Raw genomic sequence first — 54,767 nt, 5'->3', positions numbered from 1 at the left:
CACCACCTCGCCCTTGGCGTCGCGCTTCAGGCTCTGGTGGAACGACAGGTCCCAGCTGGCGCCCAGGCGCAGCACGCTGAGCACGCCGTTCTCGGCGAGGTCGCCGCAGATCTGCTGGGCCATGCGCATCCGGACGTGCTCGGCGATCTGCTCGGCCCGGCGCGCATGCGGGGTGATCTCCGCGATGGCCTCCAGGATCAGGTGCAGGTTGCGGATCGAGACCCGCTCGGCGAGCAGCAGCTTGAGCACCGCCTGGAGGCCCGAATAGGAGATCTGCGACGGGCAGATCTCGTCGAGCAGGCGCTTGTACTCGGGGTCGAGCCGGTCGAGCAGCGCGCGCATGTCCTTGTAGGACAGGAATTGCGGCAGGTTGTTGCGGATCACCTCGGAGAGGTGGGTGAGCAGCACCGAGGCGCCGTCGATCGGCTCGAAGCCGCCGCGACGGACCTCGCCGGCATAGGAATCCATCACCCAGAGCGCCTTCATGCCGAAGGCGGGCTCGCGCACCTCGTCGCTCGGCACGTCGGGGCGGGGGCCGTCGCCGACCACCACCAGCATCTCGCCCGGGCGCAGCTCCTGGCTCGCCGCCACGGTGCCGTGGATCAGGATCTGGTAGCTCTTGGGCGGCAGCGCCAGGTTGTCCGAGACCTTGATGTCCGGCACGACGAAGCCGTACTGGCGGGCGAACTTGCGCCGCATCTTGGCGACCCGGTGGCCGAGCTCGGCCTGCGAGGCCTGGATCTGCGAGCCGGCCTGGCGGCCGAGGCTGAGCTCGATCTCCGGGGTCTTGAGCGAATCCTTGACCGAATCCTTCTCCTTCGCCTCGGCCTGTCTCACCGCCTCCTCGGCCTTGGCCTTGGCCTCCGTCGCGGCGGCCTGCGCCTGCAGGCGGCGCGGGATGGTGCGGGCGATGAAGAACAGGAGCCCGCTCAACGCCATGAAGGGCAGGAAGGGCAGGCCAGGCACGAGCGCGAACACGCCCATCATGGCGGCCGCCACGAGCAGCGCGCGGGGATAGGCGCCGAGCTGGCCGATCACCGCCTGCTCGGCGGTGCCCCGCGTGCCGCCCTTCGAGACGAGCAGGCCGGCGGCGAGCGAGACGATGAGGGCCGGGATCTGCGAGACGAGGCCGTCGCCGACCGAGAGCTTGGTGAAGATGTCGGCGGCGGTGCCGAGCGGCAGGCCGTGCCGCGTCGTGCCGATGATGATGCCGCCGAAGACGTTGACCGCGATGATGATGAGCGAGGCCACCGCCTCGCCGCGCACGAACTTCGAGGCGCCGTCCATCGAGCCGAAGAAGGCGCTCTCCTCCTCCAGCTCCCGGCGACGGCGCTGCGCCTCCTTGTCGTCGATGAGCCCGGCATTGAGATCGGCGTCGATCGCCATCTGCTTGCCGGGGATCGCGTCGAGGGTGAAGCGGGCGCCCACCTCCGCGATGCGGGTCGCGCCCTTGGTGATGACGAGGAAGTTGACCGTGATCAGGATCAGGAAGACCACGATCCCGATCACGAAGTCGCCGCTCATCACGAACTGCGAGAAGCCCTGGATGACGTGGCCGGCGGCGTCCACGCCCTTCTGGCCGTTGGCCAGGATCAGCCGCGTCGTCGCGATGCCGAGCGCCAAGCGCAACAGCGTCGCGATCAGCAGCACGGTCGGGAAGGCGGAGAATTCGAGCGGCTTCTGGATCCAGAGCGCCACCATCAGGATCAGCACCGACAGGGCGATCGAGAAGGCGAGCCCGACATCGATGAGCAGCGCCGGCACCGGCAGGAACAGCACCGCCAGGATCGCCACGATGCCGGCCGCGAAGCCGAAATCCCGCCGCGACTTGCGTTCCACCGCCAGTGCTGCGCCCGCTGCCATGTCCCGACCACCCTTCGCCAAGGCTCACGCGGCACGGAGTGCCGTACGGCATCCTTTGCCGCCGCAAGCTTGCGCGAGGGTTGGGAGGGCGATCGAGCACGAAAGCGTTTCCCGGCGAGGTAGATGCCGGTTCGTCGGAAAATGCTCTAGAAGCCGGTCGCGATGCGCCCGTAGGCGGCTTCCGCGAAAGCGTAGATCTGGCCGCCGATGAAGGTGCCGGTGACGAGGAGGACGAGCAGGATCACCACGATCTTCGGCACGAAGGTCAGGGTGACCTCCTGGATCTGGGTCAGCGCCTGCAGCAGCCCCACCGCGATGCCGACCAGCATCGCGGCGCCGACCGCGGGACCCGCGGCGACGATGACGGTCCAGATCGCGGCCCGGACGAGCTCAAGGGCGTCGACCTCGTTCATAGGATGTCGATCATGGGTGACCGCTCGCAGAGGCCTGTCGCGGCATCCTACTGGATCGTGATGCCGGAGGTCAGCAGCACGTCGGCGCCGCTGGTGAGCCGCGCCTGGACCCCGTCAGCGGTCACCTTCACCGACTGGACGGTGCCGGTCACGGTGCCGTCGGCCGAGGTGAGGGTGCGGCCGATCACCGAATCGGCCTGGTCGAGGAAGCTCGAGGCGAGCAGCGAATCGAGCTTCTGGTTGGTCTTCGTCGCCTGCTCGACCTGCGAGAAGGTCGCCAGCTCGCCGACATACTGCGTCGAGTCCATCGGCTTGGTCGGATCCTGGTTCTTGAGCTGCGCCACGAGCAGCGTCAGGAAGGTGTCCGAGTTCATCGAGGAGGCGACCGAGCTGGTCGCCTTGGCGGCGGCGGCGGCGGTCGAGGTCACGCCCCCGGTGGCGCTGGTGGTGCTGGCGACGGTCATGTCAGGCTTCCGGATCGAGGGCGGGCAGGGCCGCGGCCGCGGCGAGGCGGCCGGCGACCGGCGGGCGGCGCAGCGGCCGCTCGCGCGGGCGCTCGACCCCGCGGGGGCGGCGGCCGAGGGCGGAGAGGGTCGGCAACTGGGCCGGGGCGGGCGCGGCGGGCGGGACCGGCTCGGAGAGCGCCGCCGGGTCGGCGAGGGCCGCCGGGTCGGCGAAGGCCGCCGCATCGGCGGCCAGGAGGGCGGCCTCCAGGGGATAGAGCCCGCGGATCATCTTGAGCGCCTCGAACAGGCGCCCGGCCGCCACCAGGGCGTCGGCCGAGGCCAGCCCCTCGCGCAGGGCCGGCTCGCCGGTGGCGGCCAGCAGCCCGTCCCGGATGCCGTCGTAGAGCGCCCGCGCGGCCTGGGCCTTGGCGGGCTCGATCAAGAGGGTCTGCGCCGCGAAGTAGAGCTGGCGCAGCGGCGTCGTCGCCTCCTCGGCCTGGAGGACGTGGCTCTCCAGCAGGAAGGTGGCGTCGTTCATGAGCTCGATCGCCACCTTCCGGTCGACCCGCAGCACGGCGCCGTTGATGTAGATCCGTTCCCCGGCTCGCAGCGACAGGCGCATGGTGCGGCTCACCGCAGCCCGTCGCGGATCGAGGTGTTCACCTCGATCAGCGCCGCGAGGCTGCGCTCGGGCGAGCGCAGGACCTCGCCGGCCTCCTGCATCGTCCAGGCGCCGATCTGCACCAGGTCGGCGCGCAGGGAGGCGGGCAGGGCGTTCTCGGGCTCGAGCAGGTCGGCGATCAGGACGTTCCAGAGCTCCTGCACGAAACCGACGGCCGCGGTCCGCTCCGGCCCGGACAGGCCGCGGGCCTCCACGTCGCGCAGGAGGGTGAGGGCCCGGTCGAAGGCGGCGCGCTCGCGGTCGCGGCCGACCTCCGGGGCGTCCTCCAGGATCTCGGAATAGGAAAAGCGGTACATCGAGCCGATGCCTCGTATGTGTCAGCGCGTGTGGTCGGCGTGGCGCGGCGGGGGGCGCGCTACGAGATGTATTTCAGCAGGGACAGGCCCTGGAGCTGCGCGGTCAGCGAGTACGACATCTGAAGCTGGGTGGTCGCGGCGTTGAGCCGGGTCTTGGCCTCGGCCGGGTCCACGGCCTCGAGGCCGGCGATCTCCTTCGTGACGAGGGCCGACTGCGCGTCGAGCCGGGTGTTGGCGTCGGTGATCCGGGCCTGGGCGCGGCCGAGATCGGCCTGGAGCGACACCAGCCCGGCGCTGCCCTTGCTCAGGAGGCTCATCGCCCGGTTGGAGACGACCGCCTGGGCCTCGGCCGAGAGGCCGGTCATGCCGAGCGACGACACCAGGGCGGCCTCGGCGAGCTGGCGGAACGCCGTCTCGTTGGCGCCGACCGAGGTGGTGACGGTCTCGGTGAGGGAGATCCGGTTGGTGATGGCGGTCGAGGAGGCCTGCGACCAGGTCGTGCCCCAGTTCGGGTCGGCGAACTGCGCCGCGACCGTGCCCTCGAGGAAGCCCTGGATCTGCGCGGCCGTCAGGTCCGCGGTCCGGGCATCCGACGGCGGGAAGCCGAAGGCGCTCTGGAACGCCGCGACCGCGTTGGTCTTGGCGGCCGCCGCCGCGCCGTCGCGGATCGGGCTCGCGCCCGTGTTGGTGCCGGAGAACAGCGACTGGCCGTTCGAGGTGGCGTTGAGGAGGCCGGTCAGCGTCGCCAGGGTGTCGTCGGCCGAGGCCGCCATCGCGGCGACGCGCTGGTCGGCGGGCAGCCCGGTCAGGGTGGCGAGCCGGGCGTCGGCCGCCTTCTGCATCTGCTGCAGGTTGGCCTGGCTCGCGTTGATGCGAGAGGCGGTGAGACCGTTGCCGTCCTTGAGGGCGGCGATCTCCGCCGCGCTCTGGCGCAGGGAGAGGCTACGGCCGACCTGGCCGCCGAGCGCGAGGCCGACATCGGCGTAGCGTCCGTCGGCGATCTCCTTGGTGGCGTTCGCGATCTCGGCCTGGAGCCGCCCCGACGCGCTGCGGGGGAGGTTCCACAGGCTGAGGCTGGAGATGTAGCTCGTGGTCATCATGACTGGCAGGGCTCTGTCTCTGGATCGCCGCGAAACCGCCTCACCGCACCGCGGCGAAGAGGGTCTTCAGCAGGTCGTCCACCATGGTCAGGATCTTGGCCGAGGCGGTGTAGGAGCGTTGGAGCTGCAGGATCTGCGCGGTCTCGTCGTCGCCGTTGACGCCGGCGACGTTCGACAGGGCCTCGGTGGCCCGGCCGAGCAGGGTCTTCTGGTAGTCGGCGTCGTTCGACGCGGCCTTGCGGCTCGCCTCGAGCCAGCCGGCGGAATCGGCCGCGAAGCCCGCGAGCGTCGCGGTCTCGCGCAGGGACGGGCCGGGATCGAAGCTGCGCGCGGCGGAAAGCCCGCCGGTGAGCGCGCGCAGGCGCCCGGCATAGCTCGCATCGGTCGAGGGGTTGGCCCGGTAGCCGCTGCCGTTCATGCCGCCGTCGCGCAGGAGCGTGACGTCGCCGCCGGCCTGCGGGTCGACCGCGGCGTTGAGGGCGATGCGGCTCGCCAGCCCCGTCTGAGAGGCCGGCAACGCACCGCCGGACCCGGCGGTGAACAGGCCGGCCATCGGACCGACATAGGCCGGCGGGCTGCGGGTATCGGCCTCCTGGAACGTGTCGACGAGCGCTCCCGCGATGGCGTCGAGCTGGCCCTGGTAGGCGACGGCCGTCTCGTCGCGCAGGGCCGCGAAGCCGGCGAGCTTGCCGCTGGCGATCCGCATCGGCGAGGTGGCGCCGGTGACCGGAACCCCGTCGACCATGACGGCCGCCCCCTGGGTGCCCGCCGGGAAGCCGGCGCGCGGCGAAAAGCTCACCGTGCGGGCGCCGCGCTCGTAGAGCGGCACGCCGCTGTCGGTGTAGATCGCCATGTCGCCGCCCGACCGGTCGGAGACGGTGATGCCGACCTCCTCGGAGAGCTGCGCCAGGACCCGGTCGCGTGCGTCGAGGCTGTCGCTGATGTCCTGGCCCGCGGCGGTGCCGCGCATCACCGCCCGGTTGGCGGTCTCGAACTGGCCGAGCAGGTCGTTGATCCGCGAGACCGAGTCCGCCATGCCCTGGTCGGCCTGGGACCGGACCTGCTCCACGGCCGAGGCCGCCGCGTTGAGGCTCGCCGCGAGGTCGCGGGCGCTCTCGACCGCGGCCCGGGCGAGGTTGGCGTCGTCCGGGCGGTTGGCGGCGGCCTGCAGCGCCGCGTTGAGGGTGCCGAGCCGGGCGGCCGGCGAGCCCGCGTCGCTGGTGTCGCCCACCGTCTTCGACAGGGCGGTGATGCCGTCGAGGAGGGCCTGGCGCTCGGCGGCGCCCGAGGACGCCGCGAGCTTGCGCATGAACAGGGCCGCGTCGCTCGCCCGGGTGACGACGACGGTGGTCCCGCCGACCCCGCTCACCAGGCTGACGACCTTGCGCGAGTAGCCGGGATCGTTCGCCCCCGCGGTGTTGCGCGCGGAGGCGGCGATCTGGCTCGACGTCGCGAGGAGCGCCGATCGTGCCGAGTCGAGTGCGAGCGAGAGGCCCATCTGTCAGCTCCCGGTGGCCGTGACGGCTACCGCTTCAGGTTCATCAGGGTATCGAGCATCTCGTTGCCGGTCGTGAACACCTTGGAGTTGGCGGTGTAGACCGACTGCGACTCGATCATCGCGGTCAGCTCGGTGCTGACGTCGACGTTCGACTGCTCGAGGGCGCCGGACTTGATGCCGCCGCGGCCGTTCTGGTTGGCGAAGCCGACCTGGATGTCGCCGGAATCGACGCTGACCTGGTAGACGTTGCCGGAGCGCGGCTGGAGGTTGTCCGGGCTCTTCACGGTGGCGAGCGGCACCTTGAAGGCAGCGAGCCGCGTGCCGTCCTCGAAGGAGGCGTAGACGGTGCCGTCGGCGCCGAACTCGGTGCCGGTCACCGCCGCCGGCGCCTTGCCGTCGGCCTTGCCGTCGATGCTGTAGTCGCCGGCGAGCTGGTTCAGGCCCGAGAAGTCGAGGGTGATGTTTTCGCCGGCGCCGCCCGGGGCGGTGTTGAGGGTGATCGACTTGGCGGTGCCGGTGCCGGCATTCGCGAGCCGGCCCTGCGCGTCGAAGCTGAGCGTCGCGGTGCCGAGCTGGCCGGCGGCCGGCAGGGCCGGGGTGGAGCCGGCCGGGGTCGGGTTGGCGGCGGCGTTGTAGATCGAGGCGGTCCAGGTGCCGCCGGTGTTCTTCGACAGGTAGACGTCGAGGGTCTGGCTCTTGCCGAGCTTGTCGTAGGTCACGAGCGAGTACTTCTTGGCGTACTGGCCGCCGGGCGTCACGGCGCCGTCAAGCGGCAGCTTGCCCGACAGGCTGGCCTCGGTGGTCGGGGTCGCCCGGGTGCTGACTGAGGCGAGGTTGATCGGCACCATGTCGGTGACGCTGTTGAGCGTCGGGTTGGGCTCGCCGTCGAGCAGGCTGTAGCCCATCAGGGTCATGCCGGCGGCGTTGGTGAAGTTGCCGGTGACGCCGTCGACCTTGAAGTTGCCGGCCCGGGTCAGGTAGGGCGCGCCGGACGGGTCCTTGACGACGAAGAAGCCGTTGCCGTTGATCGCGAGGTCGGACTTCGAGGTCGTGGCGTTGAGGGTGCCGCCCTCGGTCACCGACCGGCGCACCTTGGTCTCAACCGAGCCCGAGTTGTAGTTGCCGCCGGCGCTGTCGGCGATCAGCAGCGACGAGAACTCCGCCGAGCTGCGCTTGTAGCCCGTCGTGCCGGAATTCTGGATGTTCTCCGCCACCGTCGAGATGCGGTTCGACTGGGCGTTCATGCCGGAGACGCCGGAGCGGAGCACGCCGATGAGACTCATTGCGGGACCTCGTTCGTCAGGATGCGGGGGCGGTTGCGCGTTGGGATCGGACGCAGGCGGACGGCCTGCGGCAAGGTTTCGGCCGGAATAGACCCGCGCAGGCTTGCGCGGGGCTTGGAGGGGAGCGCCACGAGGCGCGGGAGCCGGGTCGCCATCGCGCGTCAGCCCCGCAGCGACTGGGCGAGCTCGAGGAACGCGTCCTGGCTCGCGGGCTGGGACGGGTCCTGGCGCAGGGCGTCGTAGATCCGCGGCACGAGGCCGATCGCCTGGTCGAGCTCCGGGTCGGTCCCGGCGCGGTAGCCGCCCATCAGGCGCAGGTCGCGGGTCTCCTCGAACCGGGCCATCATCGCCCGGAGCTTGCGGATCAGGTCGCGCTGCTCGGGCGTCCAGACCTCGGTGGCGAGCCGCGAGATCGAGCCGAGGAGGTCGACCGCCGGGTAGCGGCCCTGCTCGGCGATGGCCCGGTCGAGGACGACGTGGCCGTCGAGCGTGCCGCGGATGCTGTCGGCCACCGGATCGTTGTGGTCGTCGCCGTCGACCAGCACCGAGAACACCCCCGTGATGGTGCCGCGGCCCTCCAGCCCCGGGCCCGCCCGCTCGAGCAGGCGCGGCAGGTCGGAGAAGACGCTCGGCGGATAGCCGCGGGCCACCGCCGGCTCGCCGGCCGCCAGCGCCACGTCGCGGGCGGCGTGGGCGTAGCGGGTCACCGAATCGACGATGAGCAGCACCGACTCGCCGCGGTCGCGGAAGGATTCGGCCACCGCCAGCGCCACCTTCGGCGCCTGGCGGCGCATCATCGGGCTCTCGTCGCCGGTCGAGACCACCACGACGGCGCGGGCACGGCTCGGCGCCAGCGCGCCCTCCAGGAACTCGCGCACCTCGCGCCCGCGCTCGCCCACCAGGGCGACCACGACGCTGTCGAAGCCGGTGGCGCCGGCCAGCATGGCGAGCAGCGTCGACTTGCCGACGCCGGAACCGGCGAAGATGCCGATGCGCTGGCCGGCGCAGAGAGGGGTGAAGAGGTCGAGCGCCCGGACGCCGGTGCGCAGGGGCGCGCGCACCCGGGCGCGGCCGAGGGCCGCCGGCGGGTCGGCGTCGAGGGGGCTGGCGCGCTCGCCGTGGACGAGGGGGCCGGCCCCGTCGACCGGGCGCCCGAGGGCGTCGATGACCCGGCCCTTCCAGCTCGGGTCGGGCCGCAGCTCCGCCGGGCCGAGACGGCGGGCGAGCGTGCCGATCCCGGCCTCGATCCGGCTCTCGTAGGCCTTCAGCGTCGCGCCCTCGGCATCGACCCGGACGATCTCGCCGACCTGCTCGCGGCCGCCGGCCTCGAAGGCCATGCGGTCCCCCAGGCGCACGAAGGGCGAGACGCCGCCGATCCGGCAGGCGCTGGCGGTGACCTCGCGGATCGGGCCGCCGATCCGCACCAGCGCGCCGTCCTGGCGGGCGGCCGCCATCGTCTCGGCGAGGCGCGCGAGCGGATCGGCCGCCATCCTAGCTGCCCTGCGGCGAGAGCGACTTCACGGCGCTCTGGAGGGAGGATTCGGCCTCCGCGGTCGCGGTGGCGGCGCTCTCGAAGGCGCGCTGGATGGTGATGAGCTTCGTCATCTCCATGATCGGGTTGACGTTCGAGCCCTCGACGTAGCCCTGGACCACCCCGATGCCGGTGAAGTCCTGGACCGGGCGCGCCGGCAGGCTGGAGGTCACGGCGTTGCCGGGCGCCCGGGTCAGCGTCGCCTTCTTGTCGAGGATGAAGACGCCCAGCGCCCCGACCTGGTTGGTGCCCTGGAAGATGCTGCCGTCGCGGCCGATCGTCGGGGGGCCCTGCTGCGGATCGAGGAGCAGCGGCGAGCCGCCCGGATCGAGCACCGGCTGTCCGGTGAGGCTGCGCAGCTGGCCGGTGGCGTCCATCGTCAGGCGCCCGTCGCGGGTATAGGCGGGGCCGGACTGGCCGCCGATGGCGAGCCAGGCATCGCCCTGCAGCGCGACGTCGAGGGGCGAGTCGGTCTTCGAGATCGGGCCGGAGGCCCGCGACAGGTAGGTGTCGCCGGAATTGACGAAGGCCACCGCACCCTTGGTCGCCTGGGCGAGGAGCGCCGAGAACTTCGTCTCCTCGGCCCGGTAGCCCGCCGTCGACATGTTGGCGACGTTGTTGGCGGTGGTGGTCAGGCGCTTGTCGAGGGCGACCTGGGCCGACAGGTTGACGTAGAGGCTGTTCTGCATCGCCGCCTCACCCCTGGCCGTTGCTGAACAGCGCCAGGATCGGGTCCGTGGCGGTGTTGTTCTGCGCGTCCCAGATCGCCGCGAAGCGGCGGGCGAAGGCCTCGACCTTGGCCGGGTCCTGGAAGCTCGCGAAGTCGACCTTCGAGGAGATGAGCTTGGCCCGCACCGTCAGGGCGTCGGTGGTGGTGGCGCTGCTCGTCGCCGGCAGGCCGATCACCGTGTTGACGACCTGGGTCAGGGCGGGGTCGCTCAGGATGTCGTAGCCGCTGTTGAGGCCCGGCGCCTTGCGGGCGAAGTAGAGGGCGAGGCGCACGCCGGTATCCTGGGCGCCGGCATCCGCTTCGAGGCTCTGCTGCAGGTAGGCGTCGACCACCGCCTGGACGTTGGCGCCAGGCGGCAGGTCGGTGCCGTTGCCGATGTCGACCGCATTCTGGCCGGCGCCGGACAGAGGCGCGTTGGTGACGCTCAGGGTGCGGACCTTGCCGCCCGCGGCGTAGATCGTGTCGGCGTTGACGCCGTCGCCGCCCGGCGCCCCGTCGAAACCGTAATCGGTGTAGTCGGTGGTCTCGAAGAACAAGTTGCCGTTGACGCCGATGCCGACCTGCACCTTGCCCATCAGCCCGTCGGCGCCCGAGGCGCCGATCTGGGCGCTGATCGCCTGGCCGAGCTCGGTCGGGGTGACGTTGGCGAGGTCGGCGACCTTGCCGGCGAGGGCGGCTCGGTTGAGCACGATGGTGGCGGACTTCGTCGTTCCCGCATCGACCTGGGACGAGAGCGTGAAGCGCGCCTCGTTGGTGCCGGAGAAGTCGTAGGTCGTGGCGAGCGCGCCCGGCAGGGAGAGCCGGGCGGCGACCGCCGGGACCGGCGCCTGGCCTTCCTTCAACACCCCGTCGATGCCGGCCGCCGAGGGGCCGGGCGCGAAGTCGAAGGCCTTCGCGAAGGCGACGTAGCGGTCGTCGGCCAGCCGGTTGGCGAAGGCGGCGGAGGAATCCGTGCCCTCGGTCAGGACCTTGCGCATGAACGCCTTGGCGTAGCCCATGTCCTCGAGGCCGAAGGCCTTGACGGCGTAGTTGTAGAGGCGGGTATCGGCCATGAAGTCGTCGATCGACTTCACCTTGCCGATGTTGGCCTGGTAATAGGCGGTGTCGCGGGCCACGATCGGCTCCGCGCCCTTGCGCTGCAGCGAGGTCGCGAGATTTCGCGACAGCAGCATGTAGCTCGTGAGAGTCGTCACGGATCAGCTCTCCGGCCCGTCGGCCCGGTGGGCGGGGTGCCCGGCCGCAGCGGCACGAAGCCCCGATGAGGCCTCCGCTCTAGGCGGACACGCTTGCTCGGGGCTTGCCACCCGGCCGAAGGCTCGCCGCGCCGCGCTCACAGCGGGGTCGGTCCGATGATGGTCTCGGTGGTGATGACGATCCAGCCGGCGCCGGTGCTGCGGATCGACAGCACCCGGCCGCCCCCCGGCAGCACCGAGCCGACGGCGATCTGGTGGAGGCCGTCGCGCCCTTCCACCACGGCCTGGCCGGCGCCGGCCCGGCGCAGGACGAAGCCGGATTGCGGCGGTGCCGCCGGCACGACGAGGCCCGGGCCCTGGGCCGGGGCGGCGGGGGAGGACGGTGTCGGCGGGGCGTCCGGCAGCGAGCCGGTGATCACCGGGTCGAGGTCGATCTCGGGCTGGGCGGCGGGCGTCGCGATCCGCCGCCAGGTGAACGGCCCGGCGCTCGCCGGCAGCACCTCGCGCACGTCGTAGGGCCGCGTCGGCTGGGACAGGGTGTAGCCGGCAAAGCCCGTCGCGGTGAGCGCCAGCAGGATGGCGGCGCCGAACACGCCCCGCTCGGTCGCGGCCTCCCGGGCCCGGCGGCGGGCGATCAGGCCCGCGATCGGGCTCGGCGGCGCGGGACGCTCGAGCGCCGGACGCCTAGGAGCGGCCCCTTTGGGAGCACCCCCGGTGGGGGCGGGACGCTGGGATGTGGCCGGGGCTGCGGGCATGGCCGGGATCGATCGGATGGTGGATGGCTAACGAGACATGAAGGAACAGGCTTTATGACCGGTTAACGCGAGCGGCCGGGCGCGTCCCGGCTTTGCGCCGCGGCCGGAACGCCGTAAGCGTGGCGGAAGGGGCGTCGCGGCCCGGAAGCGGGGAGACCATGGCCGACCGACCGGAGACCGATCGCCCCGGCCCTCACGTGCCGAAACTCGACGACGGTCGCGGATCCGAGCCGATCCCCCGCGCGGGCCGGCGCCACCGCGTGATCCAGCAGGGGCGGATCGTCCTCGGGCCCGACCGGCTCGTGGCGTGCGAGATCGCCGACCTCTCGGCCGCCGGCGCGCGGCTGCGCGTGCCCGCCCGTTTCACCCTGCCGGAGACGTTTCCGCTCGTGATCGCCGCCCACGAGCTGCGCACGGTCGAGGTCCGCCTGCGCTGGCGCCGGGGGGATTTCGCCGGGGTGACGTTCGAGGGGGCGGGGGCCTATATCGGCTGAACTCCGATGGAGCACTCTCCGGACGTCCTTCCGGGCCCCGCTGGCGCGGCGCCGGGACGGCTCGGAGGGTTCAGCCGTCCGTGGGGAGGTTCGCTCTCCGGGAGGAGAGCGGATGGGGGTCGTCCTTCACGGGGGCCGGGATGGCGGCACCACCACGCCAAGGCGCGCCGACGGTCTTCGCCCCGGCCGTGAGCCGTGCCGGCCGGACGGGTGCGGGCCGGCTCGTGCGGCTCAGCCCTTGCGCTGCGCCTTCATGTAGCTGGTGATCGCGGCCTGGCAGTTCTGCGACAGCTTCGCCTTGTTCTGGCGGAAGCAGGCCTGCACCTCGGGACCGTCCGGCGCGAAGTTCCCGCAATAGGTCAGGTAATCGCCGGTGCAGTACTGCTTGAGCACCGCGCGGTCGACCACGACGGGTTCGGCGAGGGCCGCGCCCGTCGTGAGGACGAGGAGGAGGGTGGAGCGCAGGAGCACGGATGATCTCCGGGGGGAGCGAAGGGGAGGGCGGGTCGCGGGCGGACGGTCCCGGCCATGGGCGCGTGCCCCGGCCGATGGCGTCCCATAGCATTCCTGTGGGCGCGGGCAACCTGGCGGCAGGTCAAGCCCGAGATGTCGCGACAGACGAGGACCGCGCGGCCGAGACCGGCGCGGCCCTCGTCTGTCGCTGAATCGCCCCGCGTCAAGACGACGGCGCGGTGGAGCCCGCCGGAATCGCCCGGTGACGGAGGGGAGGAACGCTCAGAGGCGGCTCAGCTGCACCCGGGCGACGCCCGAGATTCCGATCGCGCGGGCCGAGGCCTGGGACAGGTCGATCACCCGGCCGCCGACATACGGGCCGCGGTCGTTGATGCGGACCACGACGGAGCGGCCGTTCGACGTGTTGGTCACCCGGACCCGGGTGCCGAAGGGGAGGCGGCGGTGAGCCGCCGTGAGGGCGTGCGTGTTGAAGCGCTCGCCGTTGGCAGTGCGCCGGCCCTGAAATCCGGGACCGTACCAGGAGGCACGACCGGACTGGGCTTCGGCGGGCGTGCTGGCTTGTAACGTCACCCCGGCGGCACCCGCGAGAGCGAGACCGACGATCGCCAGCTTTGCCTTCGAAACCATTTCGCATTCCCGTTCTTGTTGCTTGACGCGGCGCAACATAGAACCGAACGAGGCAACATTATGGAACAGTCAAAATCGAGAATACTTTGCGTATATTCGCGCCGACCGATTACGGGAACCGAGCGGGTTTACGAACGTTAACAGTCTTCGCTCGTCGACCGGGGATCGAGCGTGGCCGTGGCAGGCGCCACCTTGCGGCCAAGGTTCTCGCCTCCGGGCCCCCGCTTGCCGGACCTCCCGCGGGCGGGAACATCCGTCTCACGGCGCGCGCGTGGCACGCAGGCCGATGCGGATCAGGTCGGCGAGGGTGCGAGCGCCGAGCTTGCGGCGCAGCTGCGTGCAGGCATTGGCGATGGTCTTGTAGCTGAGGCCCAGTTCCTCGGCGATCGCCCCGTGCGAGCGCCCGGCGCCGAGCCGCTCGAGGATCTGCCGCTCGCGCGGGGTGAGGGGCGGGGCGGCCGGCGCCTCGCGGCGCAGCCGGTCGACCTCAGCGGCGAGGGAGGGCGCCACATAGGTGCCGCCGTCGCGCACCCGCTCGAAGGCGATGTGCAGCTCCATCGACGCCGTATCCTTGAGGACGTAGCCGGTCGCCCCGCTCTCGATCGCCCGGACGGCGATCTCCGGGTCGTCGTGCATGCTGAAGACCAGGATGCGGGTCTCGGGCGCCACCGAGCGGATCCGCCGGATCAGCGCGAGGCCGCTGAGCGCGGCGCCCTGGAAGGTCAGGTCGGCGACCACGAGGTCCGGGCGGTGGCGGCGGAAGCGGCGATAGCCGGCGGCGATGCCGGTGGCCTCGTGCACGGTCTCGACGCCGGCATCCTCCAGCACGCGGCGGCAGCCCTGCAGCACGATCGGATGGTCGTCGACGACGAGGACGTTCACGGGTGCGGTCCTTCGGGGGGAGGGACCCGCGGCAGCGCCGCGGGCCCGGTCACGGTCAGTTGGTCGGCTCGCCGGCCGCGACCTTGGCGGTCCAGTCGTCGAAGGCGACGACGGCCTGGCGCTGCTCGCCGAGGCCGGCGATGCCGAGTGTCACGACGTCGCCGGACTTGAGGTAGCGCGGCGGCTTCATGCCCATGCCGACGCCGGGCGGCGTGCCGGTGGTGATGACGTCGCCGGGCTCGAGCAGCATGAAGTGCGACAGGTAGGAGACGATCTGGCGCACGTCGAAGATCATCGTGCGGGTCGAGCCGGTCTGCATCCGCTCGCCGTTCACGTCGAGCCACATGTCGAGGTTCTGCACGTCGCCGACCTCGTCGGGGGTGACGAGCCAGGGCCCGAGGGGTCCGAAGGTCGGGCAGCCCTTGCCCTTGGTCCAGGTGCCGCCGCGCTCGAGCTGGAACTCGCGCTCGGAGACGTCGTGGCAGACGCAATAGCCCGCGACGTAGTCGAGCGCCTCGTTGGCGTGGACGTAGGAGGCCCGCTTGCCGATGACGATGGCGAGCTCGACCTCCCAGTCGGTCTTGGCCGAGCCCTTGGGCAGGATCACGGTGTCGTTCGGGCCGACGATGCAGGACGGCGCCTTGTTGAACAGGATCGGCTCGGCGGGGATCGGCGAGCCGGTCTCGGCGGCGTGGTCGGCGTAGTTGAGGCCGATGGCGATGAAGTTGCGCACCTGGCCGACGCAGGCGCCGAGCCGCGTGCCGGCCGGCACCTCCGGCAGGGTCGCCGCATCGATCCGGCGCAGGTTCGCCAGGGTGTCGGCGGCGAGGAAGGGGCCGGCGATGTCGCGGACCACGCCCGACAGGTCGCGGATCGCCCCCGCGGCGTCGATCAGGCCCGGCTTCTCCGCCCCGCTCTCGCCCCAGCGTACAAGCTTCATCGGCCGTCTCCCCCTGTCCATCCGAGCCTGAGGCCCGTCGGGCCGGGACATTGGCGCCGGTGCACCGCCGCCGCAAGCCGATACGCCCGCGTCCGCGGCATCGCCCCGTTGCAGTTTCGTCACATCTGAGGCGAAACCGTGTCGGACGCGGCCGCCGCGCGCCGATCCGGGCGTCCACGCTATACACGCGACGCCAAGAGACAACGACTGAATTCCCAGACATCTCTTCCATGGACTCGCACTTGTCTGATCGATGCGAGAGATCGTCTTGAGGAAATGACCGGCGACCAGCGACCCGGCGGGATTGCGCAGCCCCTGCCTGCTGCCGCATCATTCCGCTCAAGCTGCGGGCGTCTGGAAGCCGCGCGGCATCGCTTACGAATTCGGGGTCGAGGTAACGTCATGACGGGTTTGAGGAGGACGGCGCTGCTGGCCGGCGCCTCGGTGGCATTGCTGGCGGGGGCCAGCGGGGCCGCGCAGGCGGGGGCGTTCGGCCTGCGCGAGCAGAGCGCCCAGGCGATGGGCCTCGCCTTCGCGGGTGCCGCCGCCGGCTCCGGCGGCCTGTCGTCGATGTTCTGGAACCCGGCCGTCGTCACGATGAAGCCGGGCTGGAACTCGGACTTCAACGCCACCCTGGTCGCCCCCTCGGCCCGGATCACGCCGACCACCGGCACCTTCCCGCCGCTGATCGGGCTGGGCGAGTCGGGCGATATCGGCCAGGCGGCGGTGCTGCCGGCGACGTACTCGAACTACCAGATCAACGACCGGCTCTATCTCGGCCTGTCCGGCGCCGCGCCGTTCGGCCTCATCACCAAGCCGAACCAGGTCTGGGCCGGCCAGACCTACAGCCGCTCGTCCAAGATCTTCACCCTGAACTTCAACCCGGTGATCGGCTACAAGGTCAACGACTGGCTGTCGGTCGCGGCCGGCCCGGTGCTGGAATACTTCAAGCTCACCCTGCGCCAGGCCACCGGCATCACGCCGCTGGCGAACTCCGCCTTCCTCAAGGGCGACGACTGGGCCTGGGGCTTCACGGCCGGCGTGGTGGCGCGGCTCTCGGAGGGGACCACGGTCGGCGTCGGCTACCGCTCGTCGATCAACCACCGGATCGAGGGCTCGGCCTTCGGCATCGGTCAGGTCCGTGCCAGCCTCAACACCCCCGAGAAGGTCTCGGTCGGCCTGACCCAGGCGATCACCCGGGACTTCCGCCTGAACTTCGGCTTCGAGTGGGACAACTGGACCCGCATCGGCTCGCCGGCGATCGTCTCGGTGGCGCTCGGCCGGCCGGTGACGGCCCTGCCGCTCAACTACAAGAACGGCTTCTACTACTCGCTCGGCGCCGAGTACGACTTCACCCCGCAATGGACCGGCCGCGTCGGCGTCGCCTACGAGCAGTCGCCGATCGACAACTCGAACCGCTCGACCCGCCTGCCCGACGGCGACCGCTACTTCGCCTCGGTCGGCGCCAGCTACCGCTACAGCGAGAAGATCCAGTTCGACGTCTCCTACCAGCACCTGTTCGCCGCCGGCCGCAACCGGATCGCGCTGGTGCCGGGCGAGCCGCTCTACACCGCGCCGCTGGCCTTCCTGGCCACCACCGACGCCAGCGCCGACATCGTCTCGGTCGGCCTGAAGTACCGCTGGGACAACCCGCCGGCCCCGGCGCCGATCCCGGTGCCGCTGGTGCGCAAGTACTGAAACCCAACCACCGTCAAGAGAAAGGCCCCCGGGAGGATCTCCCGGGGGCCTTTCTCGTCTCACGCCTTTTCGAGCACGTAGGTCCCCGGCGCCGCCCCGAGCGAAGGCAGCACCCCGCCGCCGGGCTGGCGCGCCGGCACCCGCTCGTTGTTCTGGTGCTCGAGCCAGGAGAGCCAGTAGGGCCACCACGAGCCCGGATGCTCGGTCGCCGCCGCGATCCAGTCCTGGAGCGAGCCGTAGGCCGGACCGCCGGTCCAGTACTGGTACTTGGGCTTGGCCGGCGGGTTGACCACGCCGGCGATGTGGCCCGAGCCCGCCAGCACGTAGTCGACGGTACCGCCGAAGGCGCGGCAGCCCTCGAAGACCGAGAGGGCCGGGGCAATGTGGTCCTCGCGGGTCGCGAGGTTGAAGACGGGCGCGGTCACCTTGCCGAGGTCGAGGCGCACGTTGCCGAGCACCATCTCGCCGCGCGACAGCTTGTTGTCGAGGTAGCAGTTGCGCAGGTAGAACGAGTGGTTGGCGGCCGGCATCCGGGTCGCGTCGGAGTTCCAGTACAGCAGGTCGAAGGGCAGCGGCGCCTTGCCCTTCAGGTAGTTGTTGACGACGTAGGGCCAGATCAGGTCGTTGGGTCGCAGCATGTTGAAGGCGTTGGCCATCTTGGCGCCTTCGAGGTAGCCGCGGTCCTTCATGCCGGCCTCGATCGAGCGGATCTGGGCCTCGTCGACGAAGACCTTGAGGTCGCCGGCATGGGTGAAGTCGACCTGGGTGGTCAGGAAGGTGGCGCTGGCGATGCGGTCGTCGCCCACCGCCGCCATGTAGGCCAGGCTCACGGCGAGCAGCGTGCCGCCGACGCAGTAGCCCACCGCCGAGACCTGGCGTTCGCCGGTCGCCTGCTCGATCGCTTCGAGCGCCGAGAAGACGCCCTCGCGCATGTAGCTCTCGAAGTCCTTCGAGGCGTGGCGCGCATCCGGGTTGACCCAGGAGATCACGAACACCGTCAGGCCTTGGGCGACCGCCCAGCCGATGTAGCTCTTGTCCTTGTTCAGATCGAGGATGTAGAACTTGTTGATCCAGGGCGGCACGATCAGGAGCGGGCGCTTGAGCACCGTCTCGGTCTGCGGCGCGTACTGGATCAGCTCGATCAGGTCGTTGCGGAAGATCACCTCGCCCGGCGTGCTCGCCATGTTGACGCCGACCTTGAACTGGCCCGGATCGGTCTGGCGCACGCGCAATTCGCCGCCGCCGGCCTCGACGTCCTCGGCCAGCATCTTCATGCCGCGCACCAGGTTGGCGCCGTTCTCCCGAAACGTCTCGCGCAGGAGCTCGGGGTTCGTCGCCAGGAAGTTCGACGGCGACATCGCGCCGGAGATCTGCCGGACGTAGAACTGCGCCTTGGCGCGGGTGTGGTCGTCGAGCCCCTCCGCCTCGTCGACCATGATCTCGGCCCACCGCGTGGTGATGAGGTAGCCCTGCTTCAGGAAGTCGAAGACCGGGTTCGTCGTCCATTCGGGGGCGGCGAAGCGCTTGTCCTTGGGATCGGGCAGGGCCACGGGGGTGACCGTCTCGCCCTGCATCCGCTGCAGGGTCGAGCCCCACAGGGCCAGGAACTGGCCGCCGATCAGGCTCTGGGCCTCCATCGCCTTCTGGGGGTCGGTGAACCACTTCTCCGCCACGGTGCCGAGCGTGCGCACGACCTCGGTCACCGACTCGGCGAGCGCTGCATTCGGCTTGCCCTCCTCGAGGGGCTTGGCGTAGGCGGCGAGCGCCCGGCTGAACTGCTCGGTCATAAGGCCCGCGTTGCGCGACAGGGCCTCCATGTCCGCAACGGGGACTTCAGCGACCGGGACCTTCGCAGTCGGCGCCGCACCTCGTTCAGAAGACGTCACGCGCACTCTCCTCCCGTATTGTGGCCGGCTTCGGCGAGCCGCCTTTCCGACAAGATATCGTCCCAAACCGCCGGTTGCGCCAGATGACCGGACCCGGTTTCCTCACCGCCACGCTGCCCTCGCGCAAGGTTCTCGCCCGTCCATGCCCGTCTTCCCCGCTGTTTCGCCCCGCCTCGCCGCCGCCGCCGCGCTCGTCGTCACCTGCTTGTCCGCCGGGGGCTGCGTCCTCGACGGGGCCGGCATCCGCGACGCCGCCAAGTCGGCGGGCCTCGGCCCCAAGGAGGTGGCCGCGCCCGACTTCGTCGAGAAGTCCCGCCGCGGCGGCGGCGACTTCCTGCCCGTCGGCGTCTCGGCCCCGCCTCGCGAAACTCGCGCCAAGTCGGCCGCCGGCGTGAAGGCGCTCGAGGCCGAGCTCGACGCCAGCCGCCAGCGCAACGAGGCGCGGGGCCGCGATGCCGCCAAGGTCGGCGGCGCGGTCAAGCCGCCGGCCCCGCCCAAGGTGCCGCCCGCCGAATGACGCCCCGCGTGACGAAGAGGGAGCGACACCGCCGGGTGAGGCTTAAGTCCCAGGGCGGCGGCACCCCGGCGAATCTTCCTCTCGCCCCAAAACCCCTCTAGACAGCGTATGTGACACGCGCGTCGCAGCGGCGGCGCCGATCCAGGACCCGGCCATGACCGATTTTCACCGCATCAAGCGACTGCCCCCCTACGTCTTCGAGCAGGTCAACCGGATCAAGGCCGCCGCCCGCGCCAACGGCGCCGACATCATCGACCTCGGCATGGGCAACCCGGACCTCGACGCGCCCCGCCACGTGATCGAGAAGCTGGTCGAGACCGCCGGCAAGCCGCGCACCGACCGCTACTCGGCCTCGAAGGGCATCGCGGGCCTGCGCCGCGCCCAGGCGAACTACTATCAGCGCCGCTTCGGCGTCTCGCTCAATCCCGACACGCAGGTTGTGGCCACCCTCGGCTCCAAGGAAGGCTTCGCCAACATGGCGCAGGCCATCACGGCGCCGGGCGACGTGGTGCTGGTGCCCAACCCGAGCTACCCGATCCACGCCTTCGGCTTCCTGATGGCGGGCGGCGTGGTCCGCTCGGTCCCGGCCGAGCCGACCCCGGCCTTCTTCCCGGCGGCCGAGCGGGCGATGCAGCACTCGATCCCCAAGCCCGTGGCGATGGTGGTCTGCTATCCCTCGAACCCGACCGCCTACGTCGCCTCCCTCGACTTCTACCGCGACCTCGTCGCCTTCGCGAAGAAGCACGAGCTGATCCTGCTCTCCGACCTCGCCTATGCCGAGGTCTATTTCGACGATCACAACCCGCCGCCCTCCGTGCTGCAGGTGCCGGGCGCGATCGACGTGGCGGTGGAGTTCACCTCGCTGTCGAAGACCTTCTCGATGGCCGGCTGGCGGATGGGCTTCGCCGTCGGCAACGAGCGGCTGCTGGCGGCGCTGACGCGGGTGAAGTCCTACCTCGATTACGGCGCCTTCACGCCGATCCAGGTCGCCGCCACCGCGGCGCTGAACGGCCCGGAGGACTGCATCCACGAGATGCGCGCCACCTATCGCCGCCGCCGCGACGCGATGGTCGACGCCTTCCAGAAGACCGGCTGGGACATCCCGGTCCCGTCCGCGTCGATGTTCGCCTGGGTGCCGATCCCGGAGCGCTTCCGCAGCCTCGGCAGCCTGGAATTCTCGAAGCTTCTGGTCGAGAAGGCCGACGTGGCGGTGGCGCCGGGCATCGGCTTCGGCGAGCACGGCGACGAGTACGTCCGCATCGCGCTGGTCGAGAACGAGCAGCGCATCCGCCAGGCGGCCCGCAACATCCGCCGCTTCTTCGACAACGCCGACCGCACCCTGCACAACGTCGTGCCGATGCAGAAGGTCGGCTGATCCGGCGGCTTGTGGCCGGGGGGCGACAGGGGAGGCGCAATCGCATCCCCGTGTCGTCGCCTCGGCCGCGCCCTGGGTTGATCCGGGCGGGACGGGGCGTCAGGGTGCGGCCAAGGTTCTGCTCCACCCTAGGGTATCCGATGCGTCGCTCGCTGAAGCTCGTCGTTCTCGCCGCCGCGGCCGCCCTCCCGGCCGCCTGCGCGCCGAACCCGATCATCGCCCGCGACCCCGTCCCGGCCCCGAGCCCCGACATCGCCTATCGCTGCTCCTCGACCCCGGCGCTCCTCAACGGCTACTGGGCCGAATGCGAGCGGATCCGGCGCGAGCGCGAGGTCGTGGTCCGCACCAAGGGCTGATACGCGGGGCGTACGCCGCCCTCGCACGACTCGACCGACCCGGACAGCTCGCCGCGCCCCGGAACCGGGCGCGGCCTGCCGCGCGTTGACCGGCATCCATCAACGAGGATGCCCCGCGTGGTCCGTCGCTTCATCCTGCCGCTCGCCGCCCTGGCCTGCCTGTCGGGCCCCGCCTTCGCGCAAGCTCCGCTCGGGGTGCGGGTGCGCCCGCCCGTCGCCGAGCCCGACATCTACAACCGCGCCGCAGCGGCCGGCCCCGTCGTGCTGCAGATGTCTCCCGATGCCGTCATCGGGCCGCTGCCCGTGGGCGCGAGCGGGCTCGTGGCGATCCGCGCCGTGCCGGTCGCCGCCGTCACCAATGGCGGCGGCTTCGGGCCGACCGGATTCGGCTACTACGGCGACAGCGTGACCGAAGGCCCGCTGAACCGCCCGCACCGCCCGGCCGACTACGTCCTCGGCAATCGCCCGTACTGATCCCGACCCCTGACAGGAAGGACACGTCCATGCGTGCACGCATCCTCGCGGCGGGCCTGCTCGCCGGCCTCGCCACCCTGGCGACCGCCCTGCCGGCGGCGGCCCAGAGCGTCGGCTACGCCACCGGCCTTCCCGGCCGGGACCCCGCGGGCGACGACGAGATCGGCTGGGGCCCGGCCTACCGGCCCGAGACCAGCTTCTCGCAGCCGGGCACGCCGCCGACCCCCGGCGACTTCGCCGGCGCCGCCTACCGGGCCCGGACCGGGCACGGTCCCTATGACGGGATCCAGGCGCCGATGCGGCCGGTGCGCGCCTACCAGTACCAGACGCCGGGCTACGGCTACGGCCCGGCGGGCTATGACGACGAGCCGGCTTACGCGCCGCGGATGCGGACGCACCGGGTCCGGCACGGCGTCGCCCCTCGGCATCACGCCAAGGCGAAGACGCATCGGGCGCAGCGGCAGGTGATGCGCTGAGGCACGGGGCCCGCCGTCCCGCCCCACAGGGTCGTCCCGGGGTCCGCTCTCGCGGCCCCGGGGTGACCGCGGGGGGAACGACGGGCGATAGAAGCGCCCCTCAGGCGAACCCTTCCAGAACGATCTTCCCCTTCGCACGCCCGCTCTCCAGGAGCGCGTGCGCCCGGCGCAGGTTCGCCGCGGTGATCGGCCCGAAATGCTCGGCAAGCGTGGTGCGCAGGGCGCCCCGATCGACGAGCCGGGCGACCTCGTCGAGCAACGCTCCTTGCGCCGCGATGTCGACGGTGCCGAACATCGGCCGGGTGAACATGAACTCCCAGTGCAGCGACAGGCTCTTGCGCTTGAGGAGCGACACGTCGAGCGTCGCCGGGTCGTCGATCAGCGCGAGGCGACCCTGCGGCGCCATCAGCTCGGCGATGGCCGGAAGATGCGTGTCGGTGTGGGTGGTCGAGAAGACCAGCCCCGGGGCGCCGAGCCCGAGGTCGGCGACCTGTTGCGCCAGCGCGGCGCCGTGATCGACGATGTGGTGGGCGCCGAGCGCCCGGCACCAGTCCTTCGTCTCCGGCCGCGACGCGGTGGCGATCACCGTGAGGTCGGTGAGCCGGCGCGCCAGTTGCGTCGCGATCGAGCCGACGCCGCCGGCCCCGCCGACGATCAGGATCGCGTTCGCGGCGCCCGGCACGGGCTTTCGCACGTCGAGCCGGTCGAACAGCGTCTCCCAGGCGGTGATCGCGGTGAGCGGCAGGGCGGCGGCCTCGGCGAAGGAGAGCGAGGCGGGCTTCCCGCCGACGATGCGCTCGTCGACGAGGTGGAACTCGGCGTTGGTGCCGGGGCGCTCCAGGGCCCCGGCATAGAACACCGCATCGCCCGGGCGGAACCGCGTCGCCTCGGGGCCGGCCGCCACGACGACGCCGGCGGCGTCCCAGCCCAGGACCTTCCAGGCACCCGCCTCCGGGGCGGCGCGGCGGCGCACCTTGGTGTCGACGGGGTTCACCGACACCGCCCGGACCTCGACCAGGAGGTCGCGGCCGGTCGGCTCGGGGCGGGGCAGGGTGATGTCCTGGAGGGCGGCCTCGTCCTCGATCGGCAGGGACGTCTGGTAACCGACGGCGCGCATCAGCGGGCTCCTTGGATGACTGGAGCGGAGATGACCGCTACCCTCCGGGCGCGCAAGAACGCACATGCAGCGCCCATAGTGTCGAAAAGGATACCGTCATGGCCCGCACCCGGCACCGCAGCCTGGATTGCAGCCCGGGCTGCGCCGTGGAAGCGACGCTGCAGCTGATCGACGGCAAGTGGAAGGGGGTGATCCTCTACCACCTGCTGGCGGAGGCGCCGGACGACGGGTCCCTGCGCTTCAACGGCCTGCGCCGCCGGATGCCGAACGTGACCCAGCGCATGCTGACGAACCAGCTCAGGGAGCTGGAGGCGGACGGGTTCGTCCACCGCACGGTCTACGCCGAGGTGCCGCCCCGGGTGGAGTACCGCCTGACCGAGCGCGGCCGCAGCCTCGAACCGGTGATCCGGGCGCTGAAGGCCTGGGGCGACGCCCATGCCGCGCCGCCCGCCGCGACCGGGCACGAAATCGGCGCCGAGACCGAGGCCGCCTGAGGCGTCAGCGCGACAGGCTGCGGAAGACGCAGATCCGACCGCGATCCTCGTAGCCCGCCGGGCACTGGGCGACGCAGGCGCCGGCGGCGGATTTGAGGGGAGGGCGGCACCCGGTCTCCTGCTGTGCCAGGAGCGCCGAGGGATTCCAGGCGGCGACCAGGATCGTCGCGGCGGCGGCGACGATGACACCGAGGGCGACGAGGCGCAGCACCGGATTCGCGCTCCTGCTGTGGGCGACCCCCTGCGATATGGGGTCGCTCGACCGCCCCGGAAGGTCCCGCTCGTGAGTTCCTGCCCTCTGCGCCGTCCCCGCTCCGCTGCGATCGGCGCGCTTGACCCGTCCGCGCAGACATGAACCCTCTGGCCTGATCGGGTCCGGCTACGCTACGGCGACCGGACGGAACCATCTCCCGCCTCTGTCGCTGGGAAAGGGCAGGATCTCGCACGATGGCGGAACTCAGCCGTTCGGACCTCGACTACCGCCTGAAGCAGCAGAAGATCCTGTCGGAATTCGGCGTCGAGGCGCTGCGCGCCGACGATCTCGGGCAGCTGCTGCAACGCGCGACGGAACTGTGCGCGGAGGGCATGTCGGCGCAGTTCTGCAAGGCGCTCGAGTACAAACCCGGCGAGGACACGCTGCTCGTCATCGCGGGCGTCGGCTGGGGGCCGAACGTCGTCGGCCACGCCCATGTCGGCGCCGACCTCGCCTCGCCGGCGGGCTACGCCCTCAAGACCGGGCAGCCGGTGATCTCCAACCACCTCGAGAACGAGCGCCGCTTCCGCACCCCGCAGTTGATGGCGGATCACGGCGTGCGCCGGGCGCTGAACGTGCTGATCCGCAACCGCCAGGGCGATTTTGGCGTGCTGGAGGTCGACGACACCCGCGAGGGCCAGTTCGACGAGGCCGACATCGCCTTCATGCAGGGCTTCGCCAACCTGCTCGGCGGCGCGATCGAGCGCCAGCGCTCGGAGGCCCGGCTCCAGGCCGCCCTCGACCGGCAGGAGCTGCTGACCCGCGAGATGAGCCACCGGGTCAAGAACAGCCTCGCCACCGTGGCGGGGCTTCTCTCGCTCCAGGCCCGCACCACCGAGAACCAGCAGGCGCGCGACGCCCTCGCCGATGCCCGCTCGCGGGTCGAGGCGGTGGCCCAGGTCCACGACCAGCTCTGGCGCCAGCCCGACCTCGCGGCGGTGGAGCTTTCGGGCTTCCTCGAGAGCCTGTGCGAGAAGCTGCGCGAGAGCGCGCCCGGCCACGCCATCACCTGCCGGGCCCCCGCCATGCCGATCCCGGCCGACCTCGCGATCCCGCTCGGGCTGTTCGTCAACGAGCTCGTCACCAATGCGATCAAGTACGCCTACCCGGACGGCCACGGCCCGGTGCGGGTCGAGGCGGAGGCGCGGGACGAGGACCGGGTGCGCCTGAGCGTGTCGGACGACGGCGTCGGCCTGCCGGAGGGCTTCGACGCGGGCGCCGCCCGCCGCAGCCTCGGCATGCGGGTGATCCACGGCCTGTCGCGCCAGCTCGGCGGCGAGCTCACCGTCACGGGCACGGACGGGGCGTGCTTCGCCCTGACGCTGGATCTCGGCAAGGCGTAGGGTGAGGCCCCGATCGGCCGTTCCTCTTTCGCTGTTGTCGACGAAATGCCGGACGGACTGCGATCCTGCACGCGGAGGCTCGGATAGAATGAGCGTCGATCGATTGCGCATCGCGCTCAAGACAATCGAATTGCTGGCAGCGCTCGCCGTAGGCATGTTGATAGGCCGCAATTTTCTTGCGCCGTCTCATCAAGTTCGCCACTTACCTGAAATAAACGCGATCGCAAAAAGCGATAGTGATTGTTATAAGAAATTCATCGAAGGGCTTGCAAAAGAGAGCCAGTGGGGCGAAGGGCGGGATTCGGTTTCGATCGAGGTTACAAAGATCGAGCGCCGAGTCGAGAAAATCGATGAAGCGCTTCAACGAGCTGGTGTATCGCGTTCAGGCTTGCCCGGGTGCTGAAAAATATTATAATAGCATCGCAATAAAAAACATTTTAATGTTTGTTTTTGCAAAATTTTCGATAGCGCACTCGCATCCATTTTGCCGGCAGGCGCTCTGACGTCATTTTGACTGGCTTTCGGCACGGCGCTCGCTCACGGATTTTTCCCACGTTCCCCGCAGCGAACCGCTTCCCACCAGCGCGGCTCTTGCACTACGTTCGGTCGGCAGCGCTGCCGCTCCGCGACGCCAATTCACGCGGCGCAGCGCCTCGGGGACCGGAAGACCGGCCCCGCCCCGAACCAGCCCGGCGCCAGATCCGGGCGGAATCGCAAGGGTGGAAACGATGAGCGAGATGTCTCGCGGCGGCCCGAGCCGTCGCAGCCTCCTGGCGTCCGGCGCCGCCGCGGTCGGTCTCGGCGTGATGGGCGGGGGATCCCTGGGCATCCGGCCGGCCTTCGCGGCGGTGGACTGGAAGCGCCACGCCGGCACCTCCCTCGAGGTCAACCTGATCAAGGGGCCGCGCGGCGACCTGCTCCACCGCAGCGCCGCCGAGTTCACGGCGCTCACCGGGATCAAGGTCTCCTCCGAGGTGATCCCCGAGCAGCAGCAACGCCAGAAGATCGTCATCGAGCTGACCTCGGGCCGGCCGAGCTTCGACGTGGTGCATCTGAGCTACCACGTCCAGAAGCGCCAGTTCGACAAGGCCGGCTGGCTCGCCGACCTCACCGGGTTCATGAAAGACCCGGCCCTGACCGACCCCTCCCTGAAGGAGGCCGATTTCAGCTCGGCCGGCCTTCTCTACGCCAAGACCCCGAACGGCGAGATGCGTTCGCTGCCGCTCTCGGTCGACTACTTCATCCTGTACTGGAACAAGGAACTCTTCCAGAAGAAGAACGTCGCGTTCCCGACGACCTTCGACGAGATGATGCGGGCGGCCGAGACGCTGACCGACCCGAAGGCCGGCACCTACGGCTTCGTCGGCCGGGGCCTGCGCAACGCCAACATGGCGTTGTGGGGGGCGTTCTTCCTCGCCTATGGCGGCCGCTTCCTCGACGACAAGGGCAACCTGCTGATCGACGGCCCGGAGGCGGTCGAGGCGACCAGGCTCTACCAGCGGCTCCTCACCAAGACCGCGCCGCCCGGCGTCGTCGGCTTCAACTGGATGGAGTCGATGGCGGCCTTCACGCAGGGCCGCGCCGCGATGTGGCTCGACGGCGTCGGCTGGGCCCCGCCGCTGGAGGACCCCAACGCCTCTCGCGTCGTCGGCAAGGTCGGCTACGCGGTGGTGCCGAAGGGGCCGGCGGACCACGCGGCGGCCACCTACGGCGACGGCATCGGGGTGGCGGCGGCCAGCACCAAGAAGGAGGCGGGCTACCTCTACTGCCAGTGGGCGGTCTCGAAGCTGATGGGGGCGCGCCTGCTGCAGGCCGGCGGCGGCGTGCCGTTCCGCGACTCTATCCTCGGAGACGCCGAGGTCCAGCAGGGCGTGAAGATGCCGCGCGAGTGGCTCGATTCGGCGATCGGCTCGGCCAAGATCAGCAAGCTCGGCCTGCCGGTCGTGGTGCCGGTGGCGGAGTTCCGCGACATCGTCGGCTCCGCCGTCACCGCCACCCTGTCGGGGGCCGACCCGGCGGCCGAGCTGAAGAAGGCGGCCGAGCAGTACCGCCCGATCCTCGAGCGCAGCGAGAAGGCCTGATGGCCCGGGCCGGCCTCGCGCCACCGGTCGCCCCGACCGAGGAACTAGCGCCCGCCGAGGTGCCGGCCGCCCGCTGGCAGCCGCCGGGCTACTGGCCCTTCGTGGTGCCGGCCCTCGTCGTCGTCGTCGGGGTGATCGTGTTTCCCTGGGCCTTCACCCTGTGGATGAGCCTGCACGAATGGAAGGTCGGTGCGGCGCCGGCCTTCGTCGGCCTGTCGAACTACGCGCGGCTGCCCGCCGATCCGCGCTTCCTCGACGCGGTGTGGCAGACGCTGGTCTACACCGCGCTCTCGGTGGTGCTGCCGCTGATCCTCGGCACGCTGGCAGCCTGCGTGTTCCACGCCCGCTTCCCCCTGCGCGGCTTCCTGCGCGGGGTGTTCATCCTGCCGATGATGGCGACGCCGGTGGCCATCGCGCTCGTCTGGACCATGATGTTCCACCCCCAGCTCGGGGTGCTGAACTACCTGCTCTCGCTGGTCGGCATCCCGCCACAGCTCTGGGTCTTTCACCCGGCGACCGTGATCCCGTCGCTGGTGCTGGTCGAGACCTGGCAATGGACGCCCCTCGTGATGCTGATCGTGCTCGGCGGCCTCGCGGCGCTTCCCACCGAGCCCTACGAGAGCGCGCAGATCGACGGCGCCTCGCTCTGGCAGGTATTTCGCCACATCACCCTGCCGCTGGTCGCACCCTTCCTGTTCGTCGCCGCGATGATCCGGATGATCGACGCCGTGAAGAGCTTCGACATCATCTTCGCGATCACTCAAGGGGGACCCGGCACCGCGTCCGAGACGATCAACATCTACCTCTACAGCGTCGCCTTCGCCTACTACGACGTGGGCTACGGGTCGGCGATCGCCGTGGTGTTCTTCCTGCTCATCATCGCGCTCGCCGCCGCCCTGCTGGTGGTCCGCAAGCGCACGCAGGGAGCGGTGGCATGACTGTCCGCTGGCTCCTCCGGCAGGCCGCCCTGCTCTTCGCCGTCCTGGTCATCGTCTCGCCGGTGATCCTGTTCTTCGTCTGGATGCTGTCGCTCTCGGTCAAGTACGAGATCGACAACGCAGCCTATCCGCCGGTGCTGATTCCCGAGCGCTTCGCCTGGAAGAACTACATCGACGTCCTCGAATCGAACCGGTTCTCGACCTACTTCCTCAACAGCCTGCTGGTGACGGGCACGGCGACGGGGCTCGCGCTCCTCGTCGGGGTGCCGGCCGGCTACGGCATCGCCCGGATGAAGGCGGCGAAGGCCGCGGTGGTGATCCTGGTCGCCCGCATCACCCCGGGCCTGTCGTACCTCATCCCGCTCTTCCTGCTGTTCCAGTGGCTCGGGCTGCTCGGGACGCTGTGGCCGCAGATCATCATCCACCTCGTCGTCACGGTGCCGATCGTGATCTGGATCATGATCGGCTACTTCGAGACCACGCCGATGGAGCTGGAGGAGGCGGCCGTCATCGACGGTGCCAGCCGCTGGCAGGTGTTTCGCTACGTGGCGCTGCCGATCGCCAGGCCCGGCATCGCCGTCGCGATGATCCTGGCGGTGATCTTCTCCTGGAACAACTTCGTCTTCGGCATCGTGCTCGCCGGACGCGAGACCCGGACCCTGCCGGTGGCGGTCTACAACATGATCTCGTTCGACCAGCTGAGCTGGGGCCCGCTCGCAGCCGCCGCCCTCATCGTCACCCTGCCGGTGCTGGTGCTGACGGTGTTCGCCCAGCGCCAGATCGTCGCCGGGCTGACGGCGGGGGCGGTGAAGGGGGGGTGAGGCGACATCGTCGATGTCCCATTCCCCCCACTCGCGACCTCATCCTGAGGCGTCAGTCCATCGAGATGGACTGACCTCGAAGGAGGCCTCCAGAAAACTGTGCGATCCCTGGAACCCTCCTTCGAGGTCAGCCGATCGAAGATCGGCTAACACCTCAGGATGAGGTCGTGGGTGGGACGCAGTGACGGTCGTCATGGCGCGCCTTGGTCCACCCATACCCGCCGCCGATCCAGCCCCCATGTTGACACTCAAAAACGAATGAACGATCGTTTCAATCCAAGGATCGCCGAACGGTCCGCGTAAGAATTACGGGTGGAATACGCCGATGCTGCAGCGCGCGGACACCTACGCCGGCCTCCTCGACAACTTCCGCTGGCGAATTCCAGCCCGCTACAACATCGGCACCGACGTCTGCGACCGGCACGCCCCCAGCAATCCGCTGGCGCTGATCCATCTCGACCAAGACGGCGCCGTGCGGCGCTACGGCTTCGACGACCTGCGGCGCTGGTCGAACCGCTTCGCCAACGTGCTGGCGGCGCACGGGCTCGCCCGCGGCGACCGGATCGGCGTGCTGCTGCCGCAGGCGCCCGAGACGGCGGTCGCCCACATCACGGGTTTCCGGGCCGGGCTCATCACCATCCCGCTCTTCGTGCTGTTCGGGCCGGATGCGCTCGCCTACCGCCTCGGCAACAGCGGCGCCAAGGCGGTCGTGACCGACCGGGCCGGCGCCGTGCTGCTGGCGGGCATCCGCGCCGCGCTCCCCGGCCTGGAGCGGGTCTACTGCATCGACGGCGCGGGCGAGGGCGCGGAGGATTTCCATGCCCTGTGCGGGCGCGCCTCCGATGCCTTCACCCCGGTCGACACCGCGGCCGACGACCCGGCGGTGATCATCTACACCTCCGGCACCACCGGCGATCCGAAGGGAGCGCTCCATGCCCACCGGGTGCTGCTCGGCCACCTGCCGGGGGTCGAGATGCCCCAGCGCTTCCTGCCGCAGCCCGGCGACCGCTACTGGACTCCCGCCGACTGGGCATGGATCGGCGGCCTCCTCGACGTGCTGCTGCCGGCGCTGCATCACGGCGTGCCGGTCGTCTCGCACCGCGCCAAGAAATTCGATCCGGAAGGAGCGTTCCGGCTGATGGCCGAGCAGGGGGTGAGGAACGTCTTCCTGCCGCCCACCGCCATGAAGCTGATGCGCCAGACCCGCACGACGCCCTATCCGGGCCTGAACCTGCGCTCCGTCGGCAGCGGCGGCGAGAGCCTGGGCGCCGAGATGCTGGCCTGGGGCGAGGCGGTGCTCGGCGTGCCGGTCAACGAGTTCTACGGCCAGACCGAGTGCAACCTCGTCGTCTCCTCCTGCTCCGACCTGTTCCCGGCCCGGCCCGGCGCCATGGGCAAGCCGGTGCCGGGCCACGACGTCCGCATCGTCGACGGGGAGGGCCACGAGGTGCCGGACGGCACCACCGGCCACATCGCGGTGCGCCGGCCCGACCCTGTGATGTTCCTCGGCTACTGGCGCAACCCCGAGGCGACCGAGAGAAAATTCATCGGCGAATGGCTGATCACCGGCGATCTCGGCCGGCGCGACCCGGATGGCTTCCTGTGGTTCGTCGGCCGCGACGACGACGTCATCACCTCGTCGGGCTACCGGATCGGCCCCGGCGAGATCGAGGATTGCCTGCTGCGCCACCCCGCCGTCGCGCTCTGCGGGGTCGTCGGCGTGCCGGACCCGGTGCGGACCGAGGCGGTGAAGGCCTTCATCGTGCTCAAGGAGGGCGTCGCGGGCACGCCGGAACTGGCCCGCGCGATCCAGGACTTCGTCCGCACCCGGCTCGCCGCCCACGAATACCCGCGCCACGTCGCCTTCGTGGAGGAACTGCCGATGACCGCGACCGGCAAGATCATCCGGCGGGCGTTGCGGGAGCGGGGAGGGGTGTGACGATCGTCCCGGCCTCATGATCGCTCCATATCAGAAGCTAACATGAGAATTCTGCCTCCCATCCGCGACCTCATCCTGAGGCGTTAGCCGATTGAAAATCGGCTGACCTCGAAGGAGGGCTCCAGGAAGCGCTGAGACCCCTGGAGCCCTCCTTCGAGGTCAGTCCATCTGCGATGGAATGACACCTCAGGATGAGGTCGCGGGTGGGATTGATGGCCTGAATCGAGCAATCAGGCTCTCAGACACACGCCGCCATCCTGGATTTCGCTGCGCGGCCCCAGGATGACGATGGAGATCCAAAGGAATATCCGGCGACCAACGACCGGATGCCACTACACACCGGGAGGACACCATGCCGACATCCAAGCTCCGCCGCTCGTCACGATGGCTGACGCTCGCCGCCGCCTCGCTCCTCTGCCTCGCCGAGGCCCATGCCGCCGGCCCCACCCGCGTCACCCTCGGCGTGCTCAACGACCGCGCCGGGCCCTATTCCGACCTCGCCGGCGAAGGCTCGGTGGCGGCGGCCGAGATGGCGGCGGCCGACTTCAAGGCGCAGAACACGGACTTCGACATCCGGGTCCTGTCCGCCGACCACCAGAACAAGCCGGATGTCGGCGCCGGCATCGTGCGCCAGTGGATCGACCGCGACGACCTCGACGTGGTGCTGGACGTGCCGTTCTCCTCGGTGGCGCTCGCCGTGCACCAGATCGTGCGCGAGAAGAACCGGCTGATGATCAATTCGGGGGCGGGCGCCTCGGAGATCACCGGGGCGCTCTGCTCGCCCAACACCATCCACTGGACCTACGACACCTGGGCGCTCGCCAACGGCACCGGCGGGGCGATGGTGCGGAGCGGCGGCGACACCTGGTTCTTCGTCACCGCCGACTACGCCTTCGGCAAGGCGCTGGAGCGCGACGTATCGGAGGTGGTCGAGCGCAACGGCGGCACGGTGCTGGGCTCGGTCCGCCATCCTGTGGCGGCCAACGACTTCTCGTCGTTCCTGATCCAGGCACAGGGCTCGAAGGCCAAGGTCGTCGGGCTGGCGAACGCCGGGAGCGATACCATCAACACCATCAAACAAGGGGCCGAGTTCGGCGTCGCGGAGGGCGGGCAGCGCCTCGCCGGCCTCCTGGTCTTCCTGAGCGACGTGCATTCGCTGGGCCTCAAGGTGGCGCAGGGGCTGGTACTGACGGAAGCCTTCTACTGGGACCTCAACGACGGCACCCGCGCCTGGTCGCGGCGCTTCGCCGAGCGCCACAAGGGCCGGATGCCGACCATGGTCCAGGCCGGCGTCTATTCCGGCATGATGCACTACCTCAAGGCCGTGAAGGCGACCGGCAGCAAGGACCCCGCCACGGTGACCGCCGAGATGCGCCGGGTACCAGCGGAGGACCCGCTCTTCGGCCGCTCCGAGGTGCGGGCCGACGGACGGGTCACCCACCCGATGTACCTGTTCGAGGTGAAGAAGCCGTCCGAGTCGAAGGGCCCGTGGGACTATTACCGCCTCGTCTCGACGATTCCCGCCGACCAGGCCTTTCGTCCGCTGAAGGCCGGCAACTGCCCCCTGGTGACGAAATGAAGCTGCATCACTGCGTCGGCGCCCGCTCGTTCCGGCCGCTCTGGGCCCTGGAGGCGCTGGGCCTGTCCTACGAACTGGCGATGCTGCCGTTCCCGCCGCGGGTCCACGCCAAGGAGTATTTTGCCCTCAACCCCCTCGGCACGATCCCGCTCCTCGAGGACGGCGAGGTGCGGATGACCGAATCGGCGGCGATCTGCGAGTACCTGGCGGCGCGCCACGGCGCCGGCGGGCTCGGGGTGCGGCCCGACGAGGCGGATTACGGCCGCTACCTCAACGCGCTGCATTTCGGCGAGGCGACGCTCACCTTCCCGCAGACCCTGGTGCTGCGCTACGGCCGGTTCGAGCCGCCGGAGCGGCGCAATCCCGGTCTCGTCGAGGATTATTCGCGATGGTTCCTGTCGCGGCTGAAGGGCTTCGGCGCCGTGCTGGGTGAGCGCCGCTTCATCGCCGCCGGTCGCTTCACCGCCGCTGACATCTCGGTCGGCTACGCCCTGATGCTGGCCGAGTTCGCGGGCCTCGGCGAGCAGCTGCCGGACTTCGCCAAGACGTACTGGGCCGGATTGCAGGCCGAGCCGTCCTACGCCCGGGCGCTCGCGGCCGAGCGGCGGGCGGCCGGGGAGCAGGGGGTGTCGCCGGTGCCCTCGCCCCTCGGCGGGTGATCGCGGATTGATGCCGTAGGGAAACGCCCCAGATCCCCGCCGAGCACGGCGGGGAGATTCTCATGACGGGACGATGCACGGGCGGAGGAGCGCCCGCATGACCGCGCGCCTCGCGACGCCGCGCGTCCTGTCCGGCCTCAGGCGCTCGTTCTCGGAATTCCTCGGCCTGCCGGTCGTGATCGTGCTGGGCTTCGTGGTGCTCGCCCACACGATCGACCGGATCGACAACACCGCCGGGCCGCGGGAGGGGTGGGGGCCGTTGCGCACCTTCCTCAGCCAGTATGTCGGCGACACCCAGTCGGCGATCAGCATGCTGTCGACCATCGCCGGCAGCCTGATCAGCGTCACCTCGATCACCTTCTCGATCCTGCTGCTGGCGGTGCAGCAGGGCGCCGCCACCCTCAACTCGCAGATCGTCGACCATTACCTGCGCCGGCGCGCCAACAGCGCCTGGTTCGGCTTCTTCGTCGGCGTGTCGCTGTTCGTCCTCATCACCCTGGTCCAGACCACCCACACCACGGCGCCGGTACTGGGGGTGATGATCTCGACGCTGCTCGGCGCGGTCTCCCTCGTCGCCCTGGTGGTGCTGATCTACACCACCATCGACCAGACCCGGCCGGTCACCGCCATCGCGACGATCCACGAGGCCGCGGTCGCGGCGCGGGCGCGCCAGCGGCCGCTGCTCGCCGCGACTGCCGAGCCCTCCGGCCCGCCCGGCGACGGCGTCCCGGTCCCCGCCACGACCGGAGGCTACCTGACGCGGATCGACGTCGACGGGCTCGCCCGGGCGCTGGAGGCGCATCCGGGACGGCACCTCGTCCTGACGCTCCCCGTCGGCGGCTTCGTGCCGCCGGGCGGGGCGGTCGCGGTCGTCGTCGGCGGCCCCGCCGATGCGGCCCTGGTCGAGGCGGTGGGCGCCGCCCTCGCCATCGAGGACCAGCGCGACGTCGCCCACGACCCGGCCTTCAGCCTCGACCATATCGGCACGATCGGCTGGACCGCGATCTCGACCGCCCGCTCGGATCCCGCCGTCGGGGCCATCGCGGTCCACGCCCTCCAGCGCCTGCTGCACGACTGGGCGGCGCCGGTGCCGCGCGCGCCCGCGTCCCGGATCGCCTATCGCGACCGGCTGCCGGACCAGGTCCTCGACGCGATCGAGAGCCTGGTCGTCGCCGCGGCCGAATCGCGCCAGCACCAGAGCCTCGCCCTGATCCTGCGGGCGCTCGCGCGCAGCCTGCCGGTCCTGCCGGCGGCCCAGCAGCACGGCGTCGCCCGCCTCGTCGCCACCGTGGCGCCCTCGCTGGCGAGCCACCTGCCGACCCGGATGCTGCGCGAGGACGCCGCCGGCCTGATCGCCACCTTCCGGCGGATCGGCCGCCCCGACGCGGCGGTGCGCCTGTCGGAGATCCTGGCCCACGTCGTCGAGGAGAGTCGGGAGACGGCCGGGCGCGGGTGAAGGCGTTCACGTCCTGCGCGACGGGCCGGCCGGGCAGAGCAGGGTGAAGCGCGCGCCCCCGCCGGGCGCCGCATCGGCCGCGACCGAGAAGCCGTGCATCCGGGCGATCGCCGCGACGAGGCCGAGACCGAGGCCGTGGCCCGGGGTGTGGCGGGCGGGCTCGGCCCGGTAGAAGCGGCGAAACACTTGGGCCCGCTCGGCCTCCGGGATGCCCGGTCCGGTATCCGAGACCACGACCGCGCGGCCGGCCTCGCTCGCGGCGAACTCCACCCGCACCGTGCCGCCGGCCGGGGTGAACTTCACCGCGTTGTCGATCAGGTTCGAGACCGCCTCGAACAGGAGGTCGCGGTCGCCCTCGACCGGGGGCAGCCCGGAATCCACCGCGAGCGCGAGCGCGACGGCCTTGTCCTCGGCCACCGGCTCGAAGAACTCGGCGGCCTCGCGCACCACCTCGCCGAGATCGACCGGGGCGAAGCCGGCGCGGCGGCGCCCGTGCTCGATCTCGCCGATGCGCAGGACGGCGGTGACCATGGCGAGCGTCTGGTCGATCCAGGCGAGGCCCTGGTCGATGGCCGCGTGCAGCTCGGCGACGCTCGTCGCCCGCTCGCGGCTGCGCTCCAGCCGGGCCCGCAGGCGGGTGAGCGGCGTGCGCAGGTCGTGCGCCACCGCGTCGCCGACGCTCTGGACCTCGTGGACGAGGTGCTCGATCTCGTCGAGCATCCGGTTCACCGTACCGGCGAGGCGGTCGAACTCGTCGTTGGCCCGGCCGACCGGCAGGCGCCGGCCGAGATCGCCGCGCATCACCTCCGCCACCGCGACCTCGGTGGTGGCGAGCCGCCGTCGCGCCCGTCCGGCGAGCACCAGGCCGCCGAGCCCCGACAGGACCAGGGTCGGCACGAGCCCGAGGCCGAGGGCGCGCAGGGTCGTGGTGCGCACCCGGTCGATCTCGTCGGTGTCGTGGGCGATCACCACCGTGCCGCCGTCGGGCAGGGCCAGGGCGGCGGCCCAGATCGCGTCGTCCACCCGACCCTGGCTCAGATCGAGCACGGCATCGACCCGGGTGGCATCGCCGTCGCGCGGCAGGCCGGCCGGCAGGGCGACGAGGTTGCCGGCGCGCCGCGTCCCGTCCGGCCCGAACAGCCCGGCATAGTGGGTGGCGTGCCGGTCCATGGCGATCCAGGTCTCGACCCGCTCGGTCGCCGCCGCCGGCTGGGCGGCCGCGGCGCGCACCTCGAGCCGCAGGGTCTCGGCCAGTTCCTCGCGCATGAAGTCCGCCGTCTGCCAGTAGACGAAGGCGAACATCATCAGCGCCATCACGGTGGTCCAGGCGGCGATGCCGAGCGCCCAGCGGAAGCCGGTGGAGCGAAAGAGGTCAGGCATCGGGCATCAGGGCAAAGCCGATGCCGCGCACGTTGTGGATCAGCGGCGCCTCGCCCTCCGCCTCGAGCTTGCGGCGCAGGCGGCCGAGATGGACGTCGATCAGGTTGGATTTCGGGGTGAAGCGGTAGTTCCACACCTCCTCGAACAGCAGCGCCCGGGTGATGACCTGGCCGGGCCGGCGCATCAGGTATTCGAGGAGCTTCAGTTCCCGCGGCAGCAGGTCGAGGTCGCGGGCGCCGCGCCGGCCGGTGCCGGCGATGAGGTCGATCTCGAGGTCGCCGACCCGCAGCAGCGTCTCGCGGGTGTCGGCCGGGCGGCGCAGCAGCGCCTCGATCCGGGCGGCGAGCTCGGCGAGGACGAAGGGCTTGGCCAGGTAGTCGTCGCCCCCCGCCCGCAGGCCGCGGATGCGCTCGTCGACGTCGCCGAGCGCGCTCAGCACCAGGGCGGGGGTGCGGTCGCCCGCCCCGCGCAGGTCGCGCAGCAGGCTCAGCCCGTCGAGGCCCGGCAGCATCCGGTCGAGGATGATCGCGTCCCAGGGCTCCGCCCGGGCGCGCACCGCGCCCTCCGGCCCGGTCGCGACCCAGTCGACGGCGTAGCCGCGCCCGCGCAGGTCGCCGAGCAGCTCGGTCGCCGTCTCGGCATCGTCCTCGATCAGCAGAAGCTTCGCCACCGTCCTTCGCCGCGCTGCGTGAACCCGACGCCTTGTCTCACGAACCGCGCCGCGATCCTCGGCGGAATCGCACGATGAACGCGAATTTAATGGCGGCCCGGACCGCCCTCGCTAGGTGCTGGAACGGTTCCAATCTGGAGAGGCGAGGGCGGTCGTGGGCGTGACGATGGAGAGGGCGGTGCACCTCGCCCGCGACGAGGACCAGGCTCCGCGCGGGCGGATCGCTGCACCCGTTCAGCCGGCGCGGCAGCGCCCGTCGGGGCGGGGGCCGGGCGGCGGACCGTCGCGATGGGCGATCGTCCTCCTCGCCGTCGCTTGCGTGCTCGGCCTCGGCTGGTGGCAGCGCGATGCGGCGCGCGACCTCCTCGCACCTCTCGTGCCGGCGCGCCTCGCCCCGCTGCTCGCGCCGCTCCTCGACACGCCGGCCGCCGAGCAGGATGCGGCGAAGGATACCCAGAAGGACGCGCCCACGGATCCCAACCTCGTCACCCTCGACGCCGCCGGGCAGAAGCGTCTCGGTCTCGCCTTCGGGCCGGTCGAGACGCGGCGCATCGTCCTGCCGGTCCGCACCCCCGGCACCGTCGCCTTCGACGAGCGCCGCGTCACCCACCTGAAGCCGCGGGCGGCGGGCCGCGTGCTGTCGCTCGCGGTGCAGCCGGGCGACGCGGTGCGGGCGGGCCAGACCCTCGCCACCCTCGACGCCGCCGGCCTGCTGGAGGCCCGCAACGGGCTGGCCGAGGCGCAGGCGAGCCTCGCCGAGGCGCAGGCCACCGAGGCGGTCGCCGCCCTCAACCTCACCCGCGGCCAGGACCTGATGAAGGTGAGCGGCGTCGCCCAGGCCGAGGTCGACCGGCGCCGGGTCGATCTCGCCAAGGCGCAGGCCGCCACCGCGTCGGCCCGGGCCCGGGTCGGGCTCTACACCGCGCAGGTCGCCCGCCTGGCGCCGGAGCCCGGCGCGAGCCCGGAGACCAGCGCCATCGTCTCGCCGATCGACGGGGTCGTCACCAGCGCCGCGCTCAGCCTCGGCCAGGTGGTGGATACCGGCAGCGACGCCTTCACGGTGGCCGATCCGCGCCGGATCCTGGTGCTTGCCAACCTCTACGGGCGCGACATCGACGCCGTGAAGGCGGGCGACACCGCCACCGTGACGGCCCCGGTGCCCGAGCGCCCGGTCTTCGAGGGGCGGGTGCGATCGGTCAACGCCGCGATCGACCCGGCGAGCAGCACCGCACCGGCCCGGATCGAGATCGCCAACCCGGACGGGCGGCTGCGGGCCAACATGTTCGTCTCGGTCGAGATCGCGGCCGATCTCGGCCGCAGCGGCACGACCATGCCGGCCGCCGCCCTGCAGCTGACCGAGGACGGCCCGGTCGCCTTCGTGCGCACCGGCGAGGACCGGTTCGAGAAGCGCGCGCTCACCCTGGGCGTGCAGCGGGCCGACTGGGTCGAGGTCACGGCGGGGCTCTCGCCCGGCGAGACCGTGGCGACGACCGGCAGCTTCGGCCTCAAGGCGATCCTGCTGCGCGCCCTCCTCGGTTCCACGGACTGAATCCGATGAAGACCTGGTTCGCCCTCCTCGTGCGCCGCCGCTGGCTGGTGCTGATGATCGCGCTCGCCGGCGCCGCCGGCGGCCTCGCCAACCTGCGCGGGCTGTCGATCGACGCGGTGCCCGACATCTCGCCCAAGCAGGTGATGGTGCTCACCCTCTCGCCGGGCCTCGGGCCGCTCGAGGTCGAGCGGCTGGTGAGCTTTCCGGTCGAGAGCGCGATGGCGGGCGCGCCCGGCCTCACTGGCCTGCGCTCGACCTCGCGCTACGGCGTCTCGGCGGTCTACGTCACCTTCGAGGACGGAGTGCCGCTCGCGGAGGCCCGCGCCCAGGTCTTCCAGCGCCTGCCCCAGGCGAAGGCGATGATGCCGGCGGGCGTCGGCGACCCGCAGATGGGCCCGATGGCGACCGGCCTCGGCGAAATCTACCAGTTCGAGCTGCGCGGGCCGGCCTACTCGCCGATGGAGCTCAAGCGCCTGCTGCAATGGACGATCGCGCCGCGCCTGAAGCTGACCCCCGGCATCGCCGACGTGAACATCTACGGCGGCCAGCTGCCGACCTACGAGGTCCGGGTCTCGGCCGAGAACCTGCGCCGCTACGGGGTCACCCTGTCCCAGGTCTACGCCGCGCTCGCCGAGAACAACATGGCGCGCGGTGGCGCCTACCTGGAGCACAACGACCAGCAGGAGGTGATCCGGGGCCTCGGCCTCGCCAAGGGGCCGGAGGACATCGCCGGCATCGTGGTGGCGACGCGGCCCGGCGGCGTGCCGGTCACGGTGGCGACCCTGGGCCAGGTGGTGGAGGCGCCCAAGGTCCGCCTCGGCGCGGTGAGCCACGACGCCGCCGGCGAGACGGTGGTCGGCATCGCGATGATGCAGCAGGGCGAGAATGCCAGCGCCGTGGTGGCGCGGGTGAAGGCGACGATCGAGGAGCTGCGCGGGCAATTGCCGCCCGGCGTCGCCATCGTGCCCTATTACGACCGCTCGACGCTGGTCGAGCGCACGATCCACACCGTGGCGCACAACCTCGTCGAGGGCGCGGTGCTGGTCGTCGTCGTGCTGCTCCTGCTGCTCGGCAACCTGCGGGCCGGCCTGGTCGTCGCCGCCGCGATCCCGCTCTCGATGCTGATGGCCTTCGCGGGCATGCGGGTGCTCGGCCTGTCGGGCAACCTGATGAGCCTCGGCGCGATCGATTTCGGCCTCATCGTCGACGGCGCCGTGGTGATGGTCGAGAACGTGCTGCGTGCCCGCGGCGAGCATCCCGACCGCCCGGCCTTCGCGGTGATCCGCGACGCCGCCGCGGAGGTGGCCAAGCCCATCCTGTTCGCGGTGGCGATCATCATCCTGGTCTACCTGCCGGTGCTCGCCCTCGAAGGGGTGGCGGGCAAGATGTTCCGGCCGATGGCGCTGACGGTGATCCTGGCGCTCGCCGGCTCGCTCGTCCTCACCCTGACGCTGATGCCGGCGCTCGCCGCGCTGATGCTGGCCGGCCCCGGCATCGGCGAGCGCGAGACCCGCCTCGTCCACGGCATGCGGGCGCTCTACACGCCGGTGCTGCGGCTCGCCGAGCGCCGGGCCGGGGCCACCGTGCTCCTCACCCTGGCGGTGTTCGGCGGCAGCTGCTGGCTGGCGACGCGGCTCGGCGGCGAGTTCCTGCCCAAGCTCTCGGAGGGCTCGATCGTGCTCACCTCCGAGAAGCTGCCGGGCATCAACCTCGACGCCTCGCTGAAGGCGGTGCGGCGGATCGAGACGGTGCTGAAGTCCTTCCCGGAGGTGAAGCGGGTGGTCTCGCTCACCGGGAGCGCCGAGATCCCGACCGACCCGATGGGCGTCGAATCGACCGACAGCTTCGTCACGCTCGCCGACCCCGCGACCTGGACCACCGCGACGACCCAGGACGGCCTCGTCGCCGCCTTCGACAAGCGCCTGCGCGAGGAGGTGCCGGGCGTGGCCTACGCCTTCTCGCAGCCGATCCAGATGCGGATGGACGACCTGATCGAGGGCGTGCGCGGCGACGTCGCGATCAGCCTCTACGGCGACGACCTCGCGGTCCTGAAGGACAAGGCCGACGCGATCGTGCGCGCGGTCGGAGCGGTGCCGGGGGCGGCCGACGTCAAGGCCGAGGCCCAGGCCGGGATGCCGGCACTGTCGATCCAGGTCGACCGGGCGGCGGCCGCCCGCTACGGGGTCGCGGTGAGCGACGTGCTCGACGTCGTCGAGGCGATCGGCGGGCGCATGGCGGGAAGCGTCTACCGGGACGACAACGCCATCACCGACATCGTGGTGCGCCTCAGCCCCGACGACCGGGCCGACCTCGAGCGCATCCGTGCCCTGCCGGTGGGGCGCGACGGCCGCGCCCAGGTGCCGCTCTCCCTCGTGGCCTCGGTGAGCGTGAAGACCGGCCCGGCCCAGATCAGCCGCGAGCGGCTGCAGCGGCGCATCTCGGTCCAGGCCAACGTCCGCGGGCGCGACGTCCAGAGCTTCGTCGCGGAGGCGCAGGCGGCGGTCGCCGCCCAGGTGCCGCTGCCGCCGCGCTACGCCCTGCAATGGAGCGGCCAGTACCAGAACCTGCAGGAGACGACCGCGCGGCTCGTCGTGGTGGTGCCGGCCGCGATGGCGGCGATCCTGGTACTGCTGGTGGTGATGTTCGGCGACATCCGCCTCGCCGGTCTGATCTTCCTCAACGTGCCGGTGGCGGCGACCGGAGGGATCCTGGCGCTCTCTCTGCGCGGGCTGCCGTTCTCGGTCTCGGCGGCGATCGGCTTCATCGCCACCTTCGGCATCGCGGTGCTGAACGGCGTCGTGCTGACGAGCTACATCCGCGACCTCGAGCGCAGCGGCCTCGACCCGGAGGAGGCCGCGACCCGGGCCGCCGAGATGCGCCTGCGCCCGGTGATGACCACCGCCCTGGTGGCGGCCCTCGGCTTCCTGCCGATGGCGCTCTCGACGAGCGCCGGCGCCGAGGTGCAGCGCCCGCTCGCCACGGTGGTGATCGGCGGGCTCGTCACCGCGACGCTGCTCACCCTGGTGGTGCTGCCGACGATCTATCCCCGCATCGCCCGGCTGCGCCTGCCCTTCGGCACGCCGCCGGCCGGGACGGGCAGGTCGGGGGCGCGGGAACGGGCGGCCGAGGAGGCGTGAGCGCGGGGCGCCTGCCGGCGCCCCGCATGTCGGTTGGGCCGTGAGGCCCTTACGCCTCGGCGGGCTTCGCCTCGGCCTTCGGGCCGCCCTTGGCGACGCCGACGAGGGCCGGGCGCAGCACGCGCTCGCCGATGACGTAGCCCGACTGCACCACCTGCACGACCGTGCCGGAGGTGACGTCGGGGTTCGGCACCTCGAACATCGCCTGGTGCAGGTTGGGATCGAAGCGCTGGCCTTGCGGGTCGACCCGCTTCACGCCGTGGCGCTCCAGGGTCTTGAGCAGGTCGCGCTCGGTCAGCTCGATCCCGTCGACGAGCGCCTTGAGCGCGCCCTCGGCGGTCTCGCGGGCCTCGGCCGGCACGCTCTCGAGGGCGCGGCGGACGTTGTCGGCGGCGTTGAGCATGTCGCGGGCGAAGTTCGTCACCGCGTAGGTGCGGGCGTCGGCCACCTCGCGCTCGGTGCGCCGGCGCAGGTTCTCCATGTCGGCCAGCGTGCGCAGGAGCTTGTCCTTGAGGTCGAGCTTCTCGGCCTCGAGGGTCGCCAGCGCGTCGCCCTTCGGGGCGGCCTCCGGCGCGGAGGCGGGAGCGCCCTCGGCAGCCTCGGGCTCGTGCGCCCGCGCGGCGTTCTCCGTGTCGTTCGGCGTCATCGTCATTCCGGAAAAGGGATCTGGGAGTGACCCCGATATCAGGTGGACGGCCCCCGAAATCAAGCTTCGCCGGACGCGGGCGCCGCCCGGTTGGGCTCGTCCTTAAGAGAGGCCTTGGTCCCGGACCGGCGGCCACGGTCGCCGCGGGGCAGGTCGGCCTCGAACACCGCCATCACCGCCCGGCGGATCGTCGCCTGCCGGTCGGGCTGGGTCACCTTCGTGCCGGTGAGGTCGGTGACGTAGAACACGTCGACCGCCCGCTCGCCGAAGGTCGCGACATGGGCCGAGGTGATGTTGAGGTTGAGCCGGCCGAGCGCCGAGGTGAGATCGAACAGGAGGCCCGGCCGGTCGAGGCCGGAAATCTCCAGGACGGTCTCGCGGGCCGAGAGCGCGTTGTCGATCGACAGGTCGGGGGCGACCTGGAAGGTGCGCGGCCGGTCCTTGACCGGGTGCTTGTCGGCGACGAGGTCGGCGATGCGGATCTCGCCCTTCAGCGCCCGCTCGATCGCGGTGGCGATGCGGCCGGTCCGGCGCATCTCGTCCTCGTCGCGCTCGAAGGCCCGCGACAGGGTGATGGTGTCGAGGACGAAGCCGTCGGCGGTGGTGAAGATCTGCGCGTCGACGATGTTGCCGCCGGACGCCGCGCAGGCGCCGGTCAGGATCGCGAGCAGCCGGGGGTGGTCGGGGGAGTAGACGCAGAGCTCGGTCACGCCGCGCGACGGATCGGTCTCGAAGGCGGTGGCGACGGTGTTGCCGGCCTCGGCGGCCGCGCGGATGAAGCGGGCGTTCTTGAGCTGGCGCCCGGCATCGACCTTGAGCCAGTAATGCGGGTAGTGGCGCGCGGCGTAGGCGTCGAACTCTTCCGCCGACCAGTCGCCGAGCTGCTCGCGCAGGCGCATCTGGATCAGCCGGACGCGATCGGTGCGCGGGATCTCCGAGCGGCCGCCCGAGAGCACCATCTCGGTCTCGTAGTACAGGGTGCGCAAGAGCGTCGCCTTCCAGGCGGTCCAGGTCCCGGGGCCGACCGCCTTGATGTCGGCGATGGTGATGACCAGGAGCAGCTTCAGCCGCTCCAGGCTCTGCACCACGCTGGCGAAGGTCTCGATGGTCTTCGGGTCGGACAGGTCGCGGCTCTGGGCCGTCATCGACATCAGGAGGTGATGCTCGACGAGCCAGGCGACGGTGCTGGTCTCGGCCGCGTCGAGCCCGAGGCGCGGCCCGAGCTTGCGGGCCACCGCCGCGCCGGCGATCGAGTGGTCCTCCTTCCGGCCCTTGGCGATGTCGTGCAGGAACATCGCCACGTAGAGGGCGCGGCGGTTCTGGATCGTGCCGACGATGCGGTGGGCCAGCGGATGCTCGTCCTCCAGCTCCCCGGCCTCGATCTTCGCCAGCACGCCCAGCGAGCGGATCAGGTGTTCGTCCACCGTGAAGTGGTGGTACATGTTGAACTGCATCATCGCGACGATGCGGCCGAAATCCGGCACGAAGCGCCCGAGCACCCCGGTCTCGTTCATGTGCCGCAGCACCGTCTCGGGGGCGTTCTGCGAGGTCAGCAGTTCCAGAAAGAGCCGGTTGGCCTCCGGGTCGACCCGCACCATCGGGCCGAGGAGCGCGAGCGAGCGCGTCGCCAGCCGGCTGGCATCGGGATGGATCGCGAGGTCGTGCCGGTCGGAGAGCCAGAACAGCCGGATCAGGTTGACCGGATCGCGCTCGAAGGCGGCGTCGTCGCGGACGTCGAGCCGGCCGGTATGGATGCGGAAATCGTCCGCCTCCAGGTCGGGGGCACGGAAATGCTGCTTGAAGCGGCGCAGCCATCGGTCGAGCACCGGCGGGCGCTTGGCGTGGCGCGCCTCCATCTCGGCGCAGACGATGGCGGTGAGGTCGCCGACGTCCTTGGCGATGAGGAAGTAGGCCTTCATGAACCGCTCGACCGCGGCGAGGCCGCCCCGCGCCCCGTAATCCAGCCGCTCGGCGATGCGCGGCTGCAGACCGAAGCCCAGCCGCTCCTCGGAGCGCCCGGTGACGAAGTGCATGTGGCAGCGCACCCGCCACAGGAACTCGTCGCAGCGCTCGAACAGCCGAAACTCCTCGGCCGTGAACAGGCCGGCCTCGACCAGGTCCTCGGCCCGCTTCACCCGGAAGGTGTACTTGGCGATCCAGAACAGGGTGTTGAGGTCGCGAAGCCCGCCCTTGCCGTCCTTGACGTTGGGCTCGACGAGGTAGCGCGAGGCGCCGCTCTTCTGAACGCGGGCGTCGCGCTCCTTCAGCTTGGCCTCGACGAACTCCGCCGCCGTGCCCTGCACCACCTCGCGGTCGAAGCGGGTCTCGAGCTCGTCGAACAGCGCGCGGTCGCCGAACAGGAAGCGCGATTCGAGGAGCGCCGTGCGGATCGTCATGTCGCCGCGGCCCTCGCGCAGGCAGTCGGCGACCGAGCGGGTGGCGTGGCCGACCTTCAGCTTGAGGTCCCACAGCACGTAGAGCATCGCCTCGACGACGCTCTCGCTCCAGGCGGTCTGCTTGTAGGGCAGGAGGAACAGGAGATCGATGTCGGAGCCCGGCGCCAGCAGGCCGCGGCCGTAGCCGCCGGTCGCCACCACGGCGATCTGCTCGGCGGCGGTCGGGTTGTCGGCCCGGTAGAGCCGCTTGACCACCGCGTCGTAGATCGCCCGGATCACCGCATCCATCTGGGCGCAGATCAGCCCGGCGCAGGCATGGCCGTCGCGGTCGGCGAGCAGGCGCCGCTCGGCCTCGGCCCGGCCGGCCTCGATGATGCGGCGCAGTTCCGGCACCAGCCGCTCGCGCAGGCGGGTCGGGTCGCTGAGCGACTGGTCGATGCCGGCCAGCATCGCGCGCAGGGCGGCCTCGGTGTCGGACGGGTCGATGACGGTGGTGTCGGGCATGGCAGCCGGGTTCGGGCGAGGGGGAGGCGGGGACTGGGAGACGGGGACCGGGAGGCGCGGCCGGATCCCGTCGCGTCCCCGCCTGTTTCGCATCCCGGCCCGCCGAAAGCCAACGCTTCCGCAGGGGGCGGCCGGGCGTTCGCTCCGAAAGGCTAATCCGCTTCACCGGCCGGATCGTTTGACACTCCGAACGACGCGCCCTAGCTTCCCGGCCGGTCGCCGGTGAAGGCGCGGCCAGCCAGGGAGAGACGGATGCGCATCCACCGCCGCGCGTTGATCGGGGCCGCCCTCGGAAGCTTCTGCCTCGCCGCAGGCGCGCCGGCCCGCGCGCAGGCCGCCAAGGAGGTGCGCCTCGATTGGGCGACCTACAACCCCGTCAGCCTCGTCCTGAAGGACAAGGGCCTCCTGGAGAAGGCGCTGGCGCCGCAAGGGATCACGGTGCGCTGGGTCCAGTCCCTCGGCTCCAACAAGGCGCTCGAGTTCCTCAACGCCGGCTCGATCGATTTCGGCTCGACCGCCGGCGCCGCCGCCCTGCTGGCGCGGATCAACGGCAACCCGATCAAGGCGGTCTACGCCTTCTCGCGGCCGGAATGGACCGCGCTGGTGACCCGGCCGGAGACCGGCATCAAGGCGGTCAAGGACCTCAAGGGCCGCCGCGTCGCCGTCACCCGCGGCACCGACCCGCACATCTTCCTGATCCGGGCGCTACGCGGCGCCGGCCTGACCGAGCGCGACGTGAAGCTGGTGCTGCTCCAGCATCCGGACGGGCGCACCGCGCTCGACCGCGGCGACGTCGATGCCTGGGCGGGCCTCGACCCGATCATGGCGGCGGCCGAGATCGAGAACGGCGACGTGCTGTTCCACCGCGACGCGGCGGCCAACACCTGGGGCGTGCTCAACGTCCGCGAGGACTTCGCCAAGCAGAACCCGGACCTGACCCGCACGGTGCTGGGTGCCTACGAGGAGGCGCGCAAGCTCGCCCTCGCGGACCCGCAGGAGCTCAAGCGCATCCTGACCGCGGCGACGAAGCTGCCCGAGCCGGTGGTGGCGCGCCAGCTCGAACGCACCGACCTGTCGCAGCCGGCGATCGGCAAGCTCCAGGCCGAGACGATCCTGGATGCCGGCACCGCGCTCCTCGATGCCGGGGTGATCCCCGCCGGCACCGATGTCGGCGCCGCGGTCCAGGCGCTGATCGACCCGCGCTTCGGGCCGGTCGCGCCGTAACCCATGGAAGCGAGCTCCTTGCCCGTGGCGGCCGCACCCGCCGTCCCCGCCGCGCGGCGTCCGTTGCGCCTGCCCGGCGGCCGGATGCTCGTCGGCCTCGTCCTGCCGGTCGGCCTCGCCCTCGGCTGGGAGGCGGCGGTGCGGGCGGGGTGGGCGCAAGGGCGGCTGGTGCCGCCGCCGAGCCGGGTGCTCGCCACCCTGTGGGGGCTTGCCGCGAGCGGCGAGCTCTGGACCCACGTGCTGGCCAGCCTGACCCGCGTCGCGGCCGGGTTCGGATTCGGCGCGCTCGCCGGGATCCTCGTCGGGGCGCTCACCGGCACCTTGCCGCCGGTGCGCCGGCTGATCGATCCGAGCTTGCAGGCGCTCAGGGCGATCCCGTCGATCGCCTGGGTGCCGCTGTTCATCCTGTGGTTCGGCATCTTCGAGGCCTCGAAGATCACCCTCATCGCGGTCGGCGTGTTCTTTCCGGTCTATCTCGGGGTGGCCGGCGCCATCGCGGGGGTCGACCGCAAGCTCGTCGAGGTGGGGCGGGTGTTCCGGCTCTCGAGGCTCGCGCTCGCCCGGCGCATCCTGCTGCCGGCGGTGCTGCCCGCGACCCTGGTGGCCCTGCGGACCGGGCTGGGCCTCGGCTTCATGTTCGTGGCGGCGGCCGAGCTGCTCGGCGCCTCGGAGGGCCTCGGCTACCTCCTCCTCGACGGCCAGCAGCTCGGCAAGCCCGACCAGATCGTCGCGGCGATCCTGGCCTTCGCGGCGCTGGGCAAGCTGTGCGACGCGGTGCTGGTCGGCCTGACGCAGCCGCTCGCCCGCTGGCAGGACACCGCCCGGGAGTCGCTGTGAGATGCTGAGGCTCGCATGCTGATCCTGGACCACCTGTCGAAGACCTATGCCGACGGCACGCGGGCGCTCGCCGACATCTCGCTCACCGTTCGGGCCGGCGAGATCGTGGCGCTGATCGGCGGCTCGGGATGCGGCAAGACCACGTTGCTGCGCCTGATCGCCGGGCTCGACCGGGCGAGCGCCGGGGGCATCCACCTCGACGGGGAGGGGATCGCGGGCCCGCATCCGGGCGTCGGCATCGTCTTCCAGGAGCCGCGGCTGCTGCCCTGGCTCAGCGTCGCCGACAACGTGGCCTTCGGCCTCGCCGCCCTGCCCCGGGCCGAGCGCCGAGCCCGGGTGGCGCACGCCCTCGAGCGCGTCGGCCTCGCCGAGCATGCCGGGCGCTGGCCCCGCGATCTCTCGGGCGGCCAGCAGCAGCGGGTCGCGATCGCCCGCGCCTTCGTGGCCGCCCCGAAGGTGCTGCTCCTCGACGAGCCGTTCTCGGCCCTCGACGCCCTGACCCGGGCCGGGCTGCACCGCCACCTGCTGGCCCTGTGGGAGGAGAGCCGGCCGACCGTGCTCCTCGTCACCCACGACGTCGCCGAGGCGGTGGCGCTGGCCGACCGGGCCGTGGTGTTGCGCCCCAAGCCCGGCCGGATCGACGACACGATCCCGCTGCCCCTGAGCCGCCCGCGCCAGCCGTCCTCGCCCGGCAGCGAGGCCGCCGCCCGCACGATCCTGGCAAGCCTCGACCGCTCGCTGCGCCCGGAGGGCGCGGCCGACCGGGCGAAGCCCGACGCCTCCGCGCTGTGGTGGTGAGCCCCGGGGGACGAGCCGGCCGGTCGATCCGCCTTTGGTCGTGAGTCCCGTCCCCTGGCGAGCGGCCGGGACGGGGTGCTAAGCCGTTCGCCCATAACCCCGGGAGGACGACACGCCATGGACGCCACCGAACTGCGCTCGCTCCAGGCCCCGATCAAGGACCGCTACCGCAGCGATCCGGACGCGGCCGTGATCACCCTGAAGGCGCAAGGCTCCCTCGACGACGGCGGCATCGCCTGCAAGGTCGAGACCGGCCGGGCGCTGGCGGTGGCCGGCCTCCACCCGGCGAGCGGCGGCTCGGGCGCCGAGCTGTGCTCCGGCGACATGCTGCTCGAGGCCCTGGTCGCCTGCGCGGGCGTGACCCTGAAGGCGGTGGCGACCGCGCTGGAGATCCCGCTGCGCAAGGGGCTGGTCAAGGCCGAGGGCGACCTCGACTTCCGCGGCACGCTCGGCGTCGACAAGGGCGCCCCCGTGGGCTTCCGGGCGATCCGGCTGACCTTCGAGGTCGACGCGGACGCGCCGCAGGAGAAGCTCGACCAGCTCCTGAAGCTCACCGAGCGCTACTGCGTGGTCTTCCAGACCATCAACCAGAAGCCGCAGCTCGACGTGGTCATGACGCGGGCCTGACGCCCCCGGGGACCCGCTCGCCCCGCCCACGAAAAAAGCGCGGCCCCGAGGGACCGCGCTTTCCGCAAGCGAGGGCGGGACCCGCGAGGGCCCCGCCGATGGTCAGGCGATCACTCGCCGCGCGGCTGACGCTCGCGCGAGCGGTCGGCGTCGCGCTGGGCCTTCAGCTTCTCGGTGAGGTCCTCGCCGGTCTCCTGGTCGACGACCTTCATCGACAGGCGGATCTTGCCGCGATCGTCCTGGCCGAGGAACTTCACCTTCACCTTGTCGCCCTCCTTCACCACGTCGGTGACCTTGGCGACGCGCTGGGCGGCGAGCTCGGAGATGTGGACGAGGCCGTCCTTGGCGCCGAAGAAGTTGACGAAGGCGCCGAACTCCATCGTCTTCACGACGGTGCCCTCGTAGATCATGCCGACCTCGGCCTCGGCCACGATCGAGCGGATCCAGTTGTAGGCCGCCTTGATCGCCTTGCCGTCGGCCGAGGCGATCTTGATGATGCCGGTGTCCTGGATGTCGATCTTGGCGCCGGTCTTCTCGACGATCTCGCGGATCACCTTGCCGCCGGTGCCGATCACTTCGCGGATCTTGTCGGTCGGGATCTGCATCGTCTCGATGCGCGGCGCGTGCTCGCCGAGCTCGGGACGGGCGGCGGTGAGCGCCGTCGCCATCGCGTCGAGGATGGTGCTGCGACCGTCCTTGGCCTGGGCCAGGGCCACCCGCATGATCTCCTCGGTGATGCCGGCGATCTTGATGTCCATCTGGAGCGAGGTGATGCCCTCCTCCGTGCCGGCCACCTTGAAGTCCATGTCGCCGAGGTGATCCTCGTCGCCCAGGATGTCGGACAGCACCGCGTAGCGCTCACCCTCGAGGATGAGGCCCATGGCGATGCCGGCCACCGGACGGCGCAGGGGCACGCCGGCATCCATCAGCGACAGCGAGGCGCCGCAGACCGAGGCCATCGAGGACGAGCCGTTCGACTCGGTGATCTCCGACACGACGCGGATCGTGTAGGGGAACTCGTGGGCGGCCGGCAGGACCGGGTGCACGGCGCGCCAGGCGAGCTTGCCGTGGCCGATCTCGCGGCGGCCCGGCGAGCCCATGCGGCCGGTCTCGCCCACCGAATAGGGCGGGAAGTTGTAGTGAAGGAGGAACGTCTCCTTGTAGGTGCCCGAGAGCGCGTCGATGAACTGCTCGTCGTCGCCGGTGCCCAGCGTCGCCACGACCAGCGCCTGGGTCTCGCCGCGGGTGAACAGCGCCGAGCCGTGGGTGCGGGGCAGCACGCCGACCTCGGAGACGATCGGACGCACGGTCTTCACGTCGCGGCCGTCGATGCGCGAGCCGGTGTCGAGGATGTTCCAGCGGACCACCTTCGACTGGGCCTCCTTGAAGGCGGCCTTGACCTTCTCGGCCTCGAAGCGGGCCTCGCCCTCGGCCGGAGCCAGGGCGGCCATCACCTTCGCCTTCACGGCGTCGACGGCGGCGTAGCGCTCCTGCTTGACGGTCTTCTTGTAGGCCTCGCGCAGATCGGTCTCGCAGACCTCGAGCACGGCCTTCTCGACCTCGGAATTGTCCGCGGGCTGGAAGTTGCGCGGCTCCTTGGCGGCCTTCTCGGCCAGGCGGACGATCGCCTCGATGACCGGCTGGAAGTGCTTGTGGCCGAACATCACGGCCCCGAGCATCACGTCCTCGGGCAGCTCCTTCGCCTCGGACTCGACCATCAGCACGGCGTCCTGGGTGCCGGCGACGACGAGGTCGAGGGTCGAGCCCTCCATCTCCTGGATGGGCGGGTTGAGCTTGTACTGGCCGCCGACATAGCCGACGCGCGCCGCGCCGATCGGGCCCATGAACGGCACGCCCGACAGCGTCAGGGCCGCGGAGGCCGCCACCATGGCGAGGATGTCGGGATCGGTCTCGAGGTCGTGCGAGAGCACCGTGACGACGACCTGGGTGTCGTTGCGCCAGCCCTCGACGAAGAGGGGGCGGATCGGCCGGTCGATCAGGCGGGAGACCAGGGTCTCCTTCTCGGAGGGACGGCCCTCGCGCTTGAAGTAGCCGCCCGGGATGCGGCCGGCGGCGTAGGTGCGCTCCTGGTAGTTCACCGTGAGCGGCAGGAAGTCGATGCCGGGCTTCGGCTCCTTCATCGACACCACGGTGGCGAGCACCGAGGTCTCGCCGTAGGTGGCGATCACGGCGCCGTCGGCCTGGCGGGCGACCTTGCCGGTCTCGAGCACGAGCTTGCGCCCGCCCCACAGCAGCTCTTCGCGTTGAACGTCGAACATCTTGTCATGCCTTCCTGCGGTCCGGGAGGGCGACGCCAGCGCAAGACGGCGAGGGGCTCATGCGATGAGCCACCGGCGATCCTGCCCTGGCGGTCGCGGCCCGCATCTCGACGTGCGGGTCCCGGAATAAGGGCGGCCGGACCCATTCCGGCCCACCCGGGACGAGGAAACCTCCTCCAATGGAGAAGTTCGGCTTCCTCGCAAAAACGCGGCCCGGACCGGTGCCCGAACCGCGTGAGATCCACCTTAGCGGCGGATGCCGAGGCGCTCGATGAGGGCGCGGTAGCGAGCCTCGTCCTTGCGCTTCAGGTAGTCGAGGAGCGACCGGCGCTGCGAGACCAGCTTGAGCAGGCCGCGGCGCGAGTGGTTGTCCTTGGTGTGGGTCTTGAAGTGCCCGGTGAGGTTCTGGATCCGCTCGGTGAGGATCGCGACCTGCACTTCCGGCGAGCCGGTGTCGGTCCCGCCGCGGGCGTGTTCCTTGATGAGCGCGGTCTTGCGCTCCGCCGTGATCGACATCGCGTGTCCTTTCGGTGTTACGGGTTCACGAGGTGCGCGGGCTCCGCGAGGAGGCCGCCTTTCGCACGGGGCTCGGCCGGGCCGGGATGTCGTCCAGCGCGGTCTGCCAAGGCGAAAAACCTCGCCGTGTGCGGGCGAGGGTGGCGCAGCCTATACACGATCCGCCGGTCCTTGCCACTCCCCCGGGTTCCGTGGGCGGTCCACTCCCCACGCGCGGTTTCGTCACGCCCTCATCCGGGGGTGTGGGAACGGCCGAGCTCGAACCCGAATACCCCCGAGCAGTTTGCCCGCCGTTCCCTACGCCCCGAGAGGATGCGCCATGACCACGACCGCCGCCCACACCGCTGCCGAGACCGACGAGACCGTGCAGGCGATCTACGTCACGGCCCTGCGCAACACCCACGCCCTGGAGAAGCAGGCGGCGCAGATGATCCAGCGCCAGATCGAGCGCTACGAGAGCTATCCCGAGCTGACCCAGGCGCTGCGGCTGCACAAGAGCGAGACCGACCAGCAGGTCACCCGCCTCGCCGACCTGCTTCACGGCCACGGCGAGGACCGCTCGCTCCTGAAGGACGTGGTGACCCAGACGGTCGGCAACGTCGCGGCGCTCGTCCACAGCGTGACCGGCGACGAGGTGCTGAAGAACCTCTACACCGACTACTCGGTCGAGACCTACGAGATCGCCGCCTACACCTCGCTGATCGCGCTCGCCGAGGAAGCGGGGCACGGCCGGGACATCGAGATCCTGCGCCTGTCGCTCAAGGAGGAAGAGCGGATGGCCGAGGCGGTGTTTGCCCAGATCGTGCCGGTGACGAAGGCGTTCGTCGCCCGGGAGACCAAGGGCGAGAAGGCGGATCGGTAGGGCGGATCGCGCTAGAGCGCTTCACGATCGCGTTGCAATCGCGAAGCCCTCTGAGTCATTGTTTTGTCGCGGATTTTCGGCGCCGAACCGGTAATCACTTCGGCGAAATCTGCTTGGGCCGCCAGCGGCGCGTTGCATCTGGCGGCCTCGCCTCCTGACGATAGCAGTTCGAAGGCGGGCTCCCGTCGAGCCTCTACAGCTCCAGTTCCACCGTCACCGGCACATGGTCCGACGGCTTCTCCCAGGCCCGGGTGTGCCGCGCCACCGTCACCGACTTCACCGTCTCGGCGAGGTCCGGGGTGACCCAGATGTGGTCGAGGCGCCGGCCCTTGTCGGCGGCGGCCCAGTCGGGGGAGCGGTAGCTCCACCAGGTGTAGATCTTCTCCGGCGGCGGGCGCAGGTGGCGCATCGTGTCGACCCAGCCGGCTTCGCCCCGCAGGGATTCCAGGCGCTCGGTCTCGATCGGGGTGTGGCTCACCACGTCGAGGAGCTGCTTGTGGGACCAGACGTCGTGCTCGAGCGGCGCCACGTTGAGGTCGCCGACGAGGATCGCCGGGCCGGCGGGGCGCCGGCCGCCCCAGGCGCGCAGCTCGTCCATGAAGGCGAGCTTGTGGGCGAACTTGTCGTTGAGCTTCACGTCCGGCACGTCGCCGCCGGCCGGGACGTAGAAATCGTGGATCGCGATGCCGGCGGCCGCACCCGCCTCGGGCCCGAGCACCGCCGAGATGTGGCGGGCGTCCTGGCGCTCGCAGAAGCTCATCACCTCGCGGGTGACGAGCGGCAGGCGCGAGAGGATCGCGACGCCGTTATAGCCCTTCTGCCCGGCGAAGACGACGTGCAGGTAGCCGAAGCCCTGCAGCTCCTTGAGCGGGAAGCGGTCGTCCGGGCACTTGGTCTCCTGCAGGCAGAGCACGTCGGGCTTCGCCTCGTCGAGGAAGCGGCGCACGAGATCGATGCGCAGGCGGACCGAGTTGATGTTCCAGGTGCTGACGGTGAGGCGCAACGGTCGAGTCTCGCGAGAAATCAGTTCGGGCGGGCCTGCTGCATCTTGGCTTCCAGCTCCTTGTCGACCGCCCGGCCGTAATTGATGACGAACAGCATGCCGTCGACGGCGCGGCCGCGCTGGAGGTTGGAGAGCAGCACGGTGGTCTGGTAGCCCTGCGGGTCGGTGATCCGCCACTGGCTCAGGGTCTTCATCGCATCGTCGAAGTAGAGCGCGATGCGGGAGGTGCCCCCCAGCGTCGAGCGGTCGTCGAGCACGATGCGGATCCCGCCGGGCTCGGCCGCCACGTCGGTGACGGTGAGGTCGCGGGCGAGGTCGATCTTGTCGCGCAAGAGGAATTTCAGCGGCGTCTGCGAGATGAAGTAGAGGTCCTGGGTCGCGAGCTTGCGGTCCCGCACCGCCACCGAGGTGCCGTCGGCGATCACCTCGAGCGTCGAGGGCTGGTCGTAGTCGAAGCGCAGGCGGCCGGGCTTGGCCAGGGTGAGCTTGCCGCCGATCTTGCGCCCGTCGGCGCCGATCTGGACGAAGTTGCCGGTGAGCGTCGTGACGCCGTTGAAATAGGCGTTGGCGCGCTCGATCACCGCGGCCGGGTTGCCGGGATCGACGGCGGTGGCCGGAGTCACGGCGGCGACCTGCGCCGGCGCGGCGACCGGCACCGCGGCGGTCTCGACCGGCTCGGGCGCGGCGCCCTTGCCGCCGCCGAGCGAGGCCGGCCGGCGCGGCGGCAGCGGCGCCCTGGCGGAGGAGCCGGACGCCTGACCGCTTGCTTGACCGCTTCCTTGGCCGGCCGTCGGGGCCTGGCCCGGCGCGGCGTCCGGCTGCGGCGCCTCGGCGGCCGGGTCCTTGCGGCCGAACAGGCCGTCGAGGAACGACGACACCTGCGCCTCGGCGGGGGCCACGCTCAGCAGGGCGGCAACCGAGAGGGCGGCGCCGAGGGACGCCGCGCGGAGCGGGCCGGAGCGGGGACGGCCGGTCATCGGCAGGATTCTCCGTGTGGGCGGACGGGGAGGGACCGGGGCAGGCCGGCACGGGGATGCCGGTGCCCCGCCCACCCGGGAAGCGGGTGTGCCACGAGGGGGCGGTCTCGCCATAGAGCCGTCCCCTGTGGCGAATATGCGACGGCGGGACCGCTCACGCCTCGTCCGACCCGGGTTGCGGGGCGGGCTCGATCAGGATCTCGCGCTTGCCGGCATGGTTGGCGGGGCCGACGATGCCCTCGCGCTCCATCCGCTCCATCAGCGAGGCGGCGCGGTTGTAGCCGATCTGCAGGCGGCGCTGGATGTAGCTCGTCGACGCCTTCTTGTCCCGCAGCACCACCGCCACCGCCTGGTCGTAGAGGTCGGCGGTGGGATCGCCGAAGCTGCCCTGGTCCATGACCGGGGTGTCCTGCGCGGCGGCGGCCGCGGCCTCCTCGGCCTCCTCGTCGGCGGTGACCGCCTCGAGGTACGAGGGCCGGCCCTGGCGCTTCAAGTGCGCCACCACCTGCTCGACCTCGTCGTCCGAGCAGAACGGGCCGTGCACGCGGGTCGTGCGCCCGCCGCCGGCCATGAACAGCATGTCGCCCTGGCCCAGCAGCTGCTCGGCGCCCATCTCGCCCAGGATCGTGCGCGAATCGATCTTGCTCGTCACCTGGAAGGAGATCCGGGTCGGGAAGTTCGCCTTGATCGTGC

The 54,767-nt window shown here is 71.2% G+C and carries 51 protein-coding genes and 2 pseudogenes (1 of these 53 running past the window's edge); 24 read left to right on the top strand and 29 right to left on the bottom strand.

Translation table 11 applies throughout. From position 1 onward, the window contains the following. The 13 genes and pseudogenes from flhA to V3T34_RS18640 all read right to left on the bottom strand — a co-directional run. On the bottom strand, nucleotides 1–1,863 hold the 5' portion of the coding sequence (gene flhA / locus V3T34_RS18700) for a flagellar biosynthesis protein FlhA (RefSeq protein WP_091889581.1). The gene continues 225 nt to the left of window position 1, outside the view; only the first 1,863 of its 2,088 coding nucleotides appear in the window; the start codon lies at nucleotides 1,861–1,863; its stop codon lies off the left edge, out of view. 146 nt (nucleotides 1,864–2,009) lie between these two features. After that, the gene (gene fliQ / locus V3T34_RS18695; protein ID WP_060846118.1) at nucleotides 2,010–2,276 is read right to left on the bottom strand and encodes a flagellar biosynthesis protein FliQ; all 267 of its coding nucleotides are present in this window, start codon (nucleotides 2,274–2,276) and stop codon (nucleotides 2,010–2,012) included. A 47-nt stretch (nucleotides 2,277–2,323) separates the two neighbouring features. Beyond that, complete coding sequence (gene flgD / locus V3T34_RS18690; RefSeq protein WP_060846117.1) at nucleotides 2,324–2,740, bottom strand: flagellar hook assembly protein FlgD; 417 nt, start codon at nucleotides 2,738–2,740, stop codon at nucleotides 2,324–2,326. A 217-nt stretch (nucleotides 2,741–2,957) separates the two neighbouring features. Then, nucleotides 2,958–3,344: pseudogene (flbT, locus tag V3T34_RS18685) on the bottom strand (flagellar biosynthesis repressor FlbT); the annotation flags it as partial. Nucleotides 3,345–3,352: 8 nt separating this feature from the next. After that, a complete protein-coding gene (gene flaF, locus V3T34_RS18680) occupies nucleotides 3,353–3,700 on the bottom strand; it encodes a flagellar biosynthesis regulator FlaF (RefSeq protein ID WP_060846116.1) in 348 nt (115 codons plus the stop codon). Between the two features lie 59 nt (nucleotides 3,701–3,759). Further along, the gene (locus V3T34_RS18675; RefSeq protein ID WP_305078479.1) at nucleotides 3,760–4,800 is read right to left on the bottom strand and encodes a flagellar hook-associated family protein; all 1,041 of its coding nucleotides are present in this window, start codon (nucleotides 4,798–4,800) and stop codon (nucleotides 3,760–3,762) included. A 40-nt stretch (nucleotides 4,801–4,840) separates the two neighbouring features. Beyond that, nucleotides 4,841–6,298 (bottom strand): flagellar hook-associated protein FlgK, encoded by a 1,458-nt coding sequence (flgK, locus tag V3T34_RS18670; protein WP_305078478.1) that lies wholly within the window; start codon nucleotides 6,296–6,298, stop codon nucleotides 4,841–4,843. A gap of 26 nt (nucleotides 6,299–6,324) precedes the next feature. Next, entirely contained in the window at nucleotides 6,325–7,581 is a 1,257-nt protein-coding gene (locus V3T34_RS18665; RefSeq protein WP_091889587.1) for a flagellar hook protein FlgE, read from the bottom strand. A gap of 161 nt (nucleotides 7,582–7,742) precedes the next feature. Next, nucleotides 7,743–9,071: a flagellar protein export ATPase FliI gene (gene fliI / locus V3T34_RS18660; protein WP_060846112.1), complete on the bottom strand. Its 1,329-nt coding sequence runs from the start codon at nucleotides 9,069–9,071 to the stop codon at nucleotides 7,743–7,745. 1 nt (nucleotide 9,072) lies between these two features. After that, a complete protein-coding gene (gene flgF, locus V3T34_RS18655; protein ID WP_060846111.1) occupies nucleotides 9,073–9,801 on the bottom strand; it encodes a flagellar basal-body rod protein FlgF in 729 nt (242 codons plus the stop codon). A 7-nt stretch (nucleotides 9,802–9,808) separates the two neighbouring features. Further along, the gene (locus V3T34_RS18650; protein WP_407942731.1) at nucleotides 9,809–10,687 is read right to left on the bottom strand and encodes a DUF1217 domain-containing protein; all 879 of its coding nucleotides are present in this window, start codon (nucleotides 10,685–10,687) and stop codon (nucleotides 9,809–9,811) included. Nucleotides 10,688–10,690: 3 nt separating this feature from the next. After that, nucleotides 10,691–11,014, bottom strand: a pseudogene (locus V3T34_RS18645) (DUF1217 domain-containing protein); the annotation flags it as partial. A gap of 158 nt (nucleotides 11,015–11,172) precedes the next feature. Next, nucleotides 11,173–11,790, bottom strand: coding sequence for a hypothetical protein (locus tag V3T34_RS18640; protein ID WP_305078477.1), 618 nt, complete (start codon nucleotides 11,788–11,790; stop codon nucleotides 11,173–11,175). Between the two features lie 158 nt (nucleotides 11,791–11,948). Between V3T34_RS18640 and V3T34_RS18635 the strand changes: the two genes are divergently transcribed. Beyond that, nucleotides 11,949–12,284, top strand: a complete 336-nt coding sequence (locus V3T34_RS18635) for a PilZ domain-containing protein (protein WP_091889593.1) — start codon at nucleotides 11,949–11,951, stop codon at nucleotides 12,282–12,284. A 231-nt stretch (nucleotides 12,285–12,515) separates the two neighbouring features. Here the strand turns inward: V3T34_RS18635 and V3T34_RS18630 are convergent, their stop codons facing one another. From V3T34_RS18630 to V3T34_RS18615, 4 genes are all read right to left on the bottom strand, one after another. Continuing rightward, entirely contained in the window at nucleotides 12,516–12,755 is a 240-nt protein-coding gene (locus tag V3T34_RS18630) for a hypothetical protein (RefSeq protein WP_060846109.1), read from the bottom strand. Between the two features lie 264 nt (nucleotides 12,756–13,019). After that, on the bottom strand, nucleotides 13,020–13,385 hold the full coding sequence (locus V3T34_RS18625) for a septal ring lytic transglycosylase RlpA family protein (protein ID WP_060846107.1): 366 nt from the start codon (nucleotides 13,383–13,385) through the stop codon (nucleotides 13,020–13,022). 258 nt (nucleotides 13,386–13,643) lie between these two features. Then, nucleotides 13,644–14,267, bottom strand: a complete 624-nt coding sequence (locus tag V3T34_RS18620; RefSeq protein WP_060846106.1) for a response regulator — start codon at nucleotides 14,265–14,267, stop codon at nucleotides 13,644–13,646. A 55-nt stretch (nucleotides 14,268–14,322) separates the two neighbouring features. Further along, complete coding sequence (locus V3T34_RS18615; protein WP_305078476.1) at nucleotides 14,323–15,207, bottom strand: fumarylacetoacetate hydrolase family protein; 885 nt, start codon at nucleotides 15,205–15,207, stop codon at nucleotides 14,323–14,325. Between the two features lie 402 nt (nucleotides 15,208–15,609). On the opposite strand from V3T34_RS18615, the gene V3T34_RS18610 reads away from it, so the two are divergent. Then, nucleotides 15,610–16,905 (top strand): OmpP1/FadL family transporter, encoded by a 1,296-nt coding sequence (locus V3T34_RS18610; RefSeq protein ID WP_060846104.1) that lies wholly within the window; start codon nucleotides 15,610–15,612, stop codon nucleotides 16,903–16,905. Between the two features lie 59 nt (nucleotides 16,906–16,964). Here V3T34_RS18610 and phaC read toward each other — a convergent pair whose 3' ends face one another. Beyond that, complete coding sequence (gene phaC / locus V3T34_RS18605; protein WP_305078475.1) at nucleotides 16,965–18,722, bottom strand: class I poly(R)-hydroxyalkanoic acid synthase; 1,758 nt, start codon at nucleotides 18,720–18,722, stop codon at nucleotides 16,965–16,967. 211 nt (nucleotides 18,723–18,933) lie between these two features. Here phaC and V3T34_RS18600 point away from each other — a divergent pair, with 211 nt between their 5' ends. From V3T34_RS18600 to V3T34_RS18580, 5 genes are all read left to right on the top strand, one after another. Further along, a complete protein-coding gene (locus tag V3T34_RS18600) occupies nucleotides 18,934–19,308 on the top strand; it encodes a hypothetical protein (protein WP_060846102.1) in 375 nt (124 codons plus the stop codon). A gap of 154 nt (nucleotides 19,309–19,462) precedes the next feature. Continuing rightward, the gene (locus V3T34_RS18595) at nucleotides 19,463–20,683 is read left to right on the top strand and encodes an LL-diaminopimelate aminotransferase (RefSeq protein WP_060846101.1); all 1,221 of its coding nucleotides are present in this window, start codon (nucleotides 19,463–19,465) and stop codon (nucleotides 20,681–20,683) included. 140 nt (nucleotides 20,684–20,823) lie between these two features. Next, nucleotides 20,824–21,039, top strand: a complete 216-nt coding sequence (locus V3T34_RS18590; RefSeq protein ID WP_048428817.1) for a hypothetical protein — start codon at nucleotides 20,824–20,826, stop codon at nucleotides 21,037–21,039. A 117-nt stretch (nucleotides 21,040–21,156) separates the two neighbouring features. Beyond that, nucleotides 21,157–21,513 (top strand): hypothetical protein, encoded by a 357-nt coding sequence (locus V3T34_RS18585; protein WP_305078474.1) that lies wholly within the window; start codon nucleotides 21,157–21,159, stop codon nucleotides 21,511–21,513. A gap of 29 nt (nucleotides 21,514–21,542) precedes the next feature. Next, entirely contained in the window at nucleotides 21,543–21,989 is a 447-nt protein-coding gene (locus V3T34_RS18580) for a hypothetical protein (protein WP_305078473.1), read from the top strand. A 100-nt stretch (nucleotides 21,990–22,089) separates the two neighbouring features. Here V3T34_RS18580 and V3T34_RS18575 read toward each other — a convergent pair whose 3' ends face one another. Next, nucleotides 22,090–23,106, bottom strand: a complete 1,017-nt coding sequence (locus V3T34_RS18575) for a zinc-binding alcohol dehydrogenase family protein (protein WP_305078472.1) — start codon at nucleotides 23,104–23,106, stop codon at nucleotides 22,090–22,092. 98 nt (nucleotides 23,107–23,204) lie between these two features. On the opposite strand from V3T34_RS18575, the gene V3T34_RS18570 reads away from it, so the two are divergent. Then, nucleotides 23,205–23,600, top strand: coding sequence for a winged helix-turn-helix transcriptional regulator (locus V3T34_RS18570; protein ID WP_305078471.1), 396 nt, complete (start codon nucleotides 23,205–23,207; stop codon nucleotides 23,598–23,600). Between the two features lie 4 nt (nucleotides 23,601–23,604). Here V3T34_RS18570 and V3T34_RS18565 read toward each other — a convergent pair whose 3' ends face one another. Beyond that, nucleotides 23,605–23,811 carry a hypothetical protein gene (locus tag V3T34_RS18565; protein WP_305078470.1) on the bottom strand — a complete coding sequence of 69 codons (207 nt, stop codon included), beginning with the start codon at nucleotides 23,809–23,811 and terminating at the stop codon, nucleotides 23,605–23,607. Between the two features lie 236 nt (nucleotides 23,812–24,047). Between V3T34_RS18565 and V3T34_RS18560 the strand changes: the two genes are divergently transcribed. The 9 genes from V3T34_RS18560 to V3T34_RS18520 all read left to right on the top strand — a co-directional run bounded on the left by V3T34_RS18560 (nucleotide 24,048) and on the right by V3T34_RS18520 (nucleotide 34,669). Then, nucleotides 24,048–25,196 (top strand): sensor histidine kinase, encoded by a 1,149-nt coding sequence (locus V3T34_RS18560; RefSeq protein WP_060846095.1) that lies wholly within the window; start codon nucleotides 24,048–24,050, stop codon nucleotides 25,194–25,196. Between the two features lie 88 nt (nucleotides 25,197–25,284). Then, nucleotides 25,285–25,599 carry a hypothetical protein gene (locus V3T34_RS18555; protein ID WP_145984592.1) on the top strand — a complete coding sequence of 105 codons (315 nt, stop codon included), beginning with the start codon at nucleotides 25,285–25,287 and terminating at the stop codon, nucleotides 25,597–25,599. A gap of 334 nt (nucleotides 25,600–25,933) precedes the next feature. After that, the gene (locus tag V3T34_RS18550; RefSeq protein ID WP_305078492.1) at nucleotides 25,934–27,277 is read left to right on the top strand and encodes an ABC transporter substrate-binding protein; all 1,344 of its coding nucleotides are present in this window, start codon (nucleotides 25,934–25,936) and stop codon (nucleotides 27,275–27,277) included. Next, a complete protein-coding gene (locus V3T34_RS18545; protein ID WP_305078469.1) occupies nucleotides 27,277–28,215 on the top strand; it encodes a carbohydrate ABC transporter permease in 939 nt (312 codons plus the stop codon). The genes V3T34_RS18550 and V3T34_RS18545 overlap by 1 nt, the downstream gene beginning before the upstream one ends. Beyond that, the gene (locus V3T34_RS18540; RefSeq protein WP_060846093.1) at nucleotides 28,212–29,036 is read left to right on the top strand and encodes a carbohydrate ABC transporter permease; all 825 of its coding nucleotides are present in this window, start codon (nucleotides 28,212–28,214) and stop codon (nucleotides 29,034–29,036) included. The genes V3T34_RS18545 and V3T34_RS18540 overlap by 4 nt, the downstream gene beginning before the upstream one ends. A 325-nt stretch (nucleotides 29,037–29,361) precedes the next feature. Further along, nucleotides 29,362–30,975, top strand: coding sequence for an acyl-CoA synthetase (locus V3T34_RS18535; RefSeq protein WP_305078468.1), 1,614 nt, complete (start codon nucleotides 29,362–29,364; stop codon nucleotides 30,973–30,975). Between the two features lie 352 nt (nucleotides 30,976–31,327). Next, nucleotides 31,328–32,554 carry an ABC transporter substrate-binding protein gene (locus tag V3T34_RS18530; RefSeq protein WP_305078467.1) on the top strand — a complete coding sequence of 409 codons (1,227 nt, stop codon included), beginning with the start codon at nucleotides 31,328–31,330 and terminating at the stop codon, nucleotides 32,552–32,554. Further along, nucleotides 32,551–33,213: a glutathione S-transferase family protein gene (locus V3T34_RS18525; RefSeq protein WP_305078466.1), complete on the top strand. Its 663-nt coding sequence runs from the start codon at nucleotides 32,551–32,553 to the stop codon at nucleotides 33,211–33,213. The genes V3T34_RS18530 and V3T34_RS18525 overlap by 4 nt, the downstream gene beginning before the upstream one ends. A 97-nt stretch (nucleotides 33,214–33,310) precedes the next feature. Beyond that, nucleotides 33,311–34,669 (top strand): DUF2254 family protein, encoded by a 1,359-nt coding sequence (locus V3T34_RS18520; RefSeq protein ID WP_305078465.1) that lies wholly within the window; start codon nucleotides 33,311–33,313, stop codon nucleotides 34,667–34,669. Nucleotides 34,670–34,675: 6 nt separating this feature from the next. On the opposite strand, the gene V3T34_RS18515 is transcribed toward V3T34_RS18520, so the two are convergent. Further along, a complete protein-coding gene (locus V3T34_RS18515; protein WP_305078464.1) occupies nucleotides 34,676–36,049 on the bottom strand; it encodes a sensor histidine kinase in 1,374 nt (457 codons plus the stop codon). Beyond that, nucleotides 36,042–36,719: a response regulator transcription factor gene (locus tag V3T34_RS18510; protein WP_305078463.1), complete on the bottom strand. Its 678-nt coding sequence runs from the start codon at nucleotides 36,717–36,719 to the stop codon at nucleotides 36,042–36,044. The genes V3T34_RS18515 and V3T34_RS18510 overlap by 8 nt, the downstream gene beginning before the upstream one ends. A 166-nt stretch (nucleotides 36,720–36,885) precedes the next feature. On the opposite strand from V3T34_RS18510, the gene V3T34_RS18505 reads away from it, so the two are divergent. Beyond that, nucleotides 36,886–38,268 carry an efflux RND transporter periplasmic adaptor subunit gene (locus tag V3T34_RS18505; protein WP_082742416.1) on the top strand — a complete coding sequence of 461 codons (1,383 nt, stop codon included), beginning with the start codon at nucleotides 36,886–36,888 and terminating at the stop codon, nucleotides 38,266–38,268. A gap of 5 nt (nucleotides 38,269–38,273) precedes the next feature. Beyond that, the gene (locus V3T34_RS18500) at nucleotides 38,274–41,405 is read left to right on the top strand and encodes an efflux RND transporter permease subunit (RefSeq protein WP_305078462.1); all 3,132 of its coding nucleotides are present in this window, start codon (nucleotides 38,274–38,276) and stop codon (nucleotides 41,403–41,405) included. 49 nt (nucleotides 41,406–41,454) lie between these two features. On the opposite strand, the gene grpE is transcribed toward V3T34_RS18500, so the two are convergent. Further along, nucleotides 41,455–42,051, bottom strand: a complete 597-nt coding sequence (grpE, locus tag V3T34_RS18495; RefSeq protein WP_060849226.1) for a nucleotide exchange factor GrpE — start codon at nucleotides 42,049–42,051, stop codon at nucleotides 41,455–41,457. A 59-nt stretch (nucleotides 42,052–42,110) separates the two neighbouring features. Continuing rightward, a complete protein-coding gene (locus V3T34_RS18490) occupies nucleotides 42,111–44,951 on the bottom strand; it encodes a [protein-PII] uridylyltransferase (RefSeq protein ID WP_060846085.1) in 2,841 nt (946 codons plus the stop codon). Nucleotides 44,952–45,203: 252 nt separating this feature from the next. Here V3T34_RS18490 and V3T34_RS18485 point away from each other — a divergent pair, with 252 nt between their 5' ends. The 4 genes from V3T34_RS18485 to V3T34_RS18470 all read left to right on the top strand — a co-directional run bounded on the left by V3T34_RS18485 (nucleotide 45,204) and on the right by V3T34_RS18470 (nucleotide 48,437). Continuing rightward, on the top strand, nucleotides 45,204–46,175 hold the full coding sequence (locus V3T34_RS18485) for an aliphatic sulfonate ABC transporter substrate-binding protein (RefSeq protein ID WP_305078461.1): 972 nt from the start codon (nucleotides 45,204–45,206) through the stop codon (nucleotides 46,173–46,175). A 3-nt stretch (nucleotides 46,176–46,178) separates the two neighbouring features. After that, the gene (locus tag V3T34_RS18480) at nucleotides 46,179–47,012 is read left to right on the top strand and encodes an ABC transporter permease (RefSeq protein WP_407942728.1); all 834 of its coding nucleotides are present in this window, start codon (nucleotides 46,179–46,181) and stop codon (nucleotides 47,010–47,012) included. 15 nt (nucleotides 47,013–47,027) lie between these two features. Continuing rightward, the gene (locus V3T34_RS18475; protein WP_060846082.1) at nucleotides 47,028–47,810 is read left to right on the top strand and encodes an ABC transporter ATP-binding protein; all 783 of its coding nucleotides are present in this window, start codon (nucleotides 47,028–47,030) and stop codon (nucleotides 47,808–47,810) included. Nucleotides 47,811–47,927: 117 nt separating this feature from the next. Further along, nucleotides 47,928–48,437 (top strand): OsmC family protein, encoded by a 510-nt coding sequence (locus V3T34_RS18470; protein WP_305078460.1) that lies wholly within the window; start codon nucleotides 47,928–47,930, stop codon nucleotides 48,435–48,437. Between the two features lie 110 nt (nucleotides 48,438–48,547). On the opposite strand, the gene pnp is transcribed toward V3T34_RS18470, so the two are convergent. Both pnp and rpsO read right to left on the bottom strand, forming a co-directional pair. Next, complete coding sequence (gene pnp / locus V3T34_RS18465) at nucleotides 48,548–50,716, bottom strand: polyribonucleotide nucleotidyltransferase (protein ID WP_060846080.1); 2,169 nt, start codon at nucleotides 50,714–50,716, stop codon at nucleotides 48,548–48,550. Nucleotides 50,717–50,962: 246 nt separating this feature from the next. Further along, nucleotides 50,963–51,232 carry a 30S ribosomal protein S15 gene (gene rpsO / locus V3T34_RS18460; protein WP_048427462.1) on the bottom strand — a complete coding sequence of 90 codons (270 nt, stop codon included), beginning with the start codon at nucleotides 51,230–51,232 and terminating at the stop codon, nucleotides 50,963–50,965. A gap of 319 nt (nucleotides 51,233–51,551) precedes the next feature. Between rpsO and V3T34_RS18455 the strand changes: the two genes are divergently transcribed. Beyond that, nucleotides 51,552–52,094: a DUF892 family protein gene (locus V3T34_RS18455; RefSeq protein ID WP_305078459.1), complete on the top strand. Its 543-nt coding sequence runs from the start codon at nucleotides 51,552–51,554 to the stop codon at nucleotides 52,092–52,094. A gap of 193 nt (nucleotides 52,095–52,287) precedes the next feature. On the opposite strand, the gene xth is transcribed toward V3T34_RS18455, so the two are convergent. From xth to V3T34_RS18440, 3 genes are all read right to left on the bottom strand, one after another. Further along, nucleotides 52,288–53,097: an exodeoxyribonuclease III gene (gene xth / locus V3T34_RS18450; protein WP_305078458.1), complete on the bottom strand. Its 810-nt coding sequence runs from the start codon at nucleotides 53,095–53,097 to the stop codon at nucleotides 52,288–52,290. Nucleotides 53,098–53,117: 20 nt separating this feature from the next. Continuing rightward, a complete protein-coding gene (locus tag V3T34_RS18445; RefSeq protein WP_305078457.1) occupies nucleotides 53,118–54,074 on the bottom strand; it encodes an outer-membrane lipoprotein carrier protein LolA in 957 nt (318 codons plus the stop codon). A 154-nt stretch (nucleotides 54,075–54,228) separates the two neighbouring features. Further along, a partial coding sequence (locus V3T34_RS18440; protein ID WP_305078456.1) for a DNA translocase FtsK occupies nucleotides 54,229–54,767 on the bottom strand: 539 nt, incomplete at its 5' end.

Source organism: Methylobacterium ajmalii (assembly GCF_036448855.1).
Taxonomy (GTDB): domain Bacteria; phylum Pseudomonadota; class Alphaproteobacteria; order Rhizobiales; family Beijerinckiaceae; genus Methylobacterium; species Methylobacterium ajmalii.
The sequence above is the reverse complement of the archived record's forward strand: the minus strand, read 5'-3'. Positions and strand labels throughout refer to the sequence as shown.

What these genes read in the sequence shown, in the direction of transcription:
- V3T34_RS18470 (WP_305078460.1), top strand. Translation starts at nt 47,928, where the DNA reads ATGGACGCCACCGAACTGCGCTCGCTCCAGGCCCCGATCAAGGACCGC.
- V3T34_RS18530 (WP_305078467.1), top strand. Translation starts at nt 31,328, where the DNA reads ATGCCGACATCCAAGCTCCGCCGCTCGTCACGATGGCTGACGCTCGCC.
- V3T34_RS18455 (WP_305078459.1), top strand. Translation starts at nt 51,552, where the DNA reads ATGACCACGACCGCCGCCCACACCGCTGCCGAGACCGACGAGACCGTG.
- V3T34_RS18480 (WP_407942728.1), top strand. Translation starts at nt 46,179, where the DNA reads ATGGAAGCGAGCTCCTTGCCCGTGGCGGCCGCACCCGCCGTCCCCGCC.
- V3T34_RS18610 (WP_060846104.1), top strand. Translation starts at nt 15,610, where the DNA reads ATGACGGGTTTGAGGAGGACGGCGCTGCTGGCCGGCGCCTCGGTGGCA.
- V3T34_RS18445 (WP_305078457.1), bottom strand. Translation starts at nt 54,074, where the DNA reads ATGACCGGCCGTCCCCGCTCCGGCCCGCTCCGCGCGGCGTCCCTCGGC.
- flaF (WP_060846116.1), bottom strand. Translation starts at nt 3,700, where the DNA reads ATGTACCGCTTTTCCTATTCCGAGATCCTGGAGGACGCCCCGGAGGTC.
- V3T34_RS18675 (WP_305078479.1), bottom strand. Translation starts at nt 4,800, where the DNA reads ATGATGACCACGAGCTACATCTCCAGCCTCAGCCTGTGGAACCTCCCC.
- V3T34_RS18505 (WP_082742416.1), top strand. Translation starts at nt 36,886, where the DNA reads ATGGAGAGGGCGGTGCACCTCGCCCGCGACGAGGACCAGGCTCCGCGC.
- flgD (WP_060846117.1), bottom strand. Translation starts at nt 2,740, where the DNA reads ATGACCGTCGCCAGCACCACCAGCGCCACCGGGGGCGTGACCTCGACC.
- V3T34_RS18475 (WP_060846082.1), top strand. Translation starts at nt 47,028, where the DNA reads ATGCTGATCCTGGACCACCTGTCGAAGACCTATGCCGACGGCACGCGG.
- V3T34_RS18555 (WP_145984592.1), top strand. Translation starts at nt 25,285, where the DNA reads ATGAGCGTCGATCGATTGCGCATCGCGCTCAAGACAATCGAATTGCTG.
- fliI (WP_060846112.1), bottom strand. Translation starts at nt 9,071, where the DNA reads ATGGCGGCCGATCCGCTCGCGCGCCTCGCCGAGACGATGGCGGCCGCC.
- V3T34_RS18575 (WP_305078472.1), bottom strand. Translation starts at nt 23,106, where the DNA reads ATGCGCGCCGTCGGTTACCAGACGTCCCTGCCGATCGAGGACGAGGCC.
- V3T34_RS18540 (WP_060846093.1), top strand. Translation starts at nt 28,212, where the DNA reads ATGACTGTCCGCTGGCTCCTCCGGCAGGCCGCCCTGCTCTTCGCCGTC.
- V3T34_RS18570 (WP_305078471.1), top strand. Translation starts at nt 23,205, where the DNA reads ATGGCCCGCACCCGGCACCGCAGCCTGGATTGCAGCCCGGGCTGCGCC.
- V3T34_RS18525 (WP_305078466.1), top strand. Translation starts at nt 32,551, where the DNA reads ATGAAGCTGCATCACTGCGTCGGCGCCCGCTCGTTCCGGCCGCTCTGG.
- V3T34_RS18490 (WP_060846085.1), bottom strand. Translation starts at nt 44,951, where the DNA reads ATGCCCGACACCACCGTCATCGACCCGTCCGACACCGAGGCCGCCCTG.
- phaC (WP_305078475.1), bottom strand. Translation starts at nt 18,722, where the DNA reads ATGGAGGCCCTGTCGCGCAACGCGGGCCTTATGACCGAGCAGTTCAGC.
- V3T34_RS18615 (WP_305078476.1), bottom strand. Translation starts at nt 15,207, where the DNA reads ATGAAGCTTGTACGCTGGGGCGAGAGCGGGGCGGAGAAGCCGGGCCTG.
- V3T34_RS18640 (WP_305078477.1), bottom strand. Translation starts at nt 11,790, where the DNA reads ATGCCCGCAGCCCCGGCCACATCCCAGCGTCCCGCCCCCACCGGGGGT.
- V3T34_RS18635 (WP_091889593.1), top strand. Translation starts at nt 11,949, where the DNA reads ATGGCCGACCGACCGGAGACCGATCGCCCCGGCCCTCACGTGCCGAAA.
- V3T34_RS18625 (WP_060846107.1), bottom strand. Translation starts at nt 13,385, where the DNA reads ATGGTTTCGAAGGCAAAGCTGGCGATCGTCGGTCTCGCTCTCGCGGGT.
- flgF (WP_060846111.1), bottom strand. Translation starts at nt 9,801, where the DNA reads ATGCAGAACAGCCTCTACGTCAACCTGTCGGCCCAGGTCGCCCTCGAC.
- fliQ (WP_060846118.1), bottom strand. Translation starts at nt 2,276, where the DNA reads ATGAACGAGGTCGACGCCCTTGAGCTCGTCCGGGCCGCGATCTGGACC.
- V3T34_RS18595 (WP_060846101.1), top strand. Translation starts at nt 19,463, where the DNA reads ATGACCGATTTTCACCGCATCAAGCGACTGCCCCCCTACGTCTTCGAG.
- V3T34_RS18600 (WP_060846102.1), top strand. Translation starts at nt 18,934, where the DNA reads ATGCCCGTCTTCCCCGCTGTTTCGCCCCGCCTCGCCGCCGCCGCCGCG.
- V3T34_RS18485 (WP_305078461.1), top strand. Translation starts at nt 45,204, where the DNA reads ATGCGCATCCACCGCCGCGCGTTGATCGGGGCCGCCCTCGGAAGCTTC.
- grpE (WP_060849226.1), bottom strand. Translation starts at nt 42,051, where the DNA reads ATGACGCCGAACGACACGGAGAACGCCGCGCGGGCGCACGAGCCCGAG.
- V3T34_RS18665 (WP_091889587.1), bottom strand. Translation starts at nt 7,581, where the DNA reads ATGAGTCTCATCGGCGTGCTCCGCTCCGGCGTCTCCGGCATGAACGCC.
- V3T34_RS18500 (WP_305078462.1), top strand. Translation starts at nt 38,274, where the DNA reads ATGAAGACCTGGTTCGCCCTCCTCGTGCGCCGCCGCTGGCTGGTGCTG.
- pnp (WP_060846080.1), bottom strand. Translation starts at nt 50,716, where the DNA reads ATGTTCGACGTTCAACGCGAAGAGCTGCTGTGGGGCGGGCGCAAGCTC.
- V3T34_RS18515 (WP_305078464.1), bottom strand. Translation starts at nt 36,049, where the DNA reads ATGCCTGACCTCTTTCGCTCCACCGGCTTCCGCTGGGCGCTCGGCATC.
- V3T34_RS18545 (WP_305078469.1), top strand. Translation starts at nt 27,277, where the DNA reads ATGGCCCGGGCCGGCCTCGCGCCACCGGTCGCCCCGACCGAGGAACTA.
- V3T34_RS18560 (WP_060846095.1), top strand. Translation starts at nt 24,048, where the DNA reads ATGGCGGAACTCAGCCGTTCGGACCTCGACTACCGCCTGAAGCAGCAG.
- V3T34_RS18580 (WP_305078473.1), top strand. Translation starts at nt 21,543, where the DNA reads ATGCGTGCACGCATCCTCGCGGCGGGCCTGCTCGCCGGCCTCGCCACC.
- V3T34_RS18520 (WP_305078465.1), top strand. Translation starts at nt 33,311, where the DNA reads ATGACCGCGCGCCTCGCGACGCCGCGCGTCCTGTCCGGCCTCAGGCGC.
- V3T34_RS18550 (WP_305078492.1), top strand. Translation starts at nt 25,934, where the DNA reads ATGTCTCGCGGCGGCCCGAGCCGTCGCAGCCTCCTGGCGTCCGGCGCC.
- rpsO (WP_048427462.1), bottom strand. Translation starts at nt 51,232, where the DNA reads ATGTCGATCACGGCGGAGCGCAAGACCGCGCTCATCAAGGAACACGCC.
- V3T34_RS18590 (WP_048428817.1), top strand. Translation starts at nt 20,824, where the DNA reads ATGCGTCGCTCGCTGAAGCTCGTCGTTCTCGCCGCCGCGGCCGCCCTC.
- flgK (WP_305078478.1), bottom strand. Translation starts at nt 6,298, where the DNA reads ATGGGCCTCTCGCTCGCACTCGACTCGGCACGATCGGCGCTCCTCGCG.
- V3T34_RS18535 (WP_305078468.1), top strand. Translation starts at nt 29,362, where the DNA reads ATGCTGCAGCGCGCGGACACCTACGCCGGCCTCCTCGACAACTTCCGC.